Origin of the sequence: Streptomyces sp. ADMS (assembly GCF_033441795.1) — a bacterium.
Taxonomy (GTDB): Bacteria; Actinomycetota; Actinomycetes; order Streptomycetales; family Streptomycetaceae; genus Streptomyces.
The window spans coordinates 1-47,036 of the sequence record NZ_JAVFVX010000063.1 but is presented as its reverse complement, the minus strand read 5'-3'; the positions used below and the strand labels follow the sequence as shown (position 1 = coordinate 47,036).

Genomic DNA, 47,036 nt, shown 5'->3' with positions numbered 1-47,036 from the left:
TTCCTTGACGCCCGGCACGGTGGTGAACTCGTGCAGAACGCCGTCGACACGGATGCTGGTGACAGCCGCACCCGGGATCGAGGACAGAAGGGTCCGGCGGAGGGAGTTGCCGAGGGTGTAGCCGAAGCCCGGCTCCAGCGGCTCGATGACGAACCGGGAGCGGAACTCGTCGACGACCTCTTCGGTCAACGAGGGACGCTGAGCGATCAGCATGCTGTGATCCTTCAGTCATGGGCACCCACTATTTGATGCCCGACTAGTACTACAAGGGTACGGGCGGTATGGCTCCGAAGAGCCATACCGCCCGAAACCCGAAACGACCGCAGATCAGATCAGAAGATCAGACGCGACGGCGCTTGGGCGGACGGCAGCCGTTGTGCGGAGTCGGGGTGACGTCCTGGATGGAGCCGACCTCAAGACCGGTCGCCTGAAGCGAACGGATGGCCGTCTCGCGACCCGAACCCGGGCCCTTGACGAAGACGTCGACCTTGCGCATGCCGTGCTCCTGCGCGCGGCGGGCGGCCGACTCGGCGGCCATCTGCGCGGCGAAGGGGGTGGACTTGCGCGAGCCCTTGAAGCCGACGTGGCCGGCGGAGGCCCAGGAGATCACGTTGCCCGAGGGGTCCGTGATCGAGACGATCGTGTTGTTGAACGTGCTCTTGATGTGAGCGTGCCCGTGAGCGACGTTCTTCTTTTCCTTGCGGCGCACCTTCTTGGCAGCGCCCTGACGACCCTTGGGGGGCATCTAATTCTCCTACGGGGAGGTGGTCGGTCCTACAGCGAAGACCGCTGATGAAGCGTTGTCCGCTGTGGACTACTTCTTGCCGGGCTTCTTCTTGCCGGCGATCGCGCGACGCGGGCCCTTGCGGGTACGGGCGTTCGTGCTGGTGCGCTGGCCGTGGACGGGCAGGCCACGGCGGTGGCGAATACCCTGGTAGCAGCCGATCTCGATCTTGCGGCGAATGTCGCCCTGGATCTCGCGACGGAGGTCACCCTCGGTCTTGATGTTGGCGTCCACGTACTCGCGGATCGCGACGAGCTGCTCCTCGGAGAGGTCCCGAACACGGGTGTTCGGGTCGATGCCCGTCTCCGCCAGCGTCAGCTGGGAAAGGGTCCGGCCGATGCCGAACACATAGGTGAGGGCGACCTCCACACGCTTCTCGCGCGGGATGTCAACACCGGAAACGCGTGCCATTCAATGGCTCCAGTTGTTGTTCGGAGGTCTTCCACAAGGCCGTTTCCCAGCCGCCGTATGAGGTACGAACTGGGTCCCCGGCCTCCGACCGGGGGTATCAGGTCCGTGAACTCCGGACCTGGGCCCTGCGTATGAACATGTACTGCTCGCGTCGCGCGAATTTCTGCGGGGTGCAGAAGGGGGTCGTGCGTCAGCCCTGGCGCTGCTTGTGCCGCGGGTTCTCGCAGATGACCATGACCCGACCATGACGGCGGATCACCCTGCACTTGTCGCAGATCTTCTTGACGCTCGGCTTGACCTTCATGGGGTGAGGTTCTCCGGGTCAGTGCCCCCACGCCAGGTGCACGCGGAGGGCGAGAGTAAAGATCTACTTGTATCGTTGGAGTTCTCTTCCTGACTGATCAGAAAGACTCTCCCCTGGATCGCTCCGGAGAGTTTGACAGGTGAGACCTGTCCGGCGACGACCCTCCCGGCCGCCGGGACGAGTACGGGACCCGCCCAAGCTCACTTGTACCGGTAGACGATCCGGCCACGAGTCAGGTCGTACGGAGACAGCTCCACCACGACCCGGTCGTCAGGGAGGATGCGGATGTAGTGCATACGCATCTTGCCGCTGATGTGTGCCAGGACCTGGTGGCCGTTCTGGAGCTCAACCTTGAACATCGCGTTCGGAAGAGACTCGACGACAGTGCCCTCGATCTCGATGGCACCTTGCTTCTTGGCCACGCTTCGCCCTTCGAATCGACTACCTTGATCGACTCCCATGCGTTCCCCAACGGGCGCATGCGGACATGCGGGTGCACGAGAGCTGACGAGTAAGTCTACGTCAGCGCACCCGGAAAGACGAATCGAGGAAGACTGCCCCGCATGGGTGATCCTTAACCAGCAAGGGGCACGCAGCACCTCCGGCGCCCGAGCACCGGACACCGGACAAAGCCCGGTGGGACCACACGGGCGAACAGAGGCAGACAGCTGATCCCGGGGGACCCAGGCCAAACCCCGGACCTGTATCCGGACCCCCGAAGCCGGGCACATGGGGCGCAGTCCCGCCGGGGCGCCGGAGCAGACCCCGAGCGGGCCCCGCCACCGGAGCGGACAGGGCTCAGCGGAACACAGCCCCCGCCCGCAACACCGAGGAAGCCCCGACCAAGGCACAGGAGCGGCGCGACAACCGCCCCGGGGGCAGGGGCAGAGCCCGGGGAGCCCACAGGACTCCGCCTCCCCACAAGGGCCGGCGGAGAAGCCGGAAGCGCAGCGCACGGGACGCCTCCCCGCGACGGCCCCAGGGGGCAGCGCGCCCTGGTGGGGTCGACGGGGCGGAGCCCCTGGGGATGGGACGGGTAGGGGCGGCGGGGGCGAAGAAAACCTACGCCAGCGGATCCGGCGCCGCAGTCACACCGTGCTCCGCCAACTTCGCCTTCCCCCCGTCGGGAGACGTAAGCACCAGCGGCCCCGCCTCCGTCAACGCCACGGAGTGCTCCCAGTGCGACGACCAGGTCCCGTCCGTCGTGATGACCGTCCAGTCGTCCGCGAGGACCTCGGTCTTCGGGGTACCCAGCGACACCATCGGCTCGATGGCGAGGCAGAACCCGGGGACCAGCTTCGGCCCCTTGCCCCGCTTGCGCTCGACGTAGTTCAGCAGATGCGGGTCCATGTGCATCTCGGTACCGATGCCATGCCCGCCGTAGTCCTCGATGATCCCGTACCGCCCGCCACCCGCCTTGGGCTGACGCCGGATGTACGTCTCAATCGCACGGGAGATGTCGACAAGCCGGTTCCCCTGCTTCATGGCGGCGATCCCCGCCCACATCGACTCCTCCGTCACCCGTGACAGCTCCACCAGCTCCGGAGCGTGCCCGGACCCCACGAACGCCGTGTATGCCGCGTCCCCGTGCCAGCCGTCGATGATCGCGCCGCAGTCGATCGAGATGATGTCCCCGTCCTTCAGCACGACCTCGTCGGACGGGATGCCGTGCACGACGACCTCGTTGACGGACGTGCAGATCGTGGCCGGGAACCCGCCGTACCCAAGGAAGTTCGGCTTCGCGTTGTGCTCGGCGAGCACCTTCCGCGCGACCTCGTCCAGATCCTTCGTGCTGGCGCCGGGCACGGCAGCCTCACGAGTGGCCGCGTGAATGGCGGCGACGACAAGCCCCGCCTCGCGCATCTTGGCGATCTGCTCGGGGGTCTTGATCTGCACCATGGGGACGACGGCCTTTCTTGGACCGATTGGACTGGACTGGGAGGGACTGGGCTGGGCGGGGACTGGGCTGCTGGACTGGGAGCGAACGAATGAACTCAACGATACGGGGACCCGCCCCCACGCAGCAGCCGCGGTCCCCTGACAGGAAACCGCGGCTGTCCGACGTACGAACGAAAGGACTACTGGCCCTCGCCATCACCCTTCAGCGCGGCCATCGCCTTGCCGGTGACGTCCTCCACCTTGCCAAGCGCCGAGATCGTCACCACGAGGCCCTGGGCCTTGTAGTAGTCGATGATCGGCTCGGTCTGGGTGTGGTAGACCTCCAGCCGCTTGCGGACCGTCTGCTCGGAGTCGTCGTCCCGCTGGTACAGCTCGCCGCCGCAGACGTCACAGACGCCCTCGGCCTTCGGCGCCTGGTACGTCACGTGGAAGACATGCGCCGAGTCGTTACGGCAGATGCGGCGGCCGGCGATGCGCTTGACCACCTCGTCCTCGGGGACCTCCAGGTCGAGGACCGCGTCCAGCTTCATGGACTCGGCCTTCAGCATCTCGTCCAGCGCCTCGGCCTGCGAGACGTTCCTCGGGAAGCCGTCCAGCAGGAAGCCGTTCACCGCGTCGGACTGCTCCATGCGGTCCTTGGCCATGGCGATCGTGACCTCGTCCGGCACCAGGTTGCCCGCGTCCATGTAGGACTTGGCGAGTTTTCCGAGTTCCGTCTGCTTGCTGATGTTGGCCCGGAAGAGGTCGCCCGTGGAGATGTGCGGGATCGACAGGTTCTTGGCGAGGAACGCGGCCTGCGTTCCCTTCCCGGCACCAGGCGGCCCGACGAGGACGATTCGCATCAGCGGAGGAACCCTTCGTAATTGCGCTGCTGGAGCTGGCTCTCAATCTGCTTCACGGTCTCAAGACCGACACCCACGATGATGAGGATGCTGGTCCCACCGAACGGGAAGTTCTGGTTTGCCCCGAAACCAACCAACGCCATCGTCGGTACGAGAGCGATCAGACCCAGGTACAGCGAACCCGGCCAGGTGATCCGGTTGAGTACGTAGCTCAGGTACTCAGCGGTGGGCCGGCCAGCCCGGATGCCCGGGATGAAGCCACCATACTTCTTCATGTTGTCGGCTACTTCTTCGGGGTTGAAGGAGATGGCGACGTAGAAGAACGCGAAGAAAACGATCAGCAAGAAGTACGTGGTGATGTAAATCGGGTGGTCACCCTTGGTCAGGTTCTGCTCGATCCACGTCTTCCAGCCGGACGTACCGCCGGAGAACTGCGCGACCAGCGCGGGGATGTAGAGCAGCGACGAGGCAAAGATCACAGGGATAATGCCGGCCTGGTTGACCTTGAGCGGAATGTACGTCGACGTGCCGCCGTAGGACCGGCGGCCGATCATGCGCTTCGCGTACTGAACGGGAATGCGGCGCTGAGCCTGCTCGACGAAGACCACCAGCGCGACCATGACGAGGCCGACGGCGATGACCGTGCCGAACTCGATCCAGCCGTCCGCCAGGCTGCCCTGGGTCTTGATGGCCCACAGCGCGGACGGGAAGGTGGCGGCGATCGAGATGAACATCAGGATGGACATGCCGTTGCCGATGCCGCGGTCGGTGATGAGCTCACCGAGCCACATGACGACGGCGGTGCCGGCGGTCATGGTGACGACCATGGTGATGGTCACGAAGATCGACTGGTCCGGGACGATCTCGCTGGCGACCGGGCAGCCGCTGAAGAGCGCGCCGCTGCGGGCGGTGGCGACGAGACCGGTGCCCTGCAGGATGGCGAGCGCCACCGTCAGGTAACGCGTGTACTGCGTGATCTTCGCTGTACCGGCCTGGCCCTCCTTCTTGAGGGCTTCCAGACGCGGGATCACCACGGTCAGCAGCTGGAGAATGATGCTCGCCGTGATGTACGGCATGATGCCGAGCGCGAAGACCGTGATCTGCAGCAGCGCGCCGCCGCTGAACATGTTGACCAGACCGAACAGGCCCTGGTTGCCCTTCGCCACGTCGATACACGTCTGGACGTTCTGATAGTCGACACCTGGGATCGGGATGTGTGTGCCCACCCGATAGATCCCGATGATGCCGAGCGTGAAGAGCAGCTTCTTGCGCAGGTCGGGCGTCTTGAACGCCCGGGCGAACGCGGTGAGCACGGTGCCTCCTGCGACCCCCGCGCTACTGCGTCAGAGGTGACGGTCTTGAGGTTCGACGGATACGTTGACAGATAACTAACAGCCAAGAGGCGTCCGGAGTTCCTCGTGAGCACACCGGACTCAAATTGACATTGCTGGCCACCATACCGGCGACCATGCCTCCCTAGGAACGACCAACCGGGGATACCCCATTTGTGGGGTATCCCCGGCAGGGATCGCTCAAGTCATCGAGACGCCTGTGGTGTTCAGACGAGCTCGGTGACGGTACCGCCGGCGGCGGTGATCTTCTCCTTGGCGGAGCCGGAGACGGCGTCGACCGTCACCTGCAGCGCCACGGAGATCTCGCCCTGGCCGAGGACCTTGACGAGGCTGTTCTTGCGAACGGCACCCTTGGCGACGAGACCCTCGACGGTGACCTCGCCACCCTCCGGGTACAGCGCGCCCAGCTTGTCGAGGTTCACGACCTGGTACTCGGTCTTGAACGGGTTCTTGAAGCCCTTGAGCTTCGGGAGACGCATGTGGAGGGGCATCTGGCCACCCTCGAAGCGCTCCGGAACCTGGTAACGGGCCTTCGTGCCCTTGGTACCACGTCCAGCCGTCTTACCCTTCGACGCCTCACCACGACCCACACGGGTCTTGGCGGTCTTGGCGCCCGGGGCGGGACGGAGGTTGTGGATCTTGAGCGGGTTGTTCTCCGCCATGATCAGTCGACCTCCTCAACCGTCACGAGGTGGCGGACGGTGTGAACCATTCCGCGGAACTCGGGGCGGTCCTCCTTGACGACCACGGTGTTGATTCCCTTGAGACCAAGGGACCGCAGGGTGTCACGGTGGTTCTGCTTGCTGCCGATGTACGACTTCGTCTGCGTGACCTTGAGGCGAGCCATTACGCACCCGCTCCCGCACGTGCACGAAGCAGAGCCGCGGGGGCGACGTCCTCGAGGGGCAGACCGCGGCGGGCCGCGATCTCCTCGGGACGCTGCAGGCCCTTGAGGGCCGCCACGGTCGCGTGCACGATGTTGATCGCGTTGGACGAGCCGAGCGACTTCGACAGGATGTCGTGAACGCCGGCGCACTCCAGGACAGCACGCACCGGGCCACCGGCGATAACGCCGGTACCGGGGGAAGCAGGCTTGAGCAGGACGACGCCCGCGGCCTTCTCGCCCGTGATCGGGTGCGGGATGGTGCCCTGGATACGGGGGACCTTGAAGAAGTGCTTCTTGGCCTCTTCAACACCCTTGGCGATCGCGGCCGGCACCTCCTTGGCCTTGCCGTAACCGACACCGACGGTGCCATCGCCATCGCCCACTACGACGAGCGCAGTGAAGCTGAAGCGACGACCACCCTTCACAACCTTGGCGACGCGGTTGATCGCGACAACGCGCTCAACGTACGCGGTCTTCTCGGCGGCAGCAGCGCCGCCGTCACGGCCCTTCCGGTCCCGCCGCTCGCCGCCACCGGCACCGCTTCCGCGGCGCTGGGGTCCAGCCATTGGATTACCTCTCTCTTTTTCCGCTAGCTACGCTGCGCTGCGACGGTTAAGTCGCGAGCGCGACGGGCGGCTCAGAACTTGAGCCCGGCTTCGCGGGCGGCGTCGGCCAGGGCGGCGATACGCCCGGCGTACCGGCTGCCACCACGGTCGAACACGACGGTCTCGACACCGGCGGCCTTGGCGCGCTCGGCGACGAGTGCGCCGACCTTGCCGGCCTGCGCCGACTTGTCTTCGCCCTCGTTACCGCGGATCGAGGCGTCCAGGGTCGACGCCGACGCCAGGGTGTGACCCTTGATGTCGTCGATGACCTGGGCCACGATGTGGCGGTTCGAGCGGGTTACCACCAGGCGGGGACGCTCACCCGTTCCGTTGACCTTCTTACGGATCCGGATGTGACGCCGCTTGATGGCAGCACGCTTGTAAGCGTCGCCCTTAGCGATCTTCGTACCGTATGCCATGGCTTACTTACCCGCCTTTCCGACCTTGCGGCGGATGACTTCGCCCTCGTACTTGACACCCTTGGCCTTGTACGGGTCGGGCTTGCGCAGCTTGCGGATGTTGGCCGCAACCTCGCCGACCTTCTGCTTGTCGATGCCCTCGACCGAGAACCGCGTCGGGTTCTCGACCTTGAAGCTGATGCCCTCGGGCGCTTCGACGGTGATCGGGTGGCTGTAGCCGAGCGCGAACTCGAGGCTCGTGCCCTTCGCCGCCACGCGGTAACCGACACCGCTGATCTCGAGCTTCTTCACGTAACCCGCGGTCACGCCGGTGATCATGTTCGCCACCAGCGTGCGGGACAGGCCGTGCAGGGCCTTGTTCAGACGCTCGTCGTTGGGGCGGGTGACGTTGAGAACGCCGTCCTCACCCTTGGCGATGTCGATCGGCGCAGCGACGGTGTGGGAGAGAGAACCCTTGGGGCCCTTCACCTGGACCGTACGGCCGTCGATGGTGACGTCCACGCCGGCGGGAACCGTGATGGGGAGCTTGCCAATACGCGACATAGCTGTTTCCTCCGTTCCCTTCTACCAGACGTAGGCGAGGACTTCTCCGCCTACGCCCTTCTTGCCGGCCTGCTTGTCGGTGAGGAGACCGTGCGACGTGGAGATGATCGCCACGCCGAGGCCACCGAGCACCTTGGGCAGGGAGGTGGACTTCGCGTACACACGCAGACCCGGCTTCGAAATCCGCTTGATGCCCGCGATGGAGCGCTCACGGTTCGGGCCGAACTTCAGCTCGAGGACGAGCTTCTTGCCGACTTCGGCGTCCTCGACCTTCCAGCCGGTGATGAAGCCCTCCTGCTGGAGGATCTCCGCGATGTGCGACTTGATCTTGCTGTGCGGCATCGCGACATCGTCGTGGTACGCCGAGTTCGCGTTACGCAGACGAGTCAGCATGTCCGCGATCGGATCAGTCATGGTCATGAATTGGCCTTCGGCCTCTCTCGCCGGGGTTTCCTGGATGCGCCATCCCTCTCCCCACTCACTCAGTGGCGGGACGGGTGCGGTGCGGGGGACCTACGGCGTAGTAAGTCGTACGGGCGGCAATCAGGCGCCCAACCCTCCAAGCCTAAGCCATGAAAGGGTGGGCGCCTGACACGCCCATTGCTTACCGAGAGCTTCGGGAATCCCTGAAAAGCAGGATTACCAGGAGCTCTTGGTCACGCCCGGCAGCTCGCCACGGTGAGCCATCTCACGAAGGCACACGCGGCACAGGCCGAACTTGCGGTACACGGAGTGCGGACGGCCGCAGCGCTGGCAGCGCGTGTAGCCACGTACTCCGAACTTGGGCTTACGAGCAGCCTTGGCAATCAGAGCCTTCTTCGCCATCTCGCTTACGCCTCCTTGAAGGGGAAGCCGAGGTGACGGAGAAGGGCACGGCCTTCGGCGTCGTTGGTCGCCGTGGTCACCACGGTGATGTCCATACCCCGGACGCGGTCGATCTTGTCCTGGTCGATCTCGTGGAACATGACCTGCTCGGTGAGACCGAAGGTGTAGTTGCCACGGCCGTCGAACTGCTTGGGAGACAGACCACGGAAGTCGCGGATGCGCGGCAGCGCGAGCGACAGGGTGCGGTCCAGGAACTCCCACATACGGTCGCCACGAAGCGTGACGTGGGCACCGATCGGCTGACCCTCACGCAGCTTGAACTGCGCGATGGACTTGCGGGCCTTGGTGACGGCCGGCTTCTGACCGGTGATCGTGGTGAGGTCGCGGATGGCGCCCTCGATCAGCTTGGAGTCGCGGGCGGCGTCGCCCACACCCATGTTGACCACGATCTTGACGAGGCCGGGGATCTGCATGACGTTCTCGTAGGAGAACTCCTCACGCAGCTTGCCCGCGATGTCCTCGCGGTACTTCGTCTTGAGACGCGGAGTCGTGGTGGTAGTCATCAGATGTCCTCACCCGTCCGCTTGGCAACGCGGATCTTGTTGCCCTCGTCGTCGAAGCGGTAACCGACACGCGTGACAACCTTGTTGCCGTCCTTCTCAACGACCAGCTGGACGTTGGAGACGTGGACGGGCGCCTCGGTCGTGACGATGCCGCCGGCCTGCGAACCCTTTGCGGTCGGGCCGGCCTTGGTGTGCTTCTTGACCCGGTTGACACCCTCGACCAGGACGCGGTCCTCACGGGGGAAGGCCGCGATGACCTTGCCCTGCTTGCCCTTGTCCTTACCGGTGATGACCTGAACCAGGTCGCCCTTCTTGATCTTCATGCTTACAGCACCTCCGGCGCGAGCGAGATGATCTTCATGAACTTCTTCTCGCGCAGCTCCCGGCCGACCGGGCCGAAGATACGGGTGCCACGAGGGTCGCCGTCGTTCTTCAGAACAACAGCGGCGTTCTCGTCGAAACGGATGTACGAGCCGTCGGGACGGCGGCGCTCCTTGACGGTGCGAACGATGACGGCCTTGATGACGTCACCCTTCTTCACGTTGCCACCGGGGATCGCGTCCTTGACGGTGGCGACGATGACGTCGCCGATGCCCGCGTAGCGGCGACCGGAGCCACCGAGGACACGGATGCAAAGGATTTCCTTCGCACCAGTGTTGTCGGCGACACGCAGTCGCGACTCCTGCTGGATCACGTCTATCTCCTGATTGTCTGCCGGTTCCCGGCGAGCTCCGCAAGTGTTCTACGGAGCTCACCGAGCCTGGCGGAACTGTCCTGCGAGGATGCCCGCAGGAGGACTTACTTGGCCTTCTCGAGGATCTCGACGATGCGCCACCGCTTCGTGGCGGACAGCGGCCGGGTCTCCATGATGAGGACACGGTCACCGACGCCTGCGGCGTTCTGCTCGTCGTGGGCCTTGAGCTTGTTGGTACGGCGGATGACCTTGCCGTACAGCGCGTGCTTCACGCGGTCCTCGACGGCGACGACGACGGTCTTGTCCATCTTGTCGCTGACGACGAGACCCTCACGGGTCTTGCGGAAGCCACGGCCTTCAGTGGTGCTCTGCTCAGTCACGTTGCTCTCGCTCATCAGGCGCTCTCCACCGTCTCGATGCCCAGCTCGCGCTCACGCATCAGGGTGTAGATCCGCGCGATGTCCTTTCGGACGGCCTTGAGCCGACCGTGGTTCTCGAGCTGACCGGTCGCCGCCTGGAAGCGGAGGTTGAACAGCTCTTCCTTGGCTTCGCGGAGCTTGTTGAGAAGCTCCTCGTCACCCAGTTCGCGCAGCTCGGACGCCTTGGTACCGGCCGACATCACGCTTCACCTGCCTCGCGCTTGACGATCCGGCACTTCATCGGCAGCTTGTGGGCTGCGCGAGTGAGGGCCTCACGGGCGATCTTCTCGTTGGGGTAGGACAGTTCGAACATGACCCGGCCCGGGTGCACGTTCGCGATCCACCACTCAGGGGAACCCTTACCGGAACCCATGCGGGTCTCGGCAGGCTTCTTGGTGAGCGGGCGGTCCGGGTAGATGTTGATCCAGACCTTGCCGCCACGCTTGATGTGGCGGGTCATCGCGATACGGGCCGCCTCGATCTGGCGGTTGGTCACGTACGCCGGCGTGACGGCCTGGATGCCGTACTCGCCGAACGAGACCGTCGTACCGCCCTTGGACATGCCACGGCGCTTCGGGTGGTGCTGCTTGCGGTGCTTGACCCTACGGGGGATCAGCATTTCGGTCAGGCCTCCGTTCCGGTGCTTTCAGCAGCCGGAGCGGCAGCCGCCGGAGCCTCGGCCTTGGGGGCCTCGGCAGCGGGAGCCTGCTGCGGCTTGCGGCCGCGGCCGCCACGCTCGCCACCACGGCCACCACCACGGGCCGGACGGTCGCTGCCGCCACCGGCACCGCCACGGGCCGGGCGGTTACCCGCACGGGCAGCAGCGTTCTCGGCGCGGACCTCGGCGATGTTCTTGACGTCGCCCTTGTAGATCCAGACCTTCACACCGATACGGCCGAAGGTCGTCTTGGCCTCGAAGAAGCCGTAGTCGACGTTCGCGCGGAGGGTGTGCAGGGGCACACGGCCCTCGCGGTAGAACTCCGAGCGGGACATCTCGGCGCCGCCGAGACGGCCACCGCACTGGATCTTGATGCCCTTGGCGCCGGCCTTCATCGACGACTGCATGCTCTTACGCATGGCACGCCGGAAGGAGACGCGGGAGGACAGCTGCTCGGCGACGGCCTGAGCGACCAGCTGAGCATCGAGCTCGGGGTTCTTGACCTCGAGGATGTTGAGCTGGACCTGCTTCTTGGTCAGCTTCTCCAGGTCGCCGCGGATACGGTCGGCCTCGGCGCCACGGCGGCCGATGACGATGCCCGGACGCGCGGTGTGGATGTCGACGCGGACGCGGTCACGGGTGCGCTCGATCTCGACCTTCGAGATACCGGCGCGCTCCATGCCGGACGTCATCATCCGACGGATGGCGACGTCTTCACCGACGTAGTCCTTGTACAGCTTGTCGGCGTACCACCGGGACTTGAAGTCCGTGGTGATGCCGAGCCGGAACCCATGCGGGTTAACCTTCTGGCCCATTACCGGGTTCCTTCCTTGCTGCTGACGACCACGGTGATGTGGCTGGTCCGCTTGCGGATCCGGTAGGCGCGGCCCTGGGCACGCGGACGGAACCGCTTCAGGGTCGGACCCTCGTCGACGTACGCCTCAGTGATGACGAGGCTGCCGGCGTCGGTGTGGTCGTAGTTGTGTGCGGCGTTGGCAATGGCGCTGTCCAGCACCTTGCCAACCGGCACGCTCGCGGCCTGCGGGGCGAAACGCAGGACCGCCTGAGCCTCCGTGGCGTCCATGCCACGGATAAGGTCCACCACGCGGCGGGCCTTCATGGGCGTGACGCGGATGTACCGCGCCTGGGCCCTGGCTTCCATGGTTGTCCTTCCAGTGTCTGTCATGGTCGATTCCACCCCGCGTTAGCGGCGCTTCGACTTCCGGTCGTCCTTGACGTGACCCCGGAAGGTGCGCGTCGGCGAGAACTCGCCGAGCTTGTGGCCGACCATCGACTCGGTGACAAACACCGGAATGTGGGTCTTGCCGTTGTGCACCGCGATCGTGTGGCCGAGCATGGCCGGGATGATCATCGAGCGACGGGACCAGGTCTTGATGACGTTCTTGGAACCGGCTTCGTTCTGTACGTCCACCTTCTTGATGAGGTGGTCGTCGACGAAGGGCCCCTTCTTGAGACTGCGCGGCATCTAAACCCGCTCCTAGCGCTTCTTGTTCGTCTTGCGGCGGCGGACGATGTACTTGTTCGAAGCCTTCTTCGGCGAACGAGTACGACCCTCCTTCTGACCCCACGGCGAGACCGGGTGACGACCACCGGAGGTCTTGCCTTCACCACCACCGTGCGGGTGGTCAACCGGGTTCATCGCCACACCGCGAACGGTCGGACGGACGCCCAGCCAGCGCTTACGGCCGGCCTTGCCCCAGTTGATGTTGCTCTGCTCGGCGTTGCCGACCTCGCCGACCGTGGCGCGGCAGCGCTGGTCGACCAGGCGGATCTCACCGGAGGGCATACGAAGGTGGGCCATCGTGCCCTCCTTCGCCAGCAGCTGCACCGAGGCACCGGCCGAGCGGGCGAACTTGGCGCCGCCACCGGGACGGATCTCGATCGCGTGGATCGTGGTACCGACCGGGATGTTGCGCAGCGCCAGGTTGTTGCCCGGCTTGATGTCGGCCCCGGGACCGTTCTCGACGCGGTCACCCTGCGACAGGTTGCGGGGGGCGAGGATGTAGCGCTTCTCGCCGTCCGCGTAGTGCAGCAGCGCGATGCGCGCGGTGCGGTTGGGGTCGTACTCGATGTGCGCGACCTTCGCCGGCACGCCGTCCTTGTCGTGACGACGGAAGTCGATCACTCGGTAGGCGCGCTTGTGTCCGCCACCCTGGTGGCGAACGGTCACACGACCGGAATTGTTACGGCCGCCCTTGCTGTGCAGGGGGCGAACCAGCGACTTCTCCGGCGTGGACCGCGTGACCTCGACGAAGTCGGCGACGCTGGAGCCACGGCGGCCCGGCGTAGTCGGCTTGTACTTGCGGATTCCCATTTCTCAGTCCTCGTCCGATATCGGACGATCCGACCCGCTTACGCGGACGGACCGCCGAAGATGTCGATACGGTCGCCCTCGGCGAGGGTCACGATCGCGCGCTTGGTGTCAGCGCGCTTACCGAAACCGCTCTTGGTGCGCTTGCGCTTGCCGATGCGGTTGATCGTGTTGACCCCGGTGACCTTGACCGAGAAGACCGCCTGGACGGCCTGCTTGATCTGGGTCTTGTTGCTTCCGGGAGCGACGATGAACGTGTACTTGTTCTCGTCGATGAGCGCGTAGCTCTTCTCGGACACGACCGGCTTCAGCAGGACGTCACGGTGGTCCGTGAACGACTTGCTGATCGGCGTGACGACGGTGTTCTTGCCCTCGGCCTCGTGCCGCTTCGCCTTGGCGACGCGCGCGGCCTTGGCGGCCTTGGCCGCCTTGGAGGCAATGGCGGGGTGACGGATGGCCATCAGACCTCGCTCCCTTCGGTGTCAGTGGCCTTGGGGCCGGACACGAAGGACTCGAAAGCGGCCTGGGTGAAGACCACGTCGTCCGAGACGAGAACGTCGTACGTGTTCAGCTGGCCCGGCTCCAGGATGTGCACCTGGGGCAGGTTGCGGGCGGAAAGCAGCCCGGCCTCGTCGGAGCGCTCGATGACCAGGAGCACGTTCTTGCGCTCGCTGACCTTGCCGAGGAAGCTCTTCGCGGCCTTGGTGGAGGGGGTGTCGCCCTCGATCACGCCGGTGATGACGTGGATTCGAGCGTTGCGGGCCCGGTCGGTGAGGGCGTGGCGCAGGGCCGCGGCCTTCATCTTCTTGGGGGTCCGCTGCGAGTAGTCACGCGGCTGCGGGCCGTGGACGACGCCACCGCCGGCGAACTGCGGCGCACGGGTCGAACCCTGACGGGCGCGGCCGGTGCCCTTCTGACGGTAGGGCTTCCTACCGCCACCACGGACCTCGGCGCGGGTCTTGGTCTTGTGCGTGCCCTGACGGGCAGCGGCCAGCTGTGCGACGACGACCTGGTGAAGCAGCGGGATGCTGATCTTCTCTACGTCGAAGATCTCCGCGGGGAGTTCGACGCTTCCGGCCTTCTCGCCAGCGGGCGAAAGGATGTCAACAGTGCTCATCGGTACCTCAGGCCCCCTTGGCCGCGGTGCGGACCAGGACGAGGCCGCCGTTCGGACCAGGAATCGCGCCCTTGATGAGCAGCAGACCCTTCTCCGCGTCAACGGCGTGGACGGTCAGGTTCTGGGTGGTGACCCGCTCGTTGCCCATGCGGCCCGCCATGCGCATGCCCTTGAAGACACGGCCGGGGGTGGCACAGCCACCGATGGAGCCGGGGGAGCGGTGCTTGCGCTGGACACCGTGGCCGGCGCCGAGTCCCTTGAAGTTGTGACGCTTCATGACACCGGCGAAGCCCTTGCCCTTGCTGTTGCCGGTCACATCCACCTTGACGCCGGCCTCGAAGGTCTCGGCGGTGATCTCCTGGCCGAGGGTGTACTCGCTGGCGTCAGCGGTACGGATCTCGACGAGGTGGCGGCGGGGGGTGACGTCAGCCTTGGCGAAGTGACCCTTGAGGGGCTTGTTCACCTTGCGAGGGTCGATCTCGCCGAAGGCGATCTGGACCGACTCGTAGCCGTCGGAGTCATTCGTACGGACCTGGGTCACGACGTTCGGACCGGCCTTGACGACGGTGACGGGAACAACACGGTTGTTCTCGTCCCACACCTGCGTCATGCCGAGCTTCTCGCCCAGGATGCCCTTGATCTGCTTAGCCATTCTCAGATCACCGTTCCCTAGAGCTTGATCTCGATGTCGACACCGGCCGGGAGGTCGAGTCGCATCAGAGAGTCAACGGTCTTGGGCGTCGGGTCGAGAATGTCGATCAGGCGCTTGTGCGTGCGCATCTCGAAGTGCTCGCGCGAGTCCTTGTACTTGTGCGGCGACTTGATGACGCAGTACACGTTCTTCTCAGTGGGCAGCGGCACCGGGCCCGCGACCGACGCACCAGTGCGTGTCACCGTCTCGACGATCTTCTTCGCCGAGGAGTCGATGACCTCGTGGTCGTAGGCCTTGAGCCGGATGCGGATCTTCTGTCCCGCCATGGCTACTCAGTAGTCCTGTCTCTTCGTACGCTCTGGAACCCGGTGTTCCGTCTACTTCTTCGCCCTGCTTGTCCGACCCACGCGGTCGGGTGTGTCGCGCTCTCACCGACACAGATGTCCCATATGAGACGTCCCTGCACGGGAAGCACGGCCCTTCCGGAACCGCGGGCCGGGGGCGAATGCGCCAGATTCTCCTGACGCGAACCCACCGGATGCCTGGCCGGCGCCGCACTGACACTTCCCGAAAGATTCCCGTACGTCCGCCCCAGCGCTGCCTTACGACAGATTGGGCGACGAGTACTGTGGGACTCGCTTTCGGTCCTCCCGGCGGGAGGCGCGCAGCATCGACAACTCGACCGAGCAACTCGGACAGTCTGCCATACGGGGCAGGGCCTCCGCCAATCGAGCGGGAGAGAATACCCCCAGGGTGACGAAGGTCAAACCCTTGCGGGGCATGTCCCCCGGTCGGCGGCATCGGCCATGATCCCTGGTGTGGCGCATGACATGGACCTGAACACGGCGGCGGCCCGCCTGGAATCGCACATACGGGTCTGGCGAGCGGAGGGCCTGCGAGTCCCGGACGTCCTGTGGGCAGGGGATGCAGACGCCCTGGCCGTACGGATCGAGTCCCCGGCTTGGCAGGTCCAGCTCACCGTGGAGCTGCACGGAGCCAACCGGGCACGTGTCTTCTTCCTCTCGGCGGCCGAGCCCGTCGGAGAAAGTCACCGGGTCTCGTCCCTCGACGCGTGGAGCGCGCTGCTGACGGAATCGGTGGCCCGCGCCTCCCGCCTACGCCTGGTGCAGGCCCGCCTGCTGACCAACACCTGTACAACCGGCTGGCTGGACTGGATCCACGGCGAGCTGTGGCTGCTCCCCGAGGGCCTGGTGCGCATCCGCAGCGGTCTGCTGACGACGCTGGTGAAGTCCGGCGGCTCCGGTCCGACCCCACGGGACCCGTACCGGCTCGTCACCCACGACGCGGAGACCGTCCTGGCCGCCCATCCCACGAACAAGCTGATCCCGTTCGCGGGGATGGGCGCAGCGCGCCTGCACGGCGGGGTGACCACCTCCGGACTGGAGGTGGTCATGACGGACGGCACCCGCCACAAGCTCCTGTGGGCGTCCTGGGACCCGGCCCGGCGACTCCTGCGGGAGCGGTTGCTGCCACTGCTGGGAGCACGGCTCACGCACTGACCGGACGCTCCCGCCATGGCCCTGCCGACTTCGTACGACGATCAGCGCACGTCGATGTAGTCCTGGCCGCTGGTCGCGGTGCCGGTCGTGGTGTTGCCGTAGTACACCCACCGGAAGAACCCGTCGGTGGAGGCCGTGACCGTGGTGCGGAGGGCGCCCGCGCTGTTGGTGGTGACCTTCTTGAGCGTCTTGAAGGTGGTGGCGTTCTTGGCGCGGAACTGGAGGCTGACCGTGCTGTTGGCGTAGGGGCCGTTCTTGTGGGTGGTCCAGTTCGCCCGGGTGAGCTTGCCCGCGACGGTGATCTTCTTGCCCTTGGTGACCGGCTCCGGTGTGGCGTCGGCGACGGAGAGCTTCGCGGCACGCCTCAGGGAGACGGTTCCGGGCCTTGTCTCATACTCCTGGGCGGTGACGGGGCCATCGCCGGGCGGGAACAGACGGAGGGACACGCCGATCTTCCACTTGGTGGCATCGCTGTTGGAATCGACCTGCTCCTGCGCCGGGTGGGGGTCGATGTACAGCGTGCCCTCGCAACGGGCCCTCTTGAGGCTGAGCTCGTAGCAGGTGTAGCTGCCCGGTCCTATGTAGTCCTCTCCGGTGTTGGCCGACGCCGTAATGCTTCCCCGGTACAGGAAGGGGTGCGCGGCATAGCGGAACGGGTGGTCTGTGTCGTACCCCGGAGGCAGAGCGATATTGAACGTGACGGGCGGTTCCACCACCCGTGCCGTGCCGACCACCACCGGCTTCCCGTTGTTGATGACAATGTCCGTCAGAACGATGCCCGTGTCCTTCGCCTGCGCGGCCGGGGCGTTGAGCACCGAGAGCGCGAGGGCTCCGGCTGTCGCGATCACGGCGGCGGTACGTCTTCGGCCACGTATACCCGTGTTCATGCACACCTCTCCGATGTCCCAGGGGATTCCCAAGGGAGCGGAAAGGCTACACCGGTGTGATCAACTGGCGGACGCGTACGAGATGAACTCGGCCCAGGCGGTGGGGGCGAGGGTGAGGCGGGGGCCCTGGGTGGCTTTGGAGTCGCGGATGTGGACGGCACCGGGGGCGGTGGCTGTCTCGTCACAGTCACTGGGGTTGCTGCTGTCGCTGTGGCTGCTCTTGAACCAGTTGAGTGCCGTGGCGCTCATGGTGCTCCCGGCGCTAGCTCGCCGAAGGCCAGCGACTCCCCCGGGGAGAGCGCCCGACGACCGGGGACAAGCGTCCCTGTTGGCCGCCGCGCACCCCGGGACCGCGCAACGCCTGCTGTGGGAGGCACTTGCCTCATCTCGGGGGCGCACCCTCGTCAACTGCATCACCACGCCCAGCCAGTGGGCGGTCGACGTCGGCCTCGCCGCCCGTCTCGACATCGGGCAGGAGGGCTACATCGCCGTCCGTGACATGCCTGCCCCGGCTCCCTACCTGGCCAGCGGGCACTTCCTCTGACCCTGGCGGGCGCAGGTACAAGTCCCCGTCCTCGGTATCCGTCCGAACCCGTCAGTCCCCCTCCCGCAGCCCCTCCCCCACCGCCGCGAACGCCGGCTTGCGCGCGAACCCCTCGTCCATCAGCGTCGCCGCCCCCTGCCCGCCGAAGACCCCCGGCACCCACGAGTACTTGTCGCTGAACCCCCACACCGTGAACGAGGTGCACCGCCTCGCCTGCACGCACGCGTCCAGCAGCCCCCGGAAGTACGTCGCCTGCGCCGCCAGTTTCACATCGTCGACTGGCAGGATCATGCGTACGTCGACCTCGGTGAACGCAGTCTGCATGCCCAGCTTCTCGAAGCGGGCGAGGTTCTCGGCGACCTGCCCCGGGAAGCCGTACTGAATGGCCAGGTGCCCCTGGATGCCGAAGCCCTGTACCGGGACCCCTTCGGCCCGCAGCCGCTTCGCCAGGTCGTAGTAGGCCGTCGACTTCGCGTTGACGCCCTCGACGTTGTAGTCGTTCAGGAACAGCTTGGCCCCAGGGTCCGCCGCGTGGGCCCAGCGGAAGGCGTCCTCGATGTACGACGGGCCCAGTTCACGCAGCCAGATCGAGTCGCGCAGCGAACCGTCCTCCTCGAAGACCTCGTTCACCACGTCCCACTCGTAGATCCTGCCCTTGTACCGCTTCACCTCCGCGGTGATGTGGTCCCGGAGTATCCCCCGCAGCTCCTCCGCCCCGATCGAGCCGTCCGCCACCCCCGCCGTCAGCCACCCCGGCAACTGGTTGTGCCACACCAGCGTGTGCCCCCGTACCGCCTGCCCGTGTGCCCGTGCGAAGCGGACCAGCTCGTCCGCCTGCCGCCAGTCGTACGTCCCCCGGCTCGGCTCCACCGACTCCCACTTCATGACGTTCTCGGCGGTCACCGAGTTGAACTCCCGGGCCGTGGTCCTGCGATACGTGGTGTCGTCGGCCAGCGCCGCCATGTCCACGGCGGCGCCGATGCGTACGCCGGTACCGGCCGCCAGTGTCCTCAGCGGGACGGGGTCCGGGTGCGCCGACGCCGACTGCGCACCCGCGCCGGCGATCACCAGCATCGCGCCCAGTACCGCCGCGGAAACGGGCATGCGGAAGACGTTCATGTACGGTCCCCTCACTTGGTGTGTTGCCTGCACGTGCTCAGCGGATGCGGTGACTCTCCAGCGGCCCCAGATACGTCGGTGTCAGCCCGCCCGTGTCGATCACCAGCCGCTGGACCACCACCGTCGGGTCGACCACCCAGAACTTCAGCCGGTGGACGCCCGCCGCAGCCACCGTGTGCCTGGTCGCCGTCACGTTCACGTTGTCGGACGTATGGCGGGCCCACTGCTTGTTCATCAAGCCGTCGTCCGCACCCGTGACCGCGTGGATGTCCACCTGCTGCGGCTCGGCCTCGTCGAACGAGACCGCGTAGCGCAGCCCGCCCGTCGAAAGCGTCGGGTTGCGCGGCGACAGATACGCCCACACCGTCACCTCACCCGCCGACAGCAGGCTGACCTCGTACTCCAACCGCGCCGAAGCCCCACCCGGCGTCCGGCGCGTAGCCGTCACCGGCCACGGTGTCATCCCCGCGCCCGTACGCCCGATGCGGTCCAGCCGCCGCCAACTCCCCACCATCCGCGAGCAGTTGTCGGCGTCGATCGCCACATAGCCCCCCGCCTCCACAAACCCCCGCAGCCCCCGCCGCTCCCTCCGCGTCGGCTTCTCCGCGACGCACGCGACGGTCACCGACGCCCCCTCCCCCGACACCGTCAGCGAGGCGTCCGTACGACCGTCCGGCGCCCGAGCCCAGTCCACCGACACCGTCAGCCGCACCTGCTGCTCGACCCGCCCCCTCGGCCGGTCCACCACCAGCCACGGCACCGACGACTCCACCCGGTACTCGAAGGGCGTACGCCCCCGGTTGAACACCTCGACGTACTGGTCGGGCCGCGTCTGATACGGACTGAACACCGGCAGTACGGCACCCCCGGATCCGTCCCCGGCCGCACCCCCCGGCCACCAGTCCCCCGAGTCGTCCGAGCCATCGACCGCCACCCCCAGCTCCCCGCCCACCGGCAGCTCCACCCGCCGCACCGCCGGGAACAGCACATCCGGCAGTGCCACGTGGTCCTTCTCCGGCTGCTGCCAGGGGGCGTTGGGCCCGTACCGTTCCACGTCGCCGTAGCCGATGTGCGGCTGGGTCTGGAAGCCCTCCCACTTGCCGCCCGCCACCTGGTGGTTGAAGCGGTCGGCGAGCGCGAAGCCCCGTTCCAGGCCGGCTTCCGCCTCCGCCGCGCGGTCGTTGGCCGCAGCGCGCCCCTGGGCCGCGTACAGGAGGTTCTCGAACTCGGCCTCGCGCAGGCCGTACAGGTTGGCGGTCGCCTCCACCGCGTACCCCACGAGCTCGTACCACGCGTCCTGTACCCGGGCGGGCAGACGCCTGCGCACCCGCTCCGCCTCCCTCGCCAGCCCCTGCCACTCCTCCGTCGCCCGCTCCAGTTCCCGGTGAGCGAAGAAGAAGGGGGTCTCCTGGTCGTCGTACACGATCGCCGACTCGTCCTTCGCCGGGTCCTTCGCGGGGTCGAGCGTGATGCGGCGGTTGAGCAACTCCGGCTTGCGGCGGGCCTGCAGCTGCCCGTACTCGGCGAGCACCGCCGCGATCGCCGCCGCGTGCTCGGCCCCGAAGTTCTGGCGGGCGTACCGCCGTTCCCACTCCCCCAGGTTCGCGAGGTCCCAACGGGAGGGATTCCAGGCGTAGTTCATGAAGAACTCGGTCGGGAGCTCGTTTCCCTTCAGGTCGCCGACGTTCGTCACCCACAGGCCGTGGTTGCCGTACGCCTGGGCCTGGTGCAGCTGGTCCCAGAGGTTCTGGAGGTTGGCCGTGTCCACCCACTTGTAGTTGCGGCCGACGCCCACGTAGTCGAAGTGGTGGTACAGGCCGTAGCCGCCGCTCCTCGCCGGCTCCGCCGGGTCCGGGTGCTTGCGGATGTTGCCCCAGTTGTCGTCGGTCAGAACGACGGTGACATCGTCGGGGACCCGTAAACCCCGGTCCCAGTACCGCTGGACCTCCTTGTACAGGGTCCACACCTGCGGGGTTTCCCCTACAGGCTTCCCGGTCACCTCCGCGATGATCCCGCGCTGCGTCTCGATGATCTCCCGCATCAGCTCGATGCCGTCACCGTCCGGCAGGCTCGTGTCGCCGTTGCCACGCATGCCGAGCGTGACGACGCCCTCGAAGTCCTCGTCGGCCATCCGCCGGATGCCGTCGCGCCAGTACGCCCGGACGGCCGCCGCGTTCCTGCGGTACGACCACTCCCCCGTGCCCCCGTAGGGGTCCCGGCCCGGCGTCACGATGTTCCCCGCGCTGTCGCGCACCGCGGGCACGGCATGCCGGTTCCACTCCTTGATGCCCCGCATCATCGGCGCCTCGTGGGACGTGCCCATGACGATGCCGTACGCCTTCGCCCTCGCGTGGTTCTCCGGGTCGTCCTCGGCGAACGCCCGGCCCCATACGGCCGGCCAGAGATAGTTGCCCTTCAGACGCAGCAGCACCTCGAAGACCCGCTCGAAGAAGGCCGCGTTGAAGCCTCCGGGATGGCCCGGCGCCTTCCCCGGTCCGAAGAACCTCGGCGCCCAGGTGCCCAGCGCCGGGTTCTCGTCGTTGATGAAGATCCCGCGGTACTTCACGGCGGGGGTGCCCTGGCTGAACCGTCCCGGCAGCACGTACACCGCGTCCCGGTGGACCGGCGGCACGTCGTCCCACCAGTACCAGGGTGAGACCCCGAGGCCGTACGAGACGTCGTACGCCCCGAAGATCGTGCCGCGCGGGTCGCTGCCCGCGACGACGAAGGCCCGGTCGACGCCGGGCATCGGGCGCTCCACGACCGTCTGGAGCGAGGTCTCCCAGCGGCCCGCCACACCCGTGACGTCCAGCTTGCCGGAGCGGATCAGGCCGTCGATCAGCGGGCTGCGGCCGATCGTGCCGACGAGGATCACCTCGCGGGCGACGGTGGCGGCCGGACGTACACCCGTGACGCGTTCGATGTCGTCCCGCAGGTCGGCGGCGACTCGTACGACTCCGGAGTGGTCCTCGGCGCTGACGACGACCGGTGCCCCGATCAGCGCGAACGCGCCGCCCCTGAACGAGATGTACGCGCCGGGGTCCGTGCGGCGCACCCCGTCCTCCCCCGCCCGCGCGACCCCCGACAGCACCGGCACCGCCGCGAGACCGGCACCGACACCGAGCACAGCCCTCCGGCTGACGGACCCAGACATGACGTACCCACCCCTCCGCCCGATCTTGGTCAGTGACATGACAAATGGTGGAGGGAGTGACTGCCGGGGGGAACGGGTCGTGCGCGCCGAATAGTTTCGTAACGGCGACCAGGCCACCCGGGCACGGCAAAGAGGCCCGTACGACCGAAGTCGTACAGGCCTCCCTGACGAACTACCGAGCTACCGGTACCACCGGCAGCAACCGGGTCAGTTCAAGATCACTTGTTGATCTTGGTGACCTGGCCGGCGCCCACGGTCCGGCCACCCTCACGGATGGCGAACTTCAGGCCCTCTTCCATGGCGATGGGCTGGATGAGCTCGACGCTCATCTCGGTGTTGTCGCCCGGCATGACCATCTCGGTGCCCTCGGGGAGGGTCACGACGCCGGTCACGTCCGTGGTACGGAAGTAGAACTGGGGACGGTAGTTGTTGAAGAACGGCGTGTGACGGCCGCCCTCGTCCTTGGACAGGATGTACGCCTGCGCCTCGAACGAGGTGTGCGGGGTGACCGAGCCCGGCTTGATGATGACCTGGCCGCGCTCGACGTCCTCGCGCTTGATGCCACGGAGGAGCAGACCGACGTTCTCACCGGCCTGGCCCTCGTCGAGCAGCTTGCGGAACATCTCGATGCCGGTGACCGTGGTGGTGGTCTTCTCCTGCTTGATGCCGATGATGTCAACGGTCTCGTTGACCTTCAGGACACCACGCTCGATACGGCCGGTGACGACCGTACCGCGACCGGTGATCGTGAAGACGTCCTCGACGGGCATGAGGAACGGCTTGTCGACGTCACGCTCGGGGGTCGGGATCGCCTCGTCCACGGCGGCCATGAGGTCGAGAACCGACTTGCCCCACTCGGCGTCGCCCTCGAGCGCCTTGAGCGCCGAGACCTTGACGACCGGCAGGTCGTCGCCCGGGAACTCGTACTCGGAGAGGAGCTCACGAACCTCGAGCTCGACGAGCTCCAGGATCTCCTCGTCGTCCACCATGTCGGCCTTGTTCAGGGCGACGACGATGTACGGCACGCCGACCTGGCGGGCCAGGAGCACGTGCTCCTTGGTCTGCGGCATCGGGCCGTCGGTGGCGGCCACGACCAGGATCGCGCCGTCCATCTGCGCGGCACCGGTGATCATGTTCTTGATGTAGTCCGCGTGACCCGGGCAGTCGACGTGGGCGTAGTGACGGCCCTCCGTCTGGTACTCGACGTGCGCGATCGAGATCGTGATACCGCGCTGACGCTCTTCAGGAGCCTTGTCGATCTGGTCGAAGGCCGAGGCCTCGTTCAGGTCGGGGTACTTGTCGTGCAGCACCTTGGTAATGGCGGCCGTGAGGGTCGTCTTACCGTGGTCGATGTGACCGATGGTGCCGATGTTGACGTGCGGCTTAGTCCGCTCGAACTTTGCCTTCGCCACTGGGGTCCTCCTGCGGAGTGGTTCTGGTACGCCTTACTCATCGGCGCCAGGTGATCTTTGCTGGGATGCCGCCCGCCGGGGTTTTCCCTCCCGGGTTTCCCCCGGCGGTCGGGTCAAGCCTAAAGCGTGCAAACGGGGTGCGTTACTCGCCCTTGGCCTTCGCGATGATCTCCTCGGCGACGTTCCTGGGAACCTCGGCGTAGGAGTCGAACTGCATCGAGTAGCTTGCGCGACCCGAGGTCTTGCTGCGGAGGTCACCGACGTAGCCGAACATCTCCGAGAGGGGCACGAGGCCCTTCACGACGCGGGCACCGGCACGCTCCTCCATGGCCTGGATCTGACCACGGCGGGAGTTGATGTCGCCGATGACGTCACCCATGTAGTCCTCGGGCGTGGTGACCTCTACGGCCATCATCGGCTCCAGGAGCACAGGGCTGGCCTTGCGCGCGGCCTCCTTGAAGGCCTGCGAGCCGGCGATCTTGAACGCCAGTTCGGAGGAGTCGACCTCGTGGTAGGCACCGTCGAGAAGCGTGACGCGGACGCCCGTCATCTCGTAGCCGGCGAGGATGCCGAACTGCATGGCCTCCTGCGCACCGGCGTCCACCGAAGGAATGTACTCCCGCGGGATACGGCCACCGGTGACCTTGTTCACGAACTCGTACGAGGCGTCGCCGTCCACGATGGGCTCGATCGCGATCTGCACCTTGGCGAACTGACCGGTACCACCGGTCTGCTTCTTGTGGGTGTAGTCCACGCGCTCGACGGCCTTGCGGATCGTCTCACGGTACGCGACCTGCGGCTTGCCGACGTTGGCCTCGACCCTGAACTCGCGCTTCATACGGTCGACCAGCACCTCAAGGTGCAGCTCGCCCATACCGCCGAGGATGGTCTGGCCCGTCTCCTCGTCCGAGTGAACGTGGAAGGAGGGGTCCTCCTCCGCGAGACGCTGGATGGCTACACCCAGCTTCTCCTGGTCACCCTTGGACTTGGGCTCGATGGCGACCTGGATGACCGGCGCCGGGAAGTCCATGGACTCCAGGATCACCGGGTTCTTGTCATCGCAGAGCGTCTCACCGGTCGTGGTCTGCTTCAGACCCATCACGGCGACGATGTCGCCGGCGCCCACCGCCTCGATCTCCTCACGCTTGTTCGCGTGCATACGGTAGATCTTGCCGATGCGCTCCTTCTTGCCCTTGACGGAGTTCAGCACCGCGGTGCCGGTCTCCAGGCGACCGGAGTAGATGCGCACGAACGTGAGCTTGCCGAGGTGCGGGTCGCTCATGATCTTGAACGCCAGCGCCGACAGCGGCTCGTCCACGGACGGCTTGCGCTTGACGACCAGCTCGGGGTCCTTCACGTCGTGACCTTCGATGGCCTCGACGTCGAGCGGGGTCGGCAGGTAGCGCACGACCGCGTCGAGCAGGGGCTGGACGCCCTTGTTCTTGAACGCGGTGCCACAGAACACCGGGGTGACCGTGACGCCGTTGGACTTGCCGGACGCGATGGTGATGCGACGGATCGCGGCGTACAGCTGCTCCTCGGTGGGCTCCTGGCCCTCCAGGAACAGCTCCATGATCTCGTCGTCGTTCTCCGCGACGGCCTCGACCAGCTTGCCGCGGTACTCCTCGGCAGCCTCGACGTGCGTGGCCGGGATGTCGACGACGTCGTACATCTCGCCCTTCGCCGCCTCGGCGGACCACACGAGCGCCTTCATGCGGACCAGGTCCACAACGCCCTTGAAGTCCATCTCGGCACCGATCGGAAGCTGCATGATCAGCGGCACCGCACCGAGGCGGTCCTTGATCATGTCGACGCAGCGGTGGAACTCCGCGCCGGTCCGGTCGAGCTTGTTGACGAAGCAGATGCGCGGCACGCCGTAACGGTCGGCCTGACGCCACACCGTCTCGGACTGCGGCTCGACACCGGCGACGCCGTCGAACACGGTGACGGCACCGTCGAGGACGCGGAGCGAACGCTCCACCTCGACGGTGAAGTCGACGTGCCCGGGGGTGTCGATGATGTTGATCGTGTAGTCGTCGTCCTCAAGCGGCCAGTGACAGGTGGTGGCAGCAGAGGTGATCGTGATGCCACGCTCCTGCTCCTGCTCCATCCAGTCCATGGTGGCAGCGCCGTCGTGGACCTCACCGATCTTGTAGCTGACGCCGGTGTAGAAGAGGATCCGCTCAGTGGTGGTCGTCTTACCCGCGTCGATGTGAGCCATGATCCCGATGTTGCGGACCCTGGCCAGGTCAAGTGAAGTGGTAGCCATAAGGCTTCGGTCTTCTCTCGGTCTCGATGTGGGCTGCGACTACCAGCGGTAGTGCGCGAAGGCCTTGTTGGACTCGGCCATCTTGTGGGTGTCCTCGCGCTTCTTCACGGCCGCACCGAGGCCGTTCGAGGCGTCGAGAAGCTCGTTGAGCAGACGCTCGGTCATGGTCTTCTCGCGACGGGCGCGGGAGTAACCGACCAGCCAGCGCAGCGCGAGCGTGTTGGCGCGACCGGGCTTGACCTCGATCGGAACCTGGTACGTCGCACCACCGACACGGCGGGACTTGACCTCGAGGGTCGGCTTGATGTTCTCCAGCGCGCGCTTCAGCGTGATGACCGGGTCGTTGCTGGTCTTCTCGCGCAGGCCCTCCATGGCGCCGTACACGATGCGCTCGGCGGTGGAGCGCTTGCCGTTCATCAGAACCTTGTTGATGAGCGACGTCACAAGAGGAGAACCGTAGACCGGGTCAATGATGACCGGGCGCTTCGGGGCGGGGCCCTTACGAGGCATTTCTACTTCTCCTTCTTGGCGCCGTAGCGGCTGCGGGCCTGCTTGCGGTTCTTGACACCCTGGGTGTCAAGGGAGCCGCGGATGATCTTGTAGCGAACACCGGGCAGGTCCTTCACACGGCCACCACGCACGAGCACGATGGAGTGCTCCTGCAGGTTGTGTCCCTCACCCGGAATGTAAGCAGTGACCTCGATGCCGCTGGTCAGACGCACACGTGCGACCTTACGCAGGGCCGAGTTCGGCTTCTTCGGGGTGGTCGTGAACACACGCGTGCAGACACCACGGCGCTGGGGCGAACCCTCGAGCGCGGGCGTCTTGTTCTTCTCGACCTTGTCCTGCCGGCCCTTCCGGACCAGCTGCTGGATCGTAGGCACTACTTCTCCGGTTTCTGTGTGCCGATGGTGAAGCTAACCTGGAACATCGCCGACCCACGCGGTCGGGTGTGTCGAATACTGCAGACTCCCGCCGCGAGGCGGGAAGGGCGCAGATTGCGGTGGCCGCTTACAGCTCCCCGTACGGTTCGAAGGCACGCACGAGGGCCAGGGCACACCCCAGGCACAAGGTCTGAGCGTACCTACCTCAACGACTCCGGTCAAAACAAATGGAGGCCGGTACGACACGCCGGGCTCCGAATGGCTCCCGAACCCTCCTTTGGTTGCTTCCGGCAGCTTTCCGTGGCTTACGGGCGGCTTGTTGGCCAAGGTGGCCGAATCGCGCCCTTTACAGCCCCGCGGACTTGCCCGTTCAGTACCTTGATCCGTCCGCTGCGACGATTCGGGGGGCTGAACGTGATGAGGACGGCGGCGTACTCACTGGACGACGGGGGCCTGGACGACCGGGTTCCCTTTCTCGCCCGCCTCGAACAAGAGGACCGAACGGCCCTCCTGGCCCTGGGCCGCGAGCTGAATTTCGCCACCCGGGTGACCCTGATCCACCAGAGCGAGCCCTCTTCCCACGTCCTCTTCCTGATCCAGGGCTGGACGAAGGTCACCGCGGCGGCCGCCAACGGCTACGAGGCACTCCTCGCGCTGCGCGGCCCCGGCGACATCGTCGGCGAGTCGGCGGCACTCACCGGCCGCCCCCGGTCGGCCACGGTGACCGCGCTGGAGGCGGTGCGGGCGGTGGCGGTGGAGCACGAACGTTTCAAGGACTTCCTGCACCGCTCACCGGCTGTGTCGTTCGCCCTGCTGGGCCTCACCGCCGACCGCACCCGGGCCGCGGACCGCCGCCGCCTGGAGTTCGCGTCCCTGAACGTACGGGAACGCTTCGCGATACTCCTCCTCGACCTCGCGCGCACCCACGGCCGCCGCACCCCCGAGGGCATCGAACTCTCCGTCCCGCTGAGCAAACAGGAGCTCGCGGGCTCGGTGGGGGCATCCAGGGAGATGGTGCAGCGGCTGCTGCGGGAGCTGCGCGAGAAGGAGGCGGTGGAAACGGGGAGGCGGGCGCTGCTGATACGCAGGCCGGACATTCTGCGAAGGATCGCGGCGGCCGAGGGCTGAGGTGCCTCCTCCCAGCGCCGGCCCGCATCTCCGGCCCGTCTGGGGGTCCCCCACTGGGGGGGAGATCGAGGACAAGGCCCGTTCAGGGCCGAAGCGGGGCCCCGGGCGGCAGCCCCCGGATGACGACGCCCGCACCGACTCCCCGCGCCTCCCACAGCGTTGTGTGTACCCCTTCACACTCCGACTGCGTCATCCGCCCTCACACCGCACCGCCCCCACCCGCCACGCTGCTGCAAGCGACCCCCACATGCCGAAGGGCGACCATGACCGACCCCGTGAGCCGCACGATCCTGTTGCTGGACATAGAGAGGTTCAGCGACCGGGACGACGTGGAACAGGCGTACCTGCGGCGCATGCTCTACGACATCACCGACCGTGCGCTGGAACGCGCCGGCATCGACGAGACCCGCCGCCTGCGTGCCGACCGCGGGGACTCCGTGATGGAGCTCATCGACGCGAACGCCCCGGTCACCGCCCTGCTGCGGGCCCTGCTCGTCGACGTACCGGCACAGTTGCGCGCCGTCAACCGCATGGCGTCCAGCTCGGCCCAGATCCGGCTGCGCGGGGTCGTCGCCACCGGGTACGTGGCCGTGGACGAGCACGAGGGCTGGGTCGGCACCGACCTGAACAACGCCTGCCGCCTGCTGGATGCCCAGCTGCTGCGCGCGGCCCTGCGCGAACGCCCCCACGACTTCGCGCTGATCGTCTCGGACGCCCTGTACACCGGCGTCGTACGGCACAACCATCCCGGCATCCCGGCCGACGAGTTCCACCCGGTCGGGGTGGACACCAAGAACGGCCCGATGAAGGCCTGGCTGCACGGCCCGCTGCCCAGCGGCCAGAAGGCAGCCCCGGCCGGCACGGCCGACCAGGACCACCGTGGCACGGGGGCGGGGGAGGCGCCGGGGTCGACCCGACAGGCGCCAAAAGCGACGGAGCCACCGAGGGTCCCCGCGCAGGGCACCTCCCCGGAGAGCCGTCCGGCCCCGGGCCCCGTCTTCAACTTCAACGGCGCCGTGAACATCGGCGGCGGCGTGGTGGCCGGCGACCAGCACGGCGTCAGCGGCGGCCAGGTCACCGGTGACGTCAACCTGGGCGGCCGCAACGGGGGTGACGGCTCATGAGCATCCCGGACGCGCCCGAGGCCACCCGCCCCGGGCCCGCCGACGACCCGGCCGCCTCCGACGACGGCAAGGACGGCAGAGACGGCGCCGCGAAGGATCCCAAGGAGTCCAAGGAGACCGAGGGATCGGAGGAGCGCGAGCAGCCGCAGACCGCCTGGTCGGCCCGGCGCGACCTGATCGACCACAGCCCCCGGACCATGAACGTCGGCGGCCGTTCCCGCTTCGGCGGCGGTCTGGTAGGCGGCGACCAGCACGGCGTCAGCGGCGGCCGGGTCACCGGTGACGTGATCATGGGCAGCAAGACGGAGATCCACCAGTGGTCGATACCCGGCTTCTCCGCCCCGTCCACCGCCGCGTCCGCCTCCGGCGAGGTCCCGCAGACCACGCTCGACCGGCTCGCCGCGTCGTTCGTCGGCGCCGACGAGACGGTCGAGGCCCTGCTCGCCCGGCTGCGCGGCGACCGCGTCCTCGTCCTGTCGGGCGCCCGCTTCACCGGCAGACGTACGGCCGCCCTGATGCTCCTGCACCGGCTCGGGGCGGCCCCCGTACACACGCTCGACCGCGACACGAACCCGGGCACCCTGGCGGACAGGTTCACCGCGGCGGAGGAATCCGCCGAACAGCCCCGGAGCCACCCTCACGGGTATGTCCTCGCCGACCTCGTCACCCGCCGCGACCGCCCCCTCCGCGAGCACCATCTCCTCGCCGCCCGCGACCACCTGGCCGCGCAGGACGCCTACCTCGTCGTCACCGTCGGCCACACCGCCGTACTGGAGGACGTACCGGTCGTGGAATGGCGGCCGCCGGCCACGGCCGGCGTGCTGGCCGCACACCTGCGCACTCGCGTCGCCGACGAGGAGACGGCGGCGAAGCTGCTCGAACTCCCGGACGTCACCGAGTTCCTGAGCCGCAGCCACCAACTGCGCGAGGTCGCGGCCTTCGCCCAGCTGCTCGGCCGGTACGCGGCCGGCGAGGTCACCGAGGACGCCGTCGCCCAGTTCTCCCTGATATCCCTGGAGAACCAGGTCCAGGAGTGGTTCGAGGAGGACGAGACCTCGATCCATCTGCGCGACAAGGCGTTCCTGGTCTCGCTGGCCGCGTTCAACGACGGCCCGTACGCCCTCACCGCCGAACTCAGCGATCTGCTCTACCGGTTCCTGCAGAAGACCCAGAACCCCGGGGGCGTCCCCGAGGTCCCCGTCTTCGGCACCCACATCGGCAAGCGCCTCCAACTCGCCCGCGCCGAGCGGTACGAGGACGACGAGCACACCGAGTGGGGCCCGGTGACCCAGCAGAAGGCCAGGTTCGTCGACGACCGCGCCTCCCTCGTACTGCTGCGCGAGGTCTGGACGGGCCACCCCTCCGCCCGCCCCGCGCTGATCGACTGGCTGCGCCGGCTGGCCGACGACGGCCGCCCCCTCGTCCGTACCCGGGCCGCGTCCACGGTGGCCGTCCTGGCCCGTACGGACCTGCCCTCGGCCATGGCCCTGGTCATCGAACCCTGGGCGACCTCCAACCGCTTCCGGCACCGTCTGGTGGCCGTCAACGCGCTCACCCTCGCCCATCTCATCGACACGCCCAACGTCCCGCGCATCCTCGACGAGTGGTCCAGGGGCGAGGACCGGCGGCTGCGCTGGGTGGCCGTACGGGCGTACGCACTGATCGGCCCGGAACGCCCCGAGCAGGCCCTCGCAGCGCTGCGCACCGCGGCCCGCGGTCTGTACCGGGACCTCGCCGACCCGGACGACTTCGACCGCGAGATGGCCCGCGAACTGGGCGAGGCCGTCGCCCTGTTGCTCCTCTCCGAGGCCGGCGACCAGGTCCTCTCCGAACTGCGCACACACCTCGCCGACGACCGGCCGGTGCACGACCTGACCGTCGGCGGCTTCGTCAGCGCCTGCCGCCACACCCAGGACGACGAGCGGTACGGCCATCCGCTGGTCCTCGGCTGGTACGCGCGGTCGGCCACCGAGGGCTCGGCCACCGCCCACGGCATCCCGTTCCTGTGGCGGGCGGCCCTGAACGACCCGAACGCGACCCGGCACGCCCTCGACGTGCTGCGCGAGTGGGTCCTCGTCGCCGACCGCTCGACGACCACGGAATGGGCCCTGGCGCATCTGCTTCCGAGCCTGGTCACCACCCCGGCGGAGTACCAGCGCCTGGGCCACCTCCTGCGGACGATGCCGGGCGAGGACGGCGCGGGCCCGCCCGCGGTGGCGGCCCGCCTCCTGACGACGCTCCCGATCCGCTAGCCGGCCCGACGACTCCCCGCTCACCACCGCTCACTGAGGAGCAACGCACGATGCCCGCCTTCCACCGCCCACCCGAGTGGCAGCAGTCCGCGGACCGGCACACCCAGCTCATCGACCCGGTACTCACCGTGCGGCAGTTGTCGCGTTTCGAGATCTCACTGAAGTCGACGGTCCGTATCGACCACGCGCTCGTCTTCTCGACCCCCAAGGGGGGTTACGAGGCCTACCTCCCGCCCCGCCGCCCGACGCGCAGCGAGATCGCGACCCGGCACTACACGGCGGTGTACGAGGTCGACATGGGCGTGCACCCCTTCTCCGGCACGCTCACGCTCCCCAGTGACAACGACGCGTTCGAGTTCTCGGCCGAGGTCGACATGTCCTGGCAGGTCATCGACCCGGCCCGGTTCGTGGAGAGCGGCCACCGGGACGTGCCGGGCCTGCTCATCGGCGAACTCCAGCGCGCGGCACGCCCGGTGAGCCGGCGCTTCCCGATCGCGGACAGTGCATCGGCGGAAGGGGAACTCCTCCAGGCGATCAACGTTTTGGGCCCGCTGGGTGCCCCGGCCGGCCTGCAGACCACCTGGACCCTGCGGCTGCGCCGCGACCAGGAGAACATCGACCACCAGCGCCGTCTCCAGGCGATCGACCACTCGGCGACCGAACAGGTACGGGCGGCCCAGCGCGGCTCCGAGGTCGACGTGGAGGTGGACCGCCGCAACCGCGGGCAGGACGCCCTCCAGATCGAGCGCGCGATGTCGTACGGCGCCCAGCAACAGCACCTGGCCCTCCAGCAGCAGCGCTGGGACTACGAGCAGGCGGCCCTGCAGAGCAGCCAACAGCACCAGCTCTCCATCCAACAGGGCCACCAGGAACTGGAGTTGCAGCAGATCGAGGCCCAGAAGATCGCCTTCTACCAGTGGCACCTGCAACAGGGCGGCGTCCAGGCCTGGGCCCTGCACCTCGCCCAGCACCCCGAGGACTCCCGTCTGGTCATGACGAGCATGCGTGAGGACCAACTCCGCATGATCCAGGCCCAGATGGACCTGGTGAAGGATCTGCTGCACGGTGACAACGCGGAGAAGTTCGAGCTGGAGGGCCCCAAACAACTGGCCCTGCGCACGGTGAGCGACATCCTCAACCAACGCCTCCCGGGCGTCCCCCAGACACCTCCGCCGCTCCCGGGCGGCGACCCGGCGGCCCCGGGCGACCCGTACGCGGCGTACGGCCAGGCAGTCCCCGGGATGCCCGCTCAGCCCGGCTTCGTCCCCGGGCAACCGGGGTTCGTCCCGGGCCGACCGGGGCCGGTACCCGGCCACCTGGACCCCTCGTACGCGGAACCCGGCCGCTCTACCGGCCGGCCTGCCCCCGCCCCCGAGCCCGCCGACCAGCCCCCGAACGACGCGTCCCCGGCCCGGGCGACCCAGCCGCCGACGCCTCCGACCGCGGCGCCCGGCCAGACACCGGCCACCCCCGCCTGGGGCACCCCACCGCCGGCGAGCCCGTATCCGGGCGCTCCGCAGGCATCCGCGCCGGGCACCGCCACGCCTTACGGCGCCGCCCCCGCGTACGGCGCCCCGGGCCCCGGCGACTTCCCCGGCGCGCCCACGTTTCCGGCGCCCCCCGCCCACACCCCGCCGCCCCCGCCCACTCCCCCGCCGTACCAGCAGCCGTACACCGCACCCCAGGCTCCGGGCGCGTACGGCACGCCGGCCGCCCCCGCCTGGCAGCCGCCTCCGGGATACGGCAGCACGCCGACCCTCCCCGAGCAGCAGAACGCACCGGCGGACGAGCCGGCCGAAGGACCGGGTGACGCAACCGGAGAGGACAGAACAGGCAGCGGCGCATGACAACGCTCGACCCCCGCCCCACCCCGACGCCTCTCCCACCAGAGACCCCCGCCACCGACCCCGCCCAACTCTGCGAGCGCCTCCTCACGGACCTTCGTACCGAGATCGCCCGCGCCGACACCAAGGCGTCCGTGCTGGTCGCCGCGCTCGGGATGACGGCCGGCGTGTTCAGCGGGCTGCTCGCCGGGCGGAACTGGAACCCGGCCGCGCTCAGCGCCTTCGGCACCGTCGTCTGGGCCGCCGGGGCCACTTCCCTGGTGCTGTCGCTGTTCTCCCTGCTCCTCGCAGTGCTGCCCCGCTACCGCTCCCGCCCCTGGACACCGGGCCAGCCTCTCTCCTACTTCGGCGACATCCAACAGGCAGTGCGGCTGGGCCAGTTGGAGGCAGCGCTGGCCGAAACCCGGCGCGACCCGACGGCCGCGCTCACCTCGGCGCTCATCGAGACGAGCCGCATCGCCGCACGCAAGCACCAGTGGATCCGTACCGGACTGATGTCGTTCTGCACCGGCACGCTCCTCCTCCCCGCCTCACTGCTCATCGGCTGAACACACCGGACCGCTCAGTCACTGTCCCCGCACGTGAAGGAAGACCATGACGCAGCCACCCTCGTCACCACCGGAGTACCCCGAGCCCTCCGCCCACTCCCCGGTCCCACCGCCGTACCCCGAGCAGCCCGCCCCCGCATACCCGGAGGCCGCACAGCAACCACCCCAGTACCCGGGCGCCGCCCACCCAACGACCTACCCGAACCCGGCCCAACCACCCCCGTACCCGCACGCCCAACCCCCGACCCACGCGGACACACCCCCGCCACCCCACTCCCCGAACCCAGCCCAACCACCCCCGTACCCGAACCCGGCCCCGCCCCCCTCGTACCCAGGCGCGCCCCAACCACCCCAGCACTCGGACGCCGCCCAACCCCCCTCGTACCCGAACCCGGCCCAACCCCCGCCCCACCCGGGATCAACCCCCACCCCGGCCCCGACCCAGCCCCTCGTCTACCCAGCCGCGGCCCCCACCCAGCCCCCGCCGCCCTACCCCCAGGCGGCCGACCCGCCCATCCCCCCGCAGTACACACCCCCGCAGCAGCCCCCAACCACCGCCTCCGCTGCGCCCACCACCTTTCCCACGCCCCCGGGACCCCCTACCGAGCACCCCCACCACATCCCCACCGACCGCGGCCGCGTCCACATCTCCGCCCACCAGCGCCGTACCGACGCCACCGCCGTGGGCAACCTCCTCCTCTACCTCCCGAACTTCCTCTGCAGCCTCCTCGTCGTCAGCATGTTCTCCCTCTTCTTCGGCGACCTCGCGTTCCTCGTGATCATCGCCTGGATACTGAGCGGCGCACTCGTGTTCCACCGGCCCACCGAAAGCGCCCTCGCGCGCCGTTTGCTCCATCTGCGCTACCCCACTCCGCAAGAACGAGCCAAACTGGAACCGGTCTGGCGGGAGGTCACCGCCCGGGCGGGCGTCGAGGGACGCAACTACGAACTCTGGGTCGAGGACAGCGACGGCCTGAACGCGGTCGCCGCCGCCGGCCACATCGTCGGCGTCACCCGCTTCGCCATGAACGAGCTGCCCAACGGCGAACTCGCCGCCGTCATGGCACACGAGCTGGGCCACCACGTCGGCGGCCACGCCTGGTCCGGGCTCCTCGGCTACTGGTACGCACAGCCGGGCCGTATCGCCTGGCGAGTCCTGCGCGCCCTCTCCGTGATCGTCTTCAAGGTGTCCCGCGCCTTCTCCTGCTTCGGCGTCGGCTTCGTCCTGCTCGTCCTCGGCAGCATCGCCATGGCGACCGTCAGCACCCTGTACGGCCTGCCCCTGCTGATCCTCGGCGTGCCCTACGCCCTCGCCGCCGTCGGCCGCCGCGCCGAACTCCGCGCCGACGAGCACGCGGCGGCCCTTGGCTTCGCCCCGATGCTGGCCGCCGTACTCGACAAGCTCCACCAGGAGGAGCAGCGCCGGACGGCCACCCTCGCCGCGCTGAACGGCGGGGTGCCGCCGGAGGAGAGCCCGCTGAGCAAGCTGCTCTCCTCGCACCCGGACTACCACACCCGGCTGCACCACCTGCAGCCGTACCTGCACCAACAGCGCTGAGCACACGCCGAAGGGCGGCCACCCCGCAACCGGGGTGACCGCCCTTCGTACTGCCAACCAGCAACTACCAACCAGCGACTACCGCCTACTGGTTGTAAGGACCGTAGTCGTAGTCCTCCAGCGGAACGGCCTGGCCGGAGCCCGTGCCGAACGGCGAGTAGTCGATGTCGTCGTAGCCGACGGCCGAGTACATCGCGGCCTTGGCCTCCTCGGTCGGCTCGACCCGGATGTTGCGGTAGCGGGACAGACCCGTACCCGCCGGGATGAGCTTACCGATGATGACGTTCTCCTTGAGGCCGATGAGACTGTCGGACTTGGCGTTGATCGCCGCGTCCGTCAGCACTCGGGTCGTCTCCTGGAAGGAGGCGGCCGACAGCCAGGATTCCGTCGCCAGCGAGGCCTTGGTGATACCCATCAGCTGCGGACGGCCGGAGGCCGGGTGGCCGCCTTCCTGCACCACACGACGGTTCTCGGTCTCGAACTTGCCACGCTCGACCAGCTCGCCGGGCAGCAGCTCGGCGTCGCCGGACTCGATGATCGTCACGCGGCGGAGCATCTGCCGGATGATGATCTCGATGTGCTTGTCGTGGATCGACACACCCTGCGAGTTGTAGACCTTCTGGACCTCGCCGACCAGGTGGACCTGGACCGCGCGCTGACCGAGGATCCGCAGCACGTCGTGCGGGTTGGTGGCACCGAAGGTGAGCTTCTGACCCACCTCGACGTGGTCACCCTCACGCACCATGACCTTGGCGCGCTTCGAGATCGGGAACGCCGTCTCGTCGCTGCCGTCGTCCGGGGTGATGACGATCTTCTTGGTCTTCTCGGTCTCCTCGATACGGACGCGGCCGGCCGCCTCCGAGATCGGGGCGACACCCTTGGGCGTACGAGCCTCGAAGAGCTCGACGACACGGGGCAGACCCTGGGTGATGTCGTCACCGGCCACACCACCGGTGTGGAAGGTACGCATCGTCAGCTGGGTACCGGGCTCACCGATGGACTGGGCGGCGATGATGCCGACCGCCTCACCGATGTCGACCAGCTTGCCGGTGGCCAGCGAACGGCCGTAGCACATGGCGCAGGTGCCGACAGCGGACTCGCAGGTCAGGACCGAGCGGGTCTTGACCTCCTCGACGCCGTGCTTGACCAGCTCGTCGATGAGTACGTCACCGAGGTCGGTGTTGGCCGGGGCCAGCACGCGTCCGTCGATGGTGATGTCCTCGGCCAGCGCACGGGCGTACACCGACGTCTCGACGTTCTCGGTCTTGCGCAGCACACCGTCGTCGCCACGCTCGGCGATGGCCAGCTTGAGGCCGCGGTCGGTGCCGCAGTCCTCCTCGCGGATGATGACGTCCTGCGAGACGTCCACCAGACGACGGGTGAGGTAACCCGAGTCGGCGGTACGCAGGGCGGTGTCGGCGAGACCCTTACGGGCACCGTGGGTGGAGATGAAGTACTCCAGCACGGACAGGCCCTCGCGGAAGGACGCCTTGATGGGACGCGGAATCGTCTCGTTCTTGGCGTTCGACACCAGACCACGCATACCGGCGATCTGCCGCATCTGCATCATGTTTCCTCGGGCACCCGAGTCAACCATCATGAAGATGGGGTTCGTCTTGGGGAAGTTCGCGTTCATCGCCTCGGCAACCTCGTTGGTCGCCTTGGTCCAGATCGCGATGAGCTCCTGCGTGCGCTCGTCCTTGGTGATCAGACCGCGCTCGTACTGCTTCTGGACCTTCTCGTCCTGCGCCTCGTAGCCCTTGACGATCTCCTTCTTCGCCTCGGGAACGACGACGTCGGAGATGGCCACGGTGACGCCGGAGCGGGTCGCCCAGTAGAAGCCGGCCGCCTTCAGGTTGTCGAGCGTCGCCGCCACGATGACCTTGGGGTAGCGCTCGGCGAGGTCGTTGACGATCTCGGAGAGCTGCTTCTTGCCGACCGAGTAGTCGACGAACGGGTAGTCCTCGGGCAGCAGCTCGTTGAAGAGCGCGCGGCCCAGGGTCGTCCGCAGCCGGAAGGAGTCACCCTGCTGCCACTCGGGCTCGCCCTCCTCGCGGGCCGGCGGGGTCCAGCCGCGCGGCGGGATGGTGCCCACCGGGAAGCGGATGTCGACGGCCGACTGGAGCGCCAGCTCGCCGGCGTCGAACGCCATGATCGCCTCGGCGGAGGAGCCGAACGCGCGGCCCTCGCCCTTGACGTCACGCAGTTCACCGTCGGTGGTGAGGAAGAACAGACCGAGGACCATGTCCTGGGTCGGCATCGTCACCGGACGGCCGTCGGCGGGCTTGAGGATGTTGTTCGAGGACAGCATCAGGATGCGGGCCTCGGCCTGCGCCTCCGCGGAGAGCGGCAGGTGGACGGCCATCTGGTCACCGTCGAAGTCCGCGTTGAACGCGGTGCAGACGAGCGGGTGGATCTGGATGGCCTTGCCCTCGACCAGCTGCGGCTCGAAGGCCTGGATGCCGAGGCGGTGCAGGGTGGGAGCACGGTTCAGCAGAACCGGGTGCTCGGCGATGACCTCTTCGAGGACGTCGTACACGACCGTGCGGCCGCGCTCCACCATGCGCTTGGCGCTCTTGATGTTCTGCGCGTGGTTCAGGTCGACCAGGCGCTTCATCACGAACGGCTTGAAGAGCTCCAGCGCCATGGCCTTCGGCAGACCGCACTGGTGCAGCTTCAGCTGCGGACCGACGACGATCACGGAACGCGCGGAGTAGTCCACACGCTTGCCGAGCAGGTTCTGACGGAAACGACCCTGCTTGCCCTTGAGCATGTCACTCAGGGACTTCAGCGGGCGGTTGCCCGGACCGGTGACCGGACGGCCACGACGACCGTTGTCGAACAGTGCGTCGACGGCCTCCTGAAGCATGCGCTTCTCGTTGTTCACGATGATCTCGGGCGCACCGAGGTCGAGAAGCCGCTTCAGACGGTTGTTCCGGTTGATCACACGGCGGTACAGGTCGTTCAGGTCGGAGGTCGCGAAGCGGCCACCGTCCAGCTGCACCATCGGGCGAAGGTCCGGCGGGATGACCGGGACGCAGTCGAGGACCATGCCCTTGGGGCTGTTGGAGGTCTGCAGGAAGGCAGACACGACCTTCAGCCGCTTCAGCGCACGGGTCTTCTTCTGGCCCTTGCCGGTACGGATGATCTCGCGGAGGCGCTCGGCCTCCTCGTCCAGGTCGAAGGACTCCAGGCGCTTCTGCAGCGCCGCGGCACCCATCGAACCGTCGAAGTAGGTCCCGAAGCGGTCGCGCAGCTCGCGGTAGAGCAGCTCGTCGCCCTCCAGGTCCTGGACCTTGAGGTTCTTGAACCGGGCCCACACCTCGTCGAGCCGGTCGATCTCGCGCTGCGAACGGTCCCGCAGCTGCTTCATCTCCCGCTCGGCACCTTCGCGCACCTTGCGGCGTACGTCGGCCTTGGCGCCCTCGGCCTCCAGCTCGCCCAGGTCGCTTTCCAGCTTCTTGGCGCGGGCTTCGAGGTCGGAGTCACGCCGGTTCTCGATCTGCTGCCGCTCGACGGAGACGTGCGCCTCCAGGGAGGGCAGGTCACGAGTACGGCGCTCGTCGTCGACGTACGTGATCATGTACGCCGCGAAGTAGATGACCTTCTCAAGGTCCTTCGGGGCAAGGTCGAGCAGGTAGCCCAGCCGCGACGGAACGCCCTTGAAGTACCAGATGTGGGTGACGGGAGCGGCGAGCTCGATGTGGCCCATCCGCTCACGGCGCACCTTGGCGCGCGTGACCTCGACGCCACAGCGCTCACAGATGATGCCCTTGAAGCGGACACGCTTGTACTTGCCGCAGTAGCACTCCCAGTCCCGGGTCGGACCGAAGATCTTCTCGCAGAAGAGTCCGTCCTTTTCGGGCTTGAGCGTGCGGTAGTTGATCGTCTCGGGCTTCTTGACCTCGCCGTGGCTCCACTGACGGATGTCGTCAGCGGTGGCCAGACCGATCCGGAGCTCGTCGAAGAAGTTGACGTCGAGCACTATGCGTCAATCCCTCTCAGGGTTGTAAGTCATGGGGTCTGATACGGGGGTCCTGGGGCCGGCAGGCCTTGATCGCTCAAGGCCTGCCGAAACTCCCGTCAGACCTCTTCGACGCTGCTCGGCTCACGCCGGGACAGGTCGATGCCGAGCTCCTCCGCCGCGCGGAAGACGTCCTCGTCGGTGTCACGCATTTCGATGGACATACCGTCACTGGACAGCACCTCCACGTTGAGGCAGAGAGACTGCATCTCCTTGATGAGCACCTTGAAGGACTCGGGGATGCCGGGCTCGGGGATGTTCTCGCCCTTGACGATGGCCTCGTAGACCTTCACGCGGCCGGTCACGTCGTCGGACTTGATGGTCAGCAGCTCCTGGAGGGCGTACGCGGCGCCGTATGCCTCCAGCGCCCACACCTCCATCTCACCGAAGCGCTGGCCACCGAACTGGGCCTTACCACCCAGCGGCTGCTGGGTGATCATCGAGTACGGACCGGTCGAACGCGCGTGCAGCTTGTCGTCGACCAGGTGGTGGAGCTTGAGGATGTACATGTAACCGACGGAGACGGGCTCCGGGAACGGCTCGCCGGAGCGGCCGTCGAACAGCGGCGCCTTACCGGTCGGCAGCACCATGCGCGAGCCGTCGCGGTTCGGGATCGTGTGGTTCAGCAGACCCGCCAGCTCGTCCTCACGCGCACCGTCGAAGACGGGGGTGGCGACGTTGGTGCCGGGGGCGACCACGTCGGCCTCGATGGCCTGGAGGCGCTGCGCCCAGTCGTCCGCGAGGCCGGAGACGTCCCAGCCGCGACTGGCGAGCCAGCCGAGGTGGATCTCCAGAACCTGTCCCGGGTTCATTCGGGACGGCACACCCAGCGGGTTGAGGATGATGTCGACCGGAGTTCCGTCCTCGAGGAACGGCATGTCCTCGATCGGAAGGATCTTCGAGATAACACCCTTGTTGCCGTGGCGGCCGGCGAGCTTGTCACCGTCCGTGATCTTGCGCTTCTGCGCCACGTAGACGCGAACCAGCTGGTTCACGCCCGGCGGCAGCTCGTCGCCTTCCTCACGGTCGAAGACGCGGACGCCGATGACCTTGCCGATCTCGCCGTGCGGCACCTTCAGCGAGGTGTCACGGACTTCGCGCGCCTTCTCACCGAAGATCGCGCGGAGCAGACGCTCCTCGGGGGTCAGCTCGGTCTCGCCCTTCGGCGTGACCTTGCCGACGAGGATGTCACCGGCGACGACCTCGGCACCGATACGGATGATGCCGCGCTCGTCGAGGTCGGCGAGGACCTCCTCGGAGACGTTCGGGATGTCCCGGGTGATCTCCTCGGGGCCGAGCTTGGTGTCACGGGCGTCGACCTCGTGCTCCTCGATGTGGATCGAGGAGAGGACGTCGTCCTGGACGAGGCGCTGCGACAGGATGATCGCGTCCTCGTAGTTGTGACCCTCCCACGGCATGAAGGCGACGAGCAGGTTCTTGCCCAGCGCCATCTCGCCTTCCTGGGTGGCCGGCCCGTCGGCGAGAACCTGGTTCTCGACGATCCGGTCGCCCTCGTCCACGACAACCTTCTGGTTGACCGAGGTGCCCTGGTTGGAGCGCGAGAACTTCGCGACGCGGTACGTGGTGTACGTACCGTCGTCGTTGGCGACGGTGATGTAGTCCGCGGAGACCTCCTGGACGACACCCGCCTTCTCGGCCTTGATGACGTCACCGGCGTCGACCGCGCAGCGGTACTCCATGCCCGTACCGACGAGGGGGGCCTCGGCGGTGATCAGCGGCACGGCCTGGCGCATCATGTTCGCGCCCATGAGGGCACGGTTGGCGTCGTCGTGCTCCAGGAAGGGGATCATCGCGGTCGCGACGGACACCATCTGACGCGGCGAGACATCCATGTAGTCGACGTCGTCGCCCGGGATGTAGTCGATCTCGCCGCCACGGCGGCGGACGAGAACGCGGGACTCCTCGAAGCGCATGTCCTCGGAGAGGATCGCGTTGGCCTGCGCGATGACGAAGCGGTCCTCTTCGTCGGCGGTCAGGTAGTCGACGTCGTCGGTGACGACACCCTCGACGACCTTGCGGTACGGGGTCTCGACGAAGCCGAACGCGTTGACCCGGCCGTAGGAGGCGAGCGAGCCGATCAGACCGATGTTCGGGCCTTCAGGGGTCTCGATCGGGCACATGCGGCCGTAGTGCGAGGGGTGCACGTCACGGACCTCGAAGCCGGCCCGCTCACGGGAGAGACCACCCGGGCCAAGAGCCGACAGACGGCGCTTGTGGGTGAGACCCGACAGCGGGTTGTTCTGGTCCATGAACTGCGACAGCTGGCTGGTGCCGAAGAACTCCTTGATGGAGGCGACGACCGGCCGGATGTTAATCAGGGTCTGCGGCGTGATCGCCTCGACGTCCTGGGTCGTCATGCGCTCGCGGACGACACGCTCCATACGCGCCAGACCCGTACGGACCTGGTTCTGGATGAGCTCGCCGACGTTGCGCAGACGACGGTTGCCGAAGTGGTCGATGTCGTCGGTCTCGACGACGATCGTCGTGCCGTTGTCGCCAACGGTCTCGGTCTCACCGGCGTGCAGCTTCACCAGGTACTTGATCGTCGAGATGATGTCCTCGACGGTCAGCACACCGGCGTTCAGCGGGGCCTCGCCGCCCAGCTTCTTGTTGACCTTGTAACGGCCGACCTTGGCGAGGTCGTAACGCTTCGGGTTGAAGTACAGGTTCTCCAGAAGCGTCTGCGCGGCCTCACGGGTCGGCGGCTCGCCAGGACGGAGCTTGCGGTAGATGTCGAGCAGCGCGTCGTCCTGGCCCTGGGTGTGGTCCTTCTCCAGGGTGGCGCGCATCGACTCGTACTCGCCGAACTCCTCCAGGATCTGCTCGGTCGTCCAGCCGAGAGCCTTGAGGAGGACGGTGACGGACTGCTTGCGCTTGCGGTCGATGCGGACACCGACCATGTCGCGCTTGTCGATCTCCATCTCCAGCCAGGCACCCCGGGAGGGGATCACCTTGGACGCGAAGATGTCCTTGTCGGACGTCTTGTCGATGGAGGAGTCGAAGTAGACACCCGGCGAACGGACCAGCTGCGACACCACGACACGCTCGGTGCCGTTGATGACGAAGGTGCCCTTGTTGGTCATGAGCGGGAAGTCGCCCATGAAGACCGTCTGGGACTTGATCTCACCGGTCTCGTTGTTGGTGAACTCGGCCGTGACGAAGAGGGGCGCGGAGTACGTGAAGTCACGGTCCTTGCACTCGTCGATCGAGTTCTTCGGAGGCTCGAAGCGGTGGTCGCGGAACGTCAGGGACATCGACCCGGAGAAGTCCTCGATCGGGGAGATCTCCTCGAAGATCTCCTCCAGACCGGACTTGGTGGGGACGTCCTGTCCGCTGTCCAGAGCCGCCTCGACACGAGCCTTCCACGCGGCGTTACCGAGCAGCCAGTCGAAGCTCTCGGTTTGCAGCGCAAGGAGGTTCGGAACCTCGAGAGGCTCCTTGATCTTTGCAAAGGAGATGCGCAGCGGGGCAGTGCTGGCGCCGTAGTTCGTATTCGCGGAGGCAGTGCGCGAGGCGGCCAAGAGGGGGTCCTTCCGAGGGCTCGGACTCACTACGCGCGTACCGGCCCCCCACAGGGGCACAGAGACGGGCATTCACGATCCAGCCGGAAAAGGCCAGGTCGGAGAAGGTCCGATCGTCGGTGCTCAAGCGAGGGCATGCCCCTGGTGACGGGCAGGAGGCAGCTAACAGGCAGCGCAAAGGGTCAGTGTAGCCAATTGGCCCACTGATGTCCAGCGCGGGTTTTTGAAGACCCTCGTTGCTCTCAACCCCTGCTGCAAGCCACGCCCTCGATGCACATCGATACTTCCCTCTTCGCCACCGATCCATGCCTCGGATCCGGATCGTTGTGACGACGCGTCCTGAGAATTGCGCGCTACGTGCAGTTCGTCAAGGCCTCCATACCCAAACCCGGTGCTGCCATCGTCACGTGCGGCACGTCACCAGGGGCGTTCGGAGGCACGACGAAGATCACCTTACTCGCCGTCACCAAGCCTGCAAGGCAGCCACGAACCGACCCCTCGAACGCCGAAGAGCGACCACCCAGATGGATGATCGCTCTTCGCTGCGTCAGCGTTACAGGGCTACGGATAGCCCCGCGTCAGCCGCAAGTCGAGTTACTTGACCTCGACGGAGGCGCCGGCGGCCTTGAGGGACTCGGCAGCCTTCTCGGCGGCCTCCTTGGCGACCTTCTCGAGAACGGGCTTCGGGGCGCCGTCCACGAGGTCCTTGGCCTCCTTCAGACCCAGCGAGGTCAGCTCACGCACGACCTTGATGACCTGGATCTTCTTCTCGCCGGCGCCCGTGAGGACGACGTCGAACTCGTCCTGCTCCTCAGCGGCCTCGACCGGGGCACCCGGGGCACCGGGGGCGGCAACGGCGACGGCCGCGGCGGCGGTGACGTCGAACTTCTCCTCGAACGCCTTCACGAACTCGGAAAGCTGGATGAGGGTCATGGTCTCGAACTCGGCGAGCAGTTCGTCCTGGGTGAGAGCCACGATGGCTTCCTTCCACTAATTCGGCTGGTGCCGGGATGTACATGTCTGGCGGGCGTACGTTCGGCCCGCTACGACCTCCGCCTCAGGCGGCGGCGGTCATTTCGCGAGCCGAATTACTCGGCACCGCCCTGCTCGGCCTGCTTGGCGCGAAGAGCGTCCACGGTGCGGACGAGCTTCGAGGGAAGCGCCTGGAAGAGCTGAGCAGCCTGAGACTGCTTGCCCTTGAAGGCACCCGCCAGCTTGCTGAGCAGAACCTCGCGGGACTCGAGGTCCGCAAGCTTCTTGATCTCGTCGGCGGACAGCGCCTTGCCGTCAAGGACACCGCCCTTGATGACGAGGTTCGGGTTGTCCTTGGCGAAGTCACGAAGACCCTTCGCCGACGTCACCGGGTCACCGGAGATGAAGGCAACCGCTGTCGGACCGTTGAACAGGTCGTCCAGCGTGGAGATCCCGGCCTCGTTGGCCGCGATCTTGGTCAGCGTGTTCTTCACCACGGCGTACTGGGCGTCTTCACCGAGCGAACGACGCAGCGTCTTGAGCTGCGCCACGGTGAGACCCCGGTACTCGGTCAGCACGGCGGCGTTCGAGCTGCGGAACTGGTCCGCGAGCTCGGCTACCGCGGCAGCCTTGTCGGGCCTTGCCATGAGCGTGGCCTCCTTCCGGGTGATGAGGACCGCTCGCAAGGAGGCTGGGAAAGCGAAACGCCCCGGCGCAGGCGCACGGGGCGTGAACTCGACCAAACGAATTCCGTGAGCGGAGTCCGTCCGGGAGCACTTCCACAGTCACCTGCGCGGGTCGTCCGCAGTACAGCGGATCCTTCGGCCACCAAGCCCTCTTGCGAGGACACAGCGACGACCAGCGGTCTTTGGCTTCTGCATGAGAGTACGTGAACGGCTCGCCGACAAGCAAATCCGCCCGAACGGAGCAGCTACGGGTGGCTCAGCCTGCCTGGGCGTCCTTCATCATCGCCGCCAGATCCATGACGTCCTCGGCGGGCGGGGCGGCGATCGTCACCGACTTGTTGAGGTCGTCGAAGGTGATGGTCATGTCCAGGGGGCCCTTGTCGGCCTGACCGCGCATACGGAACTGCTTGGTGAGCTCGTCCTCGCCGATCCACATGTCCATCGTGAACTTCTCGATGCCCAGCTTCTCGTACTGCTCAAGGCTCTTCTCGCGCTGCTCGCGGGTCGCCTTGTCCTCGGCCTTGAGGGACTCGCGGAACTCGTCGAGGGAGACCGTGCCCTGGTAGTGGGTGGTCTTCACCCCGTCCACGGTCTCAGTGCCGACCTCTTTCACGTCCTTGGAGCCGGTGAGGAAGGTGGACTCCTGGGCGGGGTTCTTGTCGGCCTGTCCGGCGGCCCCGAGGGACTCGCCGCCGCCCGCCTCGCCCAGCGCGCCCAGGTCGAACTTGATCCAGCTCTTGCCGTCCATCTCCTTGGCGGCGGCCGCGCCCCCGCCTATGAACATCGCCTTGTCGACGAGACGGATCTCGGCGGTGCCGTCCGCGCCCTGGTCGAGGGCCGTGATCTTCATGCTCATGGCCACGTCGGGCTTGAGCCGCATCTTGGCATCGGCCTCGACCCGGCCCTCCTCGGGCGTCTTGCCGGTCATCCGGTAACTGAGGGAGGTGATGTCCTCCACGTTCTTCGCCGCCTTGGCGACAGCCGCAGCCGGCGTCATCTTCGGCGACTCCTCGGTGTCCCCCTTGGAACAGGCGACGGCGCCCGTGCCGATAAGCAGCACAGCGAGACCTACACGTACAGAAGAAGCACCCATGATTCCCCCCAAGGAACATTGTGAACACACGGTCGATTCACAGAAACGACCGTGAGCCTAACCCGGTGAGGCGGACGAGGCTCCTGAATTCCCCAACAGGTCCTTGAAGTCAGCGGTGTCCCCGCCCTCCGGCGCCTTGACCGTCGCCTTCACGCCATACGCGCTGTAGTAGGCCGTCGAGGACATCCGCCCGCTCGACAGCTCACCCTGCTCGACCTTCTTGACCAGCAGGTTCCGGTCGTTGACCCAGATGTCGACCGTCTCGGTGGTGACGCCGGCCTGGACGAGCTGGTCCCTGAGGGCGGAGTCGGCCAGGGCCGCCACGTCCACCGTCCCCGAGTAGTGCGTCGTACGCTCCCCCCGCACCGTCTCAGTCCCGGCCCTGCGGGCGTCACCGGAGGCAAGCAGGAGCTCGACCGGCTGGATCGGGGCGGTGTTGCGCAGTTGGTCCTTCAGATACGTTCCCGAGCCGCCGGGCAGGTCCGCCAGGTCGTCGTAGCCATACCTGATCCAGTGCTTGCCCCGCATCTGGGCGGCGAACTTGTCGCCGACCTTGGCGTAGTAGGCGTCGGGCAGCAGCCGGGCCTCCATGGACGAGCTGTTGAGCGCCCGCATGGACTCGGCCAGCTCCCCGCCGGTGTAGGTGATGCTGAGCCTGCCGACCGGCTCGCCGGCCCAGCCGAGGACGCCGGCCGTCCGCATGGAGAGCAGGTCGCCCATGACGGAGGAGGAGCTGACCCGGGCGGAACCGGCCCGCTCGGTGGCCTTCTCGACAGCGGCAAGAGCGGCGGCCGTACGGGCGTCGAGGCGGCCCGCGCCAGGGGTCTGCCCGGCGCCCCCGTCGTCGGGTTCATCGGAGAAACTGCACGCCGACATCGCCACGCACAGCGCGGCGGTCACCACGACCGGCCGGACCCCCCGCTGTAGGCGCCCTATATGCCGTACGCCGCTGTCCCTCATCCGTCCCCCGCCCCCTCGTACACCCCGTGATCTTCACGCTAACGGTTCCCGAAGACTGAGCGGGAACGAGTCCTGTTGCCAGGACCCATGCTCAGTCGAACGCCCCGACGGTGTCGGGCGCTCTGGTGGCCCGCGTTCACTCCGCGTCCGGCGCCGACGGATCGTGTCCGTGGTCCGGGGATGCGGGGGCGGGTTCCCTCACGCCCAGGAA

At 67.3% G+C, this 47,036-nt stretch carries 50 protein-coding genes and 1 pseudogene; 8 read left to right on the top strand and 43 right to left on the bottom strand.

What is annotated here, in order from left to right; all coding sequences use genetic code 11:
* The 29 genes and pseudogenes from RB628_RS25510 to rpsJ form a co-directional block, all read right to left on the bottom strand.
* Positions 1 to 213: pseudogene (locus RB628_RS25510) on the bottom strand (DNA-directed RNA polymerase subunit alpha); the annotation flags it as partial.
* Positions 214 to 340: 127 nt separating this feature from the next.
* Positions 341 to 745 carry a 30S ribosomal protein S11 gene (gene rpsK / locus RB628_RS25505; protein WP_003956432.1) on the bottom strand — a complete coding sequence of 135 codons (405 nt, stop codon included), beginning with the start codon at positions 743 to 745 and terminating at the stop codon, positions 341 to 343.
* A 69-nt stretch (positions 746 to 814) separates the two neighbouring features.
* Positions 815 to 1,195, bottom strand: a complete 381-nt coding sequence (gene rpsM / locus RB628_RS25500) for a 30S ribosomal protein S13 (protein ID WP_006376031.1) — start codon at positions 1,193 to 1,195, stop codon at positions 815 to 817.
* Between the two features lie 190 nt (positions 1,196 to 1,385).
* The gene (rpmJ, locus tag RB628_RS25495) at positions 1,386 to 1,499 is read right to left on the bottom strand and encodes a 50S ribosomal protein L36 (RefSeq protein ID WP_003998809.1); all 114 of its coding nucleotides are present in this window, start codon (positions 1,497 to 1,499) and stop codon (positions 1,386 to 1,388) included.
* A 200-nt stretch (positions 1,500 to 1,699) separates the two neighbouring features.
* Entirely contained in the window at positions 1,700 to 1,921 is a 222-nt protein-coding gene (gene infA, locus RB628_RS25490; protein WP_003948620.1) for a translation initiation factor IF-1, read from the bottom strand.
* Between the two features lie 640 nt (positions 1,922 to 2,561).
* Positions 2,562 to 3,398, bottom strand: coding sequence for a type I methionyl aminopeptidase (gene map, locus RB628_RS25485; protein WP_318322841.1), 837 nt, complete (start codon positions 3,396 to 3,398; stop codon positions 2,562 to 2,564).
* Positions 3,399 to 3,577: 179 nt separating this feature from the next.
* Positions 3,578 to 4,240, bottom strand: coding sequence for an adenylate kinase (locus RB628_RS25480; RefSeq protein ID WP_318322840.1), 663 nt, complete (start codon positions 4,238 to 4,240; stop codon positions 3,578 to 3,580).
* Positions 4,240 to 5,553, bottom strand: coding sequence for a preprotein translocase subunit SecY (gene secY, locus RB628_RS25475; RefSeq protein WP_318322839.1), 1,314 nt, complete (start codon positions 5,551 to 5,553; stop codon positions 4,240 to 4,242). The genes RB628_RS25480 and secY overlap by 1 nt, the downstream gene beginning before the upstream one ends.
* Positions 5,554 to 5,798: 245 nt before the next feature.
* The gene (gene rplO / locus RB628_RS25470) at positions 5,799 to 6,254 is read right to left on the bottom strand and encodes a 50S ribosomal protein L15 (protein ID WP_030671797.1); all 456 of its coding nucleotides are present in this window, start codon (positions 6,252 to 6,254) and stop codon (positions 5,799 to 5,801) included.
* A gap of 2 nt (positions 6,255 to 6,256) precedes the next feature.
* Positions 6,257 to 6,439: a 50S ribosomal protein L30 gene (gene rpmD / locus RB628_RS25465; RefSeq protein ID WP_006376032.1), complete on the bottom strand. Its 183-nt coding sequence runs from the start codon at positions 6,437 to 6,439 to the stop codon at positions 6,257 to 6,259.
* The gene (gene rpsE, locus RB628_RS25460) at positions 6,439 to 7,044 is read right to left on the bottom strand and encodes a 30S ribosomal protein S5 (RefSeq protein ID WP_006376045.1); all 606 of its coding nucleotides are present in this window, start codon (positions 7,042 to 7,044) and stop codon (positions 6,439 to 6,441) included. The genes rpmD and rpsE overlap by 1 nt, the downstream gene beginning before the upstream one ends.
* Before the next feature lie 71 nt (positions 7,045 to 7,115).
* Positions 7,116 to 7,502 carry a 50S ribosomal protein L18 gene (gene rplR / locus RB628_RS25455; protein WP_318322838.1) on the bottom strand — a complete coding sequence of 129 codons (387 nt, stop codon included), beginning with the start codon at positions 7,500 to 7,502 and terminating at the stop codon, positions 7,116 to 7,118.
* Between the two features lie 3 nt (positions 7,503 to 7,505).
* Positions 7,506 to 8,045 (bottom strand): 50S ribosomal protein L6, encoded by a 540-nt coding sequence (gene rplF / locus RB628_RS25450; RefSeq protein WP_318322837.1) that lies wholly within the window; start codon positions 8,043 to 8,045, stop codon positions 7,506 to 7,508.
* A gap of 21 nt (positions 8,046 to 8,066) precedes the next feature.
* The gene (gene rpsH, locus RB628_RS25445) at positions 8,067 to 8,465 is read right to left on the bottom strand and encodes a 30S ribosomal protein S8 (protein WP_055614920.1); all 399 of its coding nucleotides are present in this window, start codon (positions 8,463 to 8,465) and stop codon (positions 8,067 to 8,069) included.
* Between the two features lie 219 nt (positions 8,466 to 8,684).
* The gene (locus RB628_RS25440) at positions 8,685 to 8,870 is read right to left on the bottom strand and encodes a type Z 30S ribosomal protein S14 (protein ID WP_003948630.1); all 186 of its coding nucleotides are present in this window, start codon (positions 8,868 to 8,870) and stop codon (positions 8,685 to 8,687) included.
* 5 nt (positions 8,871 to 8,875) lie between these two features.
* Positions 8,876 to 9,433, bottom strand: coding sequence for a 50S ribosomal protein L5 (gene rplE, locus RB628_RS25435; protein ID WP_318322836.1), 558 nt, complete (start codon positions 9,431 to 9,433; stop codon positions 8,876 to 8,878).
* Positions 9,433 to 9,756 (bottom strand): 50S ribosomal protein L24, encoded by a 324-nt coding sequence (rplX, locus tag RB628_RS25430; protein WP_006376030.1) that lies wholly within the window; start codon positions 9,754 to 9,756, stop codon positions 9,433 to 9,435. The genes rplE and rplX overlap by 1 nt, the downstream gene beginning before the upstream one ends.
* A gap of 2 nt (positions 9,757 to 9,758) precedes the next feature.
* A complete protein-coding gene (gene rplN / locus RB628_RS25425; RefSeq protein WP_006376015.1) occupies positions 9,759 to 10,127 on the bottom strand; it encodes a 50S ribosomal protein L14 in 369 nt (122 codons plus the stop codon).
* Positions 10,128 to 10,231: 104 nt separating this feature from the next.
* Positions 10,232 to 10,522, bottom strand: coding sequence for a 30S ribosomal protein S17 (gene rpsQ, locus RB628_RS25420; RefSeq protein ID WP_318322835.1), 291 nt, complete (start codon positions 10,520 to 10,522; stop codon positions 10,232 to 10,234).
* Positions 10,522 to 10,746, bottom strand: coding sequence for a 50S ribosomal protein L29 (gene rpmC, locus RB628_RS25415; RefSeq protein ID WP_005481220.1), 225 nt, complete (start codon positions 10,744 to 10,746; stop codon positions 10,522 to 10,524). Before rpmC ends, rpsQ begins: the two co-directional genes overlap by 1 nt.
* Positions 10,746 to 11,165 carry a 50S ribosomal protein L16 gene (rplP, locus tag RB628_RS25410; protein ID WP_006376050.1) on the bottom strand — a complete coding sequence of 140 codons (420 nt, stop codon included), beginning with the start codon at positions 11,163 to 11,165 and terminating at the stop codon, positions 10,746 to 10,748. The genes rpmC and rplP overlap by 1 nt, the downstream gene beginning before the upstream one ends.
* A 5-nt stretch (positions 11,166 to 11,170) precedes the next feature.
* Positions 11,171 to 12,019 carry a 30S ribosomal protein S3 gene (gene rpsC / locus RB628_RS25405; RefSeq protein ID WP_006376010.1) on the bottom strand — a complete coding sequence of 283 codons (849 nt, stop codon included), beginning with the start codon at positions 12,017 to 12,019 and terminating at the stop codon, positions 11,171 to 11,173.
* The gene (gene rplV / locus RB628_RS25400) at positions 12,019 to 12,366 is read right to left on the bottom strand and encodes a 50S ribosomal protein L22 (RefSeq protein ID WP_052859704.1); all 348 of its coding nucleotides are present in this window, start codon (positions 12,364 to 12,366) and stop codon (positions 12,019 to 12,021) included. The genes rpsC and rplV overlap by 1 nt, the downstream gene beginning before the upstream one ends.
* 42 nt (positions 12,367 to 12,408) lie before the next feature.
* Complete coding sequence (rpsS, locus tag RB628_RS25395; RefSeq protein WP_006376029.1) at positions 12,409 to 12,690, bottom strand: 30S ribosomal protein S19; 282 nt, start codon at positions 12,688 to 12,690, stop codon at positions 12,409 to 12,411.
* A 12-nt stretch (positions 12,691 to 12,702) separates the two neighbouring features.
* Positions 12,703 to 13,539, bottom strand: coding sequence for a 50S ribosomal protein L2 (rplB, locus tag RB628_RS25390; protein WP_006376052.1), 837 nt, complete (start codon positions 13,537 to 13,539; stop codon positions 12,703 to 12,705).
* A 38-nt stretch (positions 13,540 to 13,577) separates the two neighbouring features.
* Entirely contained in the window at positions 13,578 to 13,997 is a 420-nt protein-coding gene (rplW, locus tag RB628_RS25385) for a 50S ribosomal protein L23 (protein ID WP_235475508.1), read from the bottom strand.
* Positions 13,997 to 14,653 (bottom strand): 50S ribosomal protein L4, encoded by a 657-nt coding sequence (gene rplD, locus RB628_RS25380; RefSeq protein ID WP_318322834.1) that lies wholly within the window; start codon positions 14,651 to 14,653, stop codon positions 13,997 to 13,999. The genes rplW and rplD overlap by 1 nt, the downstream gene beginning before the upstream one ends.
* Before the next feature lie 7 nt (positions 14,654 to 14,660).
* Positions 14,661 to 15,305, bottom strand: a complete 645-nt coding sequence (gene rplC / locus RB628_RS25375) for a 50S ribosomal protein L3 (protein ID WP_318322833.1) — start codon at positions 15,303 to 15,305, stop codon at positions 14,661 to 14,663.
* A 17-nt stretch (positions 15,306 to 15,322) separates the two neighbouring features.
* Complete coding sequence (gene rpsJ, locus RB628_RS25370) at positions 15,323 to 15,631, bottom strand: 30S ribosomal protein S10 (protein ID WP_003948644.1); 309 nt, start codon at positions 15,629 to 15,631, stop codon at positions 15,323 to 15,325.
* A 492-nt stretch (positions 15,632 to 16,123) separates the two neighbouring features.
* Here rpsJ and RB628_RS25365 point away from each other — a divergent pair, with 492 nt between their 5' ends.
* Positions 16,124 to 16,825 (top strand): hypothetical protein, encoded by a 702-nt coding sequence (locus tag RB628_RS25365; protein WP_318322832.1) that lies wholly within the window; start codon positions 16,124 to 16,126, stop codon positions 16,823 to 16,825.
* Between the two features lie 41 nt (positions 16,826 to 16,866).
* On the opposite strand, the gene RB628_RS25360 is transcribed toward RB628_RS25365, so the two are convergent.
* Positions 16,867 to 17,712: a hypothetical protein gene (locus RB628_RS25360; RefSeq protein WP_318322831.1), complete on the bottom strand. Its 846-nt coding sequence runs from the start codon at positions 17,710 to 17,712 to the stop codon at positions 16,867 to 16,869.
* Positions 17,713 to 17,772: 60 nt separating this feature from the next.
* The gene (locus RB628_RS25355) at positions 17,773 to 17,961 is read right to left on the bottom strand and encodes a DUF397 domain-containing protein (protein WP_318322830.1); all 189 of its coding nucleotides are present in this window, start codon (positions 17,959 to 17,961) and stop codon (positions 17,773 to 17,775) included.
* Between the two features lie 79 nt (positions 17,962 to 18,040).
* Here RB628_RS25355 and RB628_RS25350 point away from each other — a divergent pair, with 79 nt between their 5' ends.
* Positions 18,041 to 18,256 carry a hypothetical protein gene (locus RB628_RS25350; RefSeq protein WP_318322829.1) on the top strand — a complete coding sequence of 72 codons (216 nt, stop codon included), beginning with the start codon at positions 18,041 to 18,043 and terminating at the stop codon, positions 18,254 to 18,256.
* 51 nt (positions 18,257 to 18,307) lie between these two features.
* Here RB628_RS25350 and RB628_RS25345 read toward each other — a convergent pair whose 3' ends face one another.
* The 6 genes from RB628_RS25345 to rpsL form a co-directional block, all read right to left on the bottom strand.
* A complete protein-coding gene (locus RB628_RS25345) occupies positions 18,308 to 19,360 on the bottom strand; it encodes an endo-1,4-beta-xylanase (protein WP_318322828.1) in 1,053 nt (350 codons plus the stop codon).
* 52 nt (positions 19,361 to 19,412) lie between these two features.
* The gene (locus RB628_RS25340) at positions 19,413 to 22,529 is read right to left on the bottom strand and encodes a glycosyl hydrolase 115 family protein (RefSeq protein WP_318322827.1); all 3,117 of its coding nucleotides are present in this window, start codon (positions 22,527 to 22,529) and stop codon (positions 19,413 to 19,415) included.
* Between the two features lie 218 nt (positions 22,530 to 22,747).
* The gene (gene tuf, locus RB628_RS25335) at positions 22,748 to 23,941 is read right to left on the bottom strand and encodes an elongation factor Tu (protein WP_318322826.1); all 1,194 of its coding nucleotides are present in this window, start codon (positions 23,939 to 23,941) and stop codon (positions 22,748 to 22,750) included.
* 142 nt (positions 23,942 to 24,083) lie between these two features.
* The gene (gene fusA / locus RB628_RS25330; protein ID WP_318322825.1) at positions 24,084 to 26,210 is read right to left on the bottom strand and encodes an elongation factor G; all 2,127 of its coding nucleotides are present in this window, start codon (positions 26,208 to 26,210) and stop codon (positions 24,084 to 24,086) included.
* A gap of 39 nt (positions 26,211 to 26,249) precedes the next feature.
* Positions 26,250 to 26,720: a 30S ribosomal protein S7 gene (rpsG, locus tag RB628_RS25325; RefSeq protein WP_031045724.1), complete on the bottom strand. Its 471-nt coding sequence runs from the start codon at positions 26,718 to 26,720 to the stop codon at positions 26,250 to 26,252.
* A 2-nt stretch (positions 26,721 to 26,722) separates the two neighbouring features.
* Positions 26,723 to 27,094 (bottom strand): 30S ribosomal protein S12, encoded by a 372-nt coding sequence (gene rpsL, locus RB628_RS25320; RefSeq protein WP_003948652.1) that lies wholly within the window; start codon positions 27,092 to 27,094, stop codon positions 26,723 to 26,725.
* A gap of 417 nt (positions 27,095 to 27,511) precedes the next feature.
* Between rpsL and RB628_RS25315 the strand changes: the two genes are divergently transcribed.
* The 6 genes from RB628_RS25315 to RB628_RS25290 all read left to right on the top strand — a co-directional run bounded on the left by RB628_RS25315 (position 27,512) and on the right by RB628_RS25290 (position 35,548).
* A complete protein-coding gene (locus RB628_RS25315; protein ID WP_318322843.1) occupies positions 27,512 to 28,222 on the top strand; it encodes a Crp/Fnr family transcriptional regulator in 711 nt (236 codons plus the stop codon).
* 263 nt (positions 28,223 to 28,485) lie between these two features.
* A complete protein-coding gene (locus RB628_RS25310) occupies positions 28,486 to 29,346 on the top strand; it encodes a hypothetical protein (protein ID WP_318322824.1) in 861 nt (286 codons plus the stop codon).
* Positions 29,343 to 31,598 carry a hypothetical protein gene (locus RB628_RS25305; protein ID WP_318322823.1) on the top strand — a complete coding sequence of 752 codons (2,256 nt, stop codon included), beginning with the start codon at positions 29,343 to 29,345 and terminating at the stop codon, positions 31,596 to 31,598. The genes RB628_RS25310 and RB628_RS25305 overlap by 4 nt, the downstream gene beginning before the upstream one ends.
* 50 nt (positions 31,599 to 31,648) lie before the next feature.
* A complete protein-coding gene (locus RB628_RS25300; RefSeq protein WP_318322822.1) occupies positions 31,649 to 33,445 on the top strand; it encodes a hypothetical protein in 1,797 nt (598 codons plus the stop codon).
* Positions 33,442 to 33,990 (top strand): Pycsar system effector family protein, encoded by a 549-nt coding sequence (locus RB628_RS25295; protein WP_318322821.1) that lies wholly within the window; start codon positions 33,442 to 33,444, stop codon positions 33,988 to 33,990. Before RB628_RS25300 ends, RB628_RS25295 begins: the two co-directional genes overlap by 4 nt.
* Positions 33,991 to 34,036: 46 nt before the next feature.
* Positions 34,037 to 35,548 carry a M48 family metalloprotease gene (locus RB628_RS25290; RefSeq protein WP_318322820.1) on the top strand — a complete coding sequence of 504 codons (1,512 nt, stop codon included), beginning with the start codon at positions 34,037 to 34,039 and terminating at the stop codon, positions 35,546 to 35,548.
* An 85-nt stretch (positions 35,549 to 35,633) separates the two neighbouring features.
* Here the strand turns inward: RB628_RS25290 and RB628_RS25285 are convergent, their stop codons facing one another.
* From RB628_RS25285 to RB628_RS25260, 6 genes are all read right to left on the bottom strand, one after another.
* On the bottom strand, positions 35,634 to 39,533 hold the full coding sequence (locus tag RB628_RS25285) for a DNA-directed RNA polymerase subunit beta' (protein WP_318322819.1): 3,900 nt from the start codon (positions 39,531 to 39,533) through the stop codon (positions 35,634 to 35,636).
* Between the two features lie 98 nt (positions 39,534 to 39,631).
* Complete coding sequence (gene rpoB, locus RB628_RS25280) at positions 39,632 to 43,114, bottom strand: DNA-directed RNA polymerase subunit beta (protein WP_318322818.1); 3,483 nt, start codon at positions 43,112 to 43,114, stop codon at positions 39,632 to 39,634.
* Positions 43,115 to 43,708: 594 nt separating this feature from the next.
* A complete protein-coding gene (gene rplL / locus RB628_RS25275; protein ID WP_318322842.1) occupies positions 43,709 to 44,092 on the bottom strand; it encodes a 50S ribosomal protein L7/L12 in 384 nt (127 codons plus the stop codon).
* Positions 44,093 to 44,202: 110 nt separating this feature from the next.
* Entirely contained in the window at positions 44,203 to 44,733 is a 531-nt protein-coding gene (gene rplJ, locus RB628_RS25270; RefSeq protein WP_318322817.1) for a 50S ribosomal protein L10, read from the bottom strand.
* Positions 44,734 to 45,028: 295 nt separating this feature from the next.
* Positions 45,029 to 45,865 (bottom strand): DUF1396 domain-containing protein, encoded by an 837-nt coding sequence (locus RB628_RS25265; protein ID WP_318322816.1) that lies wholly within the window; start codon positions 45,863 to 45,865, stop codon positions 45,029 to 45,031.
* Positions 45,866 to 45,922: 57 nt separating this feature from the next.
* The gene (locus RB628_RS25260; protein WP_318322815.1) at positions 45,923 to 46,825 is read right to left on the bottom strand and encodes a hypothetical protein; all 903 of its coding nucleotides are present in this window, start codon (positions 46,823 to 46,825) and stop codon (positions 45,923 to 45,925) included.
* Between the last annotated feature and the right edge of the window lie 211 nt (positions 46,826 to 47,036).

Bases quoted from the DNA above. Each gene is read 5' to 3' on its own strand.
- rpsK (WP_003956432.1), bottom strand. From the start codon at position 745: ATGCCCCCCAAGGGTCGTCAGGGCGCTGCCAAGAAGGTGCGCCGCAAG.
- rpsM (WP_006376031.1), bottom strand. From the start codon at position 1,195: ATGGCACGCGTTTCCGGTGTTGACATCCCGCGCGAGAAGCGTGTGGAG.
- rpmJ (WP_003998809.1), bottom strand. From the start codon at position 1,499: ATGAAGGTCAAGCCGAGCGTCAAGAAGATCTGCGACAAGTGCAGGGTG.
- map (WP_318322841.1), bottom strand. From the start codon at position 3,398: ATGGTGCAGATCAAGACCCCCGAGCAGATCGCCAAGATGCGCGAGGCG.
- RB628_RS25480 (WP_318322840.1), bottom strand. From the start codon at position 4,240: ATGCGAATCGTCCTCGTCGGGCCGCCTGGTGCCGGGAAGGGAACGCAG.
- rplO (WP_030671797.1), bottom strand. From the start codon at position 6,254: ATGGCGGAGAACAACCCGCTCAAGATCCACAACCTCCGTCCCGCCCCG.
- rpmD (WP_006376032.1), bottom strand. From the start codon at position 6,439: ATGGCTCGCCTCAAGGTCACGCAGACGAAGTCGTACATCGGCAGCAAG.
- rpsE (WP_006376045.1), bottom strand. From the start codon at position 7,044: ATGGCTGGACCCCAGCGCCGCGGAAGCGGTGCCGGTGGCGGCGAGCGG.
- rplR (WP_318322838.1), bottom strand. From the start codon at position 7,502: ATGGCATACGGTACGAAGATCGCTAAGGGCGACGCTTACAAGCGTGCT.
- rplF (WP_318322837.1), bottom strand. From the start codon at position 8,045: ATGTCGCGTATTGGCAAGCTCCCCATCACGGTTCCCGCCGGCGTGGAC.
- rpsH (WP_055614920.1), bottom strand. From the start codon at position 8,465: ATGACCATGACTGATCCGATCGCGGACATGCTGACTCGTCTGCGTAAC.
- RB628_RS25440 (WP_003948630.1), bottom strand. From the start codon at position 8,870: ATGGCGAAGAAGGCTCTGATTGCCAAGGCTGCTCGTAAGCCCAAGTTC.
- rplE (WP_318322836.1), bottom strand. From the start codon at position 9,433: ATGACTACCACCACGACTCCGCGTCTCAAGACGAAGTACCGCGAGGAC.
- rplX (WP_006376030.1), bottom strand. From the start codon at position 9,756: ATGAAGATCAAGAAGGGCGACCTGGTTCAGGTCATCACCGGTAAGGAC.
- rpsQ (WP_318322835.1), bottom strand. From the start codon at position 10,522: ATGAGCGAGAGCAACGTGACTGAGCAGAGCACCACTGAAGGCCGTGGC.
- rpmC (WP_005481220.1), bottom strand. From the start codon at position 10,746: ATGTCGGCCGGTACCAAGGCGTCCGAGCTGCGCGAACTGGGTGACGAG.
- rplP (WP_006376050.1), bottom strand. From the start codon at position 11,165: ATGCTGATCCCCCGTAGGGTCAAGCACCGCAAGCAGCACCACCCGAAG.
- rpsC (WP_006376010.1), bottom strand. From the start codon at position 12,019: ATGGGCCAGAAGGTTAACCCGCATGGGTTCCGGCTCGGCATCACCACG.
- rplV (WP_052859704.1), bottom strand. From the start codon at position 12,366: ATGGAAGCCAGGGCCCAGGCGCGGTACATCCGCGTCACGCCCATGAAG.
- rpsS (WP_006376029.1), bottom strand. From the start codon at position 12,690: ATGCCGCGCAGTCTCAAGAAGGGGCCCTTCGTCGACGACCACCTCATC.
- rplB (WP_006376052.1), bottom strand. From the start codon at position 13,539: ATGGGAATCCGCAAGTACAAGCCGACTACGCCGGGCCGCCGTGGCTCC.
- rplW (WP_235475508.1), bottom strand. From the start codon at position 13,997: ATGGCCATCCGTCACCCCGCCATTGCCTCCAAGGCGGCCAAGGCCGCC.
- rplD (WP_318322834.1), bottom strand. From the start codon at position 14,653: ATGAGCACTGTTGACATCCTTTCGCCCGCTGGCGAGAAGGCCGGAAGC.
- rplC (WP_318322833.1), bottom strand. From the start codon at position 15,305: ATGGCTAAGCAGATCAAGGGCATCCTGGGCGAGAAGCTCGGCATGACG.
- rpsJ (WP_003948644.1), bottom strand. From the start codon at position 15,631: ATGGCGGGACAGAAGATCCGCATCCGGCTCAAGGCCTACGACCACGAG.
- RB628_RS25360 (WP_318322831.1), bottom strand. From the start codon at position 17,712: ATGAACACGGGTATACGTGGCCGAAGACGTACCGCCGCCGTGATCGCG.
- RB628_RS25355 (WP_318322830.1), bottom strand. From the start codon at position 17,961: ATGAGCGCCACGGCACTCAACTGGTTCAAGAGCAGCCACAGCGACAGC.
- RB628_RS25345 (WP_318322828.1), bottom strand. From the start codon at position 19,360: ATGCCCGTTTCCGCGGCGGTACTGGGCGCGATGCTGGTGATCGCCGGC.
- RB628_RS25340 (WP_318322827.1), bottom strand. From the start codon at position 22,529: ATGTCTGGGTCCGTCAGCCGGAGGGCTGTGCTCGGTGTCGGTGCCGGT.
- fusA (WP_318322825.1), bottom strand. From the start codon at position 26,210: ATGGCTACCACTTCACTTGACCTGGCCAGGGTCCGCAACATCGGGATC.
- rpsG (WP_031045724.1), bottom strand. From the start codon at position 26,720: ATGCCTCGTAAGGGCCCCGCCCCGAAGCGCCCGGTCATCATTGACCCG.
- RB628_RS25315 (WP_318322843.1), top strand. From the start codon at position 27,512: ATGAGGACGGCGGCGTACTCACTGGACGACGGGGGCCTGGACGACCGG.
- RB628_RS25310 (WP_318322824.1), top strand. From the start codon at position 28,486: ATGACCGACCCCGTGAGCCGCACGATCCTGTTGCTGGACATAGAGAGG.
- RB628_RS25305 (WP_318322823.1), top strand. From the start codon at position 29,343: ATGAGCATCCCGGACGCGCCCGAGGCCACCCGCCCCGGGCCCGCCGAC.
- RB628_RS25300 (WP_318322822.1), top strand. From the start codon at position 31,649: ATGCCCGCCTTCCACCGCCCACCCGAGTGGCAGCAGTCCGCGGACCGG.
- RB628_RS25295 (WP_318322821.1), top strand. From the start codon at position 33,442: ATGACAACGCTCGACCCCCGCCCCACCCCGACGCCTCTCCCACCAGAG.
- RB628_RS25290 (WP_318322820.1), top strand. From the start codon at position 34,037: ATGACGCAGCCACCCTCGTCACCACCGGAGTACCCCGAGCCCTCCGCC.
- rplJ (WP_318322817.1), bottom strand. From the start codon at position 44,733: ATGGCAAGGCCCGACAAGGCTGCCGCGGTAGCCGAGCTCGCGGACCAG.
- RB628_RS25265 (WP_318322816.1), bottom strand. From the start codon at position 45,865: ATGGGTGCTTCTTCTGTACGTGTAGGTCTCGCTGTGCTGCTTATCGGC.
- RB628_RS25260 (WP_318322815.1), bottom strand. From the start codon at position 46,825: ATGAGGGACAGCGGCGTACGGCATATAGGGCGCCTACAGCGGGGGGTC.